We start from the raw sequence: 57,671 nt of genomic DNA on the forward strand, positions 1-57,671 counted from the left end.
ATTTCGCAGGATCAGGCGACCGTTTTCGTGTGCGCCCGATCAGCGGCCCTGCGAGCGCCAGCGGCGAATGGTGCGGCCGATGATCTGATCCTCGCCGCCGGTCTCGCGCCACAACGTGGAGAAGGTCGGATCGTCCGACGCCGGGCGTTTGTTGGCCTCCAGCCCGTCGAACGCGACGCGGATCGGGATGGCGACGCCTTCGCCGCAGATGATGCACTCGCGGTTGCGCAGCGCGGGGATCGCGTCGAGGAACCCGCGCGCGCCTTCGGGCATCGCCGCGCGGACGAACGCCTGGTCGCGATCGTTGTTGAGGCGCATCGAGATGATCGTGCCGCATTGCGACAGCACGCCTTCGGCCAGATCCGACGGACGTTGCGTGATCAGACCCAGGCTGACGCCGTATTTGCGGCCTTCCTTGGCGATGCGGCTGAGGATCTTGCCGACCGACGATCCGTCGGCGTTGCGCTCGTTGGGGATGTAGCGGTGCGCCTCCTCGCAGACGAGCAGGATCGGGCGCCGCGCTTCGTTGCGCGACCAGATCGCGAAGTCGAACACCATGCGCGACAGGACAGCGACCACCACCGAGGTGATTTCGCTCGGCACGCCCGACACGTCGATGATCGAGATCGGCTTGCCGTCGCCGGGCAGGCGGAACACGCGGCTGATGAAGTCCTGCATCGTGTCGGCGACGAGCATGCCGGAGAACATGAAGCTGTAACGCGGATCGGCCTTGATCTCATCGATCTTGGTCTTGATCCGGAGATAGGGCGCGGTGTCGCCGGCGCGGTCCATCTTGCCCATTTCGAGCTGGATCAAATTGGTCAGGTCGCTGAGCAGGTACGGCACCGGGGCGTCGACCGTCAGCTTGCTGATCTCCTGCCCCAGCCGCCCCTTGGCGCGCGCGGCGAGCAGGCACTTGGCCAGGATGTCGGCGTCGATCTGCCGTTCGGAGTTGGACGTCGTCAGGAACACTTCGCAATGTTCCTCGAAATTCATCAGCCAATACGGCATCTGCAGGTTCGACACGTCGTAGATCGCGCCGGTGGTCTGGAACGCCGCCGCATATTCGCCGTGCGGATCGACCATCACGATATGACCCTGCGGCGCGAGCTCGCAGATCTTGTGCAGGATCAACGCGGCGCTGGTCGATTTACCGGTACCGGTCGATCCGAGCAGCGCGAAATGCTTGCCCAGCATCGCGTCGACATAGAGCGAGGCGCGGATGTCCTTGGTCGGATAGACCGTGCCGATCTCGATATTGGCGCGGTCGTCGGCGGCGTAGATCTGCCTGAGGTCGGCGGTCGATACCGGAAACACCGCGGCGCCCGGGGCGGGATAGCGCGTGACGCCACGACGGAATTTGTAGAGCTTGCCGGTCAGTCGTTCCTCATCGCCTTCGCCGAGAAAGTCGATCAGCGCCAGGATGCCGGCCTCGACCAGGCGCAGCGAGCGGATATTGGCGATCATCCAGCAGGCGCCGACGCGAATCTTGACCTGCGCACCGACCGAGCCGGCCGATGCCAGCACGGAATCGGGATCGGCGGCATAGCTGGCAATGGCATCGGGATCGAACAGCACCTGCCCCCCCGAACCGGCGATCTCGATCAGCCCACCAATCTCTCTGCCGAGGCTCGGAGCGGGGGTCGGCGCGGCGGTGTCATCGGCCGTCGTCCGCGCGAATGCGCTACCCCCCAGCATTTCGGTCATCGGAATCCCCTGGTCATTCCGAGTCGCTATGGCACGTCAGGGGTAAATATTGAGTTTGCTATCGCTGACCGGCTCGGGCGAACCCTTCTCGAGGTCATGCCGAACCCGTTCCGACATCCACCGTGCAGCAAGCGCCACACCGGAACGAAAGCGCGCGTTCCCCCTCTCCCGCCTGCGGGAGAGGGAGGGGCCCGCCGCGAAGCGGTGGGAGGGTGAGGGTCTTCTTTCTTCTTCTGTTTCGACACACGCCTGGAAGAAGAAAGAAGACCCTCACCCAACCCTCTCCCGTAAACGGGAGAGGGCAGATACGACTTCTTGCGAGGGTTTCGGCACGGGGATATCAAACCCGCCGCGCGATATACCCCGCGCCCCAGCCGAACAGCACCGACAGCGCCACCGCGACCAGCCCATAGGCGATCGAACTGCGCTGCGCCGACCGCGCCACGAACCGTTCGAACCCCGATTTGCGGATGTCGATATCCCTGGTCGCGACCGCCAATATGTGCCGGTCGCGGATCAGGAAGGTCTCCGCGGTGAACCGGCCGACCGGCACGCGCGCCGGAATATTGACGCGCGCACGGTACAGCACGCCGTCACTGATCTCGACCGCATTGGGCTGCTCGTAATAGAGACCCGACCGGCGCTTGAGGTCGACCAGCCCGCGCGCGAAGCGGTCCTGCTCGTCCTGCGGCGCACTCGACGCCGGGGACAATTGCAGGCTGTCGAGCCCGAGTTCGTAGATCGCGCGCGTGCGGCCATCGACCACCTGATCGATCGGGCGCGACGACACCATGCCGTAGAAACTCGGCGCCGAGCGATAGCGCAGCCGCGACGCATTGACCCAGATGCCGGCGATCTTTTCCTTTTCGCGCACCAGGATCGATTGGGTCGGCCCCTTCACCACCACAACAATGTCGGTCGGCGCATCGTCGTCGGGCAGCCGCCCGCCGGGATAGAGGATTGCGCCGAACAGCAGCAGATCCGCGCCGGTGAACGAATAAGCGATCTCGATCTGGCGCTGCGAGACGTCGGGGACCAGCACCGGTTTCGATACCGGCTTGGCCTGCCCCATTAGCGGTGGCGCGATCAGCAGAGCGAGCGCGGCACGCGCCTTCAAGATAGCTCTACCGAATAGATTTCATCCGGCCGCCAACCCAATCCGATCGCGATACGCAACCCGACCAGCAGGACCAGCACAGCAAGCGCCAGGCGGAGATATTCGGGCTTCACCCGCGCGGCGAAGCGCGCGCCGAGCTGTGCGCCGGTCACCGACCCGATCAACAGCAGCACCGCCAGCACGATATCGACCGCCTTGGTCGTGGTGGCATGGACCATCGTCGCCCAGGCAGTGACGAACAGGGTCTGGAACAGGCTGGTGCCGACCACGACCTGCGTCGCCATGCCGAGCAAGTAGATCATCGCCGGGACCAGGATGAAGCCGCCGCCGACGCCGAGCAGGATAGTCAGGATGCCGACCCCGAAGCCGAGCAGCAACGGCGCGAGCGGTGAGACGTAGAGCCCCGAGCGATAGAAGCGCATCCTGAGCGGCAGGGCCGCGACCAACGGATGGTGGCGCCGCTTGCGTGCCGGCGGGGGCGCTCCGCCGCGCGCGGCGAGGATGTACTGGATCGATTCCCTGGCCATGGTCGAGCCGATCCAGCCGAGCATCAGCACATAGATGACCGCGATCACCGTATCGATCTGCCCGGTCCGCTGGAGAATGCGGAAGATCCACGCGCCGACTCCCGACCCGACGAACCCGCCGGCGACCATCAGCCCGCCCATCTGGAAATCGACCCCGCGCCGCTGCAGATGCGCGAACACGCCGGAGACGCTCGCCCCGGTCACCTGGCTCGCTGACGAGGCAGCGGCGACGGTCGGCGGGATGCCGTAGATGATCAGCAACGGCGTGGTCAGAAACCCGCCGCCAACCCCGAACATCCCCGACAACAGCCCGACGAACAGCCCGAGCGTGACGATCACCAGCGCATTGACCGACATGTTGGCGATGGGGAGATAGAGATCCACGGGGCTACGTTAGACGCAGGTTGTGGCGGGTGGAAGGCGGTTGGGCGTTAGGAGGGTGCGTTCGGCTAATGGTCGTTGGCGGCCCCGCAGGTTTCACCCGGCCGGACCGCCAAGGCGGAGATGAGGGTGGAAGGCGCAGGATAGCGGCGAACGGCCCTATTCCTTGCTGCCCTCCGGCTGATCCTCGGTTGCAACCGCGCCTGGCGCGGCCGCCGCACCCGAGAGCATGCCGTTGAGGCTGCCCCCGCCAATCCCCAATTCCGCCATCAGCCCGTCGATCAGCGGGCCGCCGACCCGGTAGCGCATGGCCGCGGCAACCGCGGAATCGGCAAGGTTTCCGGGGCTGCCAGCACCGTCCGAAGCACCCGGATCTCCGTGCAGGCCGCGCGCGTCGAGGATCGAAATCTTGTCGATCTGCTCCATAGGCTTGCTCGCTGCTGCGATGATCCCGGGCAGCGCCTCCAGCATCGCCTTGCGAACCAGCAGGGCTGTTTGCGAATCGTTGAGTATGTTGGTGGCTTCGTTGAGCGCGGTCTGACCCGCAGCATCGACCTTGAACGCTGCCTCCCGGCCCTCGGCACGCGCCTTTTCGGCATCGGCCTCGGCTTCGGCCTCGGTGCGTAAAGCGGCAGCGCGGGATTCAGCGGCCTCCTTCTCGGCCGTAGCGGCGACGGTGATCTGGACCGCCTCTTCCTGCGCGCGCTTGGTGGCCGCGATCACCGCGACATTCTTTTCGCGATTGGCGATCTCGGTCGCCTTCGCGGTCAGGACGCTTTCCTCGGCACGCACCGCCAGCGCGCGCGCTTCGTTGGCCGCGGCGGTCGCGGTCGATTCCTCCTCGGATTTCTGCGCGGTCTGCACCGCGGTGGTGATGCGCGCGATCTCGATGGTGCGGTCGCGCTCGATCGTCGCGGTCTGCACCGCCCCGTCGCGGGCGATGGTTGCCGTCTGGATCACCTTGTCGGCCTCGGTCTGCGCGACCGTCTGCGCCTGCTCGGCATTGATCCGGGCGATTTCGGCCAGCCGGGTCTGTTCGGCTTCGGCAGTGGCGATCGCGGTCGCCTGCTCCGCCCGGCGGGCGGCCAGTGTCTGTTCCTGCGTCAGGCGCGCCTGCTCGGCCTCCTGCGCGATCGCCAGCGACTGGTTGTTCGCATCGAGGTTGCGTTGCTCGATCTCGACGCGGTTGGTCGCGACGATATCATTGCGGATCTTCTTGCGCTCCTCGATCGTGCGGGTGAGCACGGTCAGGCCCTCGGCGTCGAACGCGTTGTTCTCGTTGAAATGCTCGAACGCGGTCTGATCGAAATGGGTGATGCTGACCGATTCCAGCTGAAAGCCATTCATGTCCAGATCGGTCATCAGCGCTTCCTGGACCTTCTGGATGAAGTCGGCGCGGTTGGCGTGCAGATGCTCCATCGTCATCGTCGCCGCGACCGAGCGCAGCGCCGAGACGAGCTTGCCGTCAAGCAGCGACTTCACCGCATCGGGACTGTTGACCGATTCGCCGAGCGTCTGCGCCGCGGCGGCGATCGACTGCGCATCGGGCTTTACCTTGATGTGGAAAAGCCCGACGACGTCGACGCGCAATTTGTCGAGCGTGATCAGCGCATCCTTGTTGAGGCGCGAAACTTCGAGCTTCACGGTGGTCAGCCGGACTTGCATCAATTCGTGCAGCACGGGGATCACCATGATGCCGCCGTTCAGCACCACCTTCTCGCCGCCAAAGCCGGTGCGGATCAGCGCGATGTCCTTCGTGGCGCGGCGATACAGGCGAGTGAGGATGATCCCCATCACGACGAGCGCGAGGAGCGCGATACCGGCATAAATCAGGACGTTCAGCAGCGATGCGGACAAAAGACCCTCCCCCAAATTTGAAATTTCTAGCGTTCAGATTGGCCGGAACGGCGTGCTGATGTCCGGAATGGCGAAGAACACCGCCCCTTGCTTGCCAACCAACAGGGCGCTTTCGCCCTGCGCGATCACGTCGGCGTCGTCATGCGGCTCGACCATGACGTAATGCGCCTGGCCGAACTGATCGACGACCTTCGCGCGCGCCGGATGCCCGCGCGACGCCGCACCTTCCAGCACGGTACCGCGGTGCCGCAGCAAGTCTTCGGCATTGATGACCGAAGACTCATAGGACGGAAAGATTCGCGCCAGGCCAGCGGACACAAACGCATTCGCGACGCCGGCGATCACCAGCGCCGCAGCGCTCGCGATGCCCCAGTGCAGCGGGCTTCCGATCAGGAGCGTGGCGATCTGCTGGATGGCGACGCCGGCGACACTGAAGCAACATAGCAACGACGTCAGCCAAATCAGGATCGGCAAGTCGCGCCCGAACCCCAGCCAGTCGAGCAGACCCGGCCCAGCCTCGGCACCGCTGGCATCCAAATGCGAACCCAGGTCGAGATGCCCCAGACCCAGCCCCACTCCCTCGATGATGCCGATGCCCAGCATGACCACGAAGGAGACCGCGAACGGCGCATAATCCGTAGTTAAAAGAAGGCTGAACACCCGTCGATCATATCGGAATTCATTTGGAAGAATATAGTAAAGTTCCGCCATCTTGGAGCTGAGCGGACGTATGTTTTCGGGTGCCGAGACAGTCCAACTATAGGACAGCAGCCAGGCGCATAGCAGCGACCATCTTCTAATCGTCCGAGCGGTGACTAGCTGCTTTCGGACATCCGCATGAGAGAGCAGACGGTTGCGCCTGGCCAAGCAAACTATCCATCCGTGCCAGCGGCGCTCACGGACTGGAGACTGGCTGCTGCCAGGAAGCTCAACCGGATAGCTGCCTTATCAGTAGGTTACGGTGACGATGATGGTGTCGCTGTAACTGCCCGCGGGTACATTTTGGCTGGAGCGGATCCGGCCGTAGACCGTCATCGTCTGATCGACACTGAGCAGTGCCGTAAAATTCCGGGTTATGCGGAACGAGCCTCCCGAGCCGTTTCCTAGAATTTGGGTTCGGGCCGCGTCGGTATAAAGATTATAGTCAAGGACGGACGCACCATTGTGCAGGGCGCGCTGGGTGTAGGTTCCGGATGAGCCGGTGCTGAGATCGACCGTGAACGATCCGGCCAGTGCAACGAGCAGCGTGCAGTGGACCTGTATGTTGCCGGTGGAATCGGTGGGCGACGCGTTGACGACGGTGTACGTGCCGAAACTCACGCCGGTCGCGGTGACGGTGCAGCTGCAGGCGGACAGCGGGGCGCACGCCGCCTTTGCCGGTGATGGAACAAGCAGCAATGTGCCCGCCAGCATCGCCATCAGAACGATCAGGTACCGCGGGGTCATGGCGCGCTCACGGGATTGCCGCACCGTAACGGCCCGAGGCGCGGCAGCACGTCATCCTCGGGCAATCCGCCAAGCCTGACTCGACATGGGCCCTGCCGGGTCTCGAACTCGATGATCATGTCCCGCCGTGCTTCGCGCACGAAGATTTCGCCGCCATAGCCGACGAATGCCGTCTCGCCGGTATCGGTCCGCACCGTGGTGCCGGCATCGACCGGCGCGCCGTCGAGTGCCTGAAGCAAGATCGTCGCGGGGTGATCCCGTTCGATCGCGAAGCGCGCAATGACCGCTCCGCGATACCGCGGCACGATCATGAGCGTGTCGCTCGACATGTGCGCGTCGATCGGGATGTCGCCGGGTGCGATCGCGATCCGGTTCTGCTCATAAGCGCGCAGATCCGGTATGATCGCACGACCCCGGGCGTCGGTGCGGGCGACGAGGCGGTTTTCCTGGTAGATGCGGACATCCGCCAGGCCGGGCACGTCGATGACGCCCAGCGCATCCTCCACGCGCCGGGTGGCGTAGGGGCGGCCGCCAGCGAAAAGCAATCCGCCGCTGGCGAGCATCCTGACGCCGGCGCTCCCCTCGACGCGCGCGGCCTCGACCCTGATTTCGCCCGGATCGCCGCGCCAGCTGAGCTCGGCCTGCTGGCGGTCGCTTTCGCCGGCACCCGCCGTCAACCGATAGCCCCAGCCTCCTTCGGCGGGCGGCGTCCTGCGTATTTCGGCGAGAACATTGCGGGTGTCCGCTTGCACATAGCCGCTGCTGCGCGGCCCGAAGGGAATGGTGAAACCCGCGCCGACCGTGGTTTGCGTGGCGGACCCCCGGGTCGCGCTGCGGAGCGCGAAAACGCTCAGATAGCCGCGATCCCTGATTCCGATGCTGTAATTGGCCGAGGCGAGCCGGGTGCGGTTACGATCGGCATATTCGAGATCGGTATAGACGATGCCAAAATTGCCGCGGCGTCCCAGCGAGACGCTGCCCGAGGCCTGTAACTGACCCGTTATGCGTTCCGCGTCGCGATGGATGCCTAGCTGGTCGAACTGGCGCGACGCACGCTGATAGCTCACCGCCAGGCTCCATCCTGGCGTGATCCGGCTGAAGAAGATGCGGTAGAGCGCTCCTTGGCCGTCCTCTCCCCGCGAAACTGCACCGGCAATTCCGAACTCGCCGATAGCGGGCCAGACGATATTGGCGCCGCCGCCGATCATCTGGACATCGCCGCTCACTTCCGTGCGGCTTTCAAGGGTCAGCCAGTCGGTGACTCCGCGGCGATAGGATCCGGCCGCGAAGGGGTTGGCATAGCTGAAATTCCTGATCCCGTAATCCCGGCGCTCGGCACCCGCCTCGAGGGACCAGGCGCTCAGACCCCGCCTGAGCAGGCGCGAACTGATATAATAAGAAGACGTCACCCGGCGTTCCACGCCAAGCGCATCGCGGATGACGAGTGTCACGTCGCCCGCGCCGTTTACCAGAGGTACCTGATTGATCGAGAAGGGCCCCGGCGCAACGTCGGCCTGGAAGCGCCGCGCGTTATTCACCAGCAACTCGACATTCGAAGGGATCGCCGTCCGGCCGGTAAAAGCGGGAGTGGAGAAAGTGATGAGATTGGGTTGCAAGCTGAAGTCTGTACCAAGCCGGACGCCGCCGAAGCGTATCTGGCGCGACCAGTCGCGTGCGTCGGTGACGGTATCGCCGACGATCAGGCGGACCAGCGTATCGGGATCGTCGCGCAGGAAATAGCTGTCGAAACGCGTGACCCGGCTCGACCCCGTTTGCTGGCCGACCGCCATGGTGGTCGCGAGCAGGCCCCAATCGTCCGATATTCCGGCTTCCAGGAAGGCTGCTGCCTGTACCTTGTGATCGTATTGGACGGACAGATCGTAATTGAGAAACGCCGCGAAGGCGCTCTTTGTCGGTCGTACGCGCGTGGCCGGCACCGAGACATTGCTGGAATCGAAAAGTTCGGCGGAAATGATCAATGCGATACGTTGACCGGCCGGGTCGAAGTGCAGCGTCATGCCGGCAATGGCGGTCAGCTGAACGAAAGCTTCGTTCTCGATCACGGTCGTCGCAGCCGGGGATAGCCTGACCCCCCAGCGCGCCAGATCGGAGGGGCGGACGAAGAAATCGTCGCCGCGCCGTGCCACCAGATATTCACCCTCCGCCACGCCGTTAATGGTGATCGCGACAAACAGCAGGTCGAACCGATCCGGGCGCTGCTGCCCCGCCGGTGGGTCCGGAGCGGCAGACTGTGCGCCTGCGGCGGTCGCGTCGGCAATTAGGCAGAGCGCCGCCATGATGGTCCTAGGGACGGCCGGTTTCATGGGGAGCCGCCTCGGCGACGAGATCGGCGGCCAGATTACCTTGATCCGTCACAGCGCTCAGTTTGAGGGACTCGCCGGCGCGAACCGGCGCGTCGACATCGAGCATGATCTGCCGCGACGCGCCGGGCAGCAGATAAACCGACATGTCGCCGGCGCCCAGCTTCGCACCGTTCCGCCCGGCCAGTGCGAGCCGGTTGATCTGGACGTGAGCAGTGCCCTGGTTGCGGATCTCGACCATCACCTTGCGGGCTCCCGCCGTCCAGGCGCGCCAGGAGAGGCGACCGATCGGGTTGGGCGCTGGCACGAAGATCGGAATGCTTATCCGCAACAAGGTTCGCACTTGCCCGGGCCCATTCGGACGCAAACCCGGCACTTCTTCCAGAATGACGCGATAGCTCTTCTCGACCGTGCCGGGGCTGGTGCGCAAGCCGAAGCGCGCAATCTGTTCGCCCTGGCCCGCAATCTCGAACAGGCCCGGATTGGCGAGAACGTCCCGGGTTTCCTCGAACTTGTCCTCGCCATCCACCTGGCGCCAGGAAAAGACGCGCAGCTGGATGCGGGCAGTCTCGGCGCTGCCGTTCTGGATCGTCATCGTCTGCACCGGCTCTTTCGGGGTCAGGACGATACGGACGGGATATACTTTGAGCGAGGAAGCCTGCGCCGCCAATGGCAGCAGCAATATCGCAACGATGGCGGCTCCGGCGCGCATCGGTTCAGGCCTAATAGTTTACAGTGACGGTGATCGTGTCGGTATAACTGGCTGCGGGCACATTCTGGTTGGCCGATACGCGGCCATAGATTGTCAACGTCGACGGCAGCACGGGGGCGGTGGTCGCCAGTGGCGTGTCGGTACCGGGTGTATTGCCCCAGTTATTGGTGCGGGCCGCTTCCTGGTACAGCGCATAGCCAAGCGTGTTGGCGCCGTTCGTCATCCGCCGCGTTGTGACCGTGGCGCCGCTCGCCGTGCCGGTGTTGAGACCGACCGTGAACGAGGAGCCGACGGTGCAGAACACCGAAAGCGTGGTCGAGCCGTCGAGTGGCGTCGCCGCCGTCGGATCATAGGTTCCGAAAGCGAGCGGGTTCGCCGTGACGACACAGGCTTTGAGAACGGTAGCCGTTACCGCGAAGGTGGTGGTGGTGGTGTCCGCCTGCGCGGCGGGAGACATAAGGAGCCCTGCGCTCGCAATACCCATCCAGAACGGGAACAGAAATTTTGCACGAGAAACCATAAAATCCTCCATACTGAACACGACAATTTCAAATAGCTCGTACGACAGCTTGTCGATTGTCGAACGTAGTCGGCTCAGATCAATTTAGGATAAAACGCATGATATCATATCTTTGATATTTCTGTAAATTACGTTGATAGACGTATGCATTTGATACAAGCAAAAGATTAATATCGTATGGATTTAATTATGGATCGGGTTCGTATCTATATCGAAACGACCCGATTAGAAGCGAATTGAATGTTAATCGATTGCCAATCGATTCCAGGATTATAATGAAGAGATGGAATAATAATACTCAATCACAACATTGACGTTTGTCAAAATTCGAAAATACGATTTCGACAATATTCGTCGTATCGCGCGTCTAATTTATCGCGCTGCGTTGATGGCCCATGTCCGCCGGCCCCAAGCCGTCACCCCAGCGAAAGCTGGGGTCTCATGAGAATCGCGCCATCGCCCGAGATCCCAGCTTTCGCTGGGATGACGGATTTGGTGCCGATGACCGATTAGAGCATCGCGCGGAAAAGTGGGTACCGGTTTTCCGCAAAAAGCGATCCGACAACAAATAACTAGAGCCGGCCGTCTCCGCGTGCATCAGCTCAGCCCCCCTTCAGCACCGCGACATGCGTCGACATCGTCGGCCCGAACTGCCGCTGTCATGCGATCGCAACCGAAACGACGCGAAAATGGCATCATGCGGAGGCACAGGCGCCTCGTTCTGCAGTGCAGCAACGTCCACAACCAAGGGGCCGCCGTGATCCGTTCCACTACCAGCTTGTTCGCGCTCGCCGGCGCATTGTTCTGCGCCGACGCGGCGTCCGCGCAGACCGCGATGGCGGATGCGAGCACGACGCAGCCCGGCGATGCCCAACCCGCCAGCGCGCAGCCCGACGATGCCCAGCTCGACCCGGCTGCGACGATCGTGATCACCGGCCGGTCGACGCGCTCGTCGACTGAGCTGCCGGGTACCGAGATGCAGAAGATCCTGCCCGGGGTCTCACCGCTCAAGGCGATCCAGACCTTGCCCGGCGTGCTCTACATCACCGCCGATCCCTGGGGCTATAACGAGCAGAACGCGCAGATCTTCATCCACGGTTTCGCCGCCAACCAGCTCGGTTACACGATGGATGGCGTGCCGCTCGGCGACCAGAGCTATGGCAATTATAACGGCCTGTCGCCGCAACGCGCGGTGATTTCGGAGAATGTCGGCCGCGTCGTCGTGTCGACCGGCGCCGGCGATCTCGCCACCGCGTCGAACAGCAATCTCGGCGGTACGGTCGAAACCTATTCGTCGGCGCCGCTCGACAAGTTCGGCGTCCAGGTCGGCCAGACCGTCGGTAGCTTCGACACGTCGCGGACTTTCGTACGGATCGATACCGGCGCGTTCGGTGTCGACGGCAACAGTTCGGCCTATGTCTCGGCGGCGCGCCAGCACGCCCGCGCCTGGGATTTCAACGGCACCCAGGGCGGCTATCAGGCCAACGCCAAGTTCGTCAACGACCGTAAGGCCGGCAAGCTGACGCTCTATTTCGACTATAACGACATGACGCAGCCGAACGAGGACGCGACCACGTTCTTCAAGCCGTCCGCCGGCGGCACCGCGACCCCGGTCCAGCTCTATACGCCTTATACCAAGCCGTTCTTCTATCCGGACCTGGCGACCTACCGGACGTCCTATCTGAACGCGTTCGGCAATTCGCCGGCGGCGCAGGGTGGCAATTACCGCAATTATTATTCGGACGCGCAGCGGACCGACTATCTCCTTTACATGCGCTACGACGCGCATCTGTCGGACCGCGTGACCTGGTCGACCACCGGCTATTTCCACCACAATGACGGCGCCGGCGTGGTGGCTGGTCCGCTCGGCCAGTCGATCACTACCGCGCAGCCTTATCTCGACCCCAATTATGCTGCCGCCGCGGCCGCCAAATGCCAATTTGGCACAAACGGCAATGGCGTTCGTCCCGCGGCGTGCACGACGATGACCGACGCCCAGGCGCAGGCGGTCGGGGCCGCTCTGGTCGCGGCGACCGGCGGTTCGGGCCTGATCACGCGCACCACCGAATATCGCATCGACCGCGGCGGCATCATCTCCGCGCTCAACCTGGATGTCGGCAACCACAAGATCGAGTTGGGCGGCTGGTTCGAGCGCAACAGCACGACGCAATATCGCCGCTGGTACGCGGTCGACATCAACAATCCCGCCTCGAGCACGCCGTACATCCGTCCGCTCGACGCCCAATCGCCCCTGTTCACGCAATATCAGGGCGAGGCGCGGATCAACGAATTGCAGCTTCATTTGCAGGACAGCTGGCAAGTGACCGACAAATTGCTGGTCAACGCCGGCTTCAAGACCAGCGCGCAATGGGCCAATGGCTGGTTCCCGGTGCAACCCAAGCCCGGCTCGCTGTCGGGCCTGACCGGCGGCCTGCCCCAGGGCAGGATCGATACCAAGAACTGGTTCCTGCCCGCCTTCGGCGCCAATTATAATTTCAACGGCCACGAACAGCTCTATTTCAACGTCCAGAAGAATCTGCGCCAATATCAGGCCTATCTGGCCGGCGGCGGCGGACCCTGGTTCACCGGCAGCCAGGCGGCGTTCAACGCCTTCGCCGATCAGGGCAAGCCCGAGAGCAGCTGGACCTATGAAGGCGGTCTGCGCACCAGCCGCGGCTTCGGCAACGGCATCGGCTTCGACGCGCAGGTCAATTACTATCACGTCGTGTTCAACAACCGCTTGCTGGCGATCTCGACCAACCCCGGCGGCATCGCCGGCGGTCAAATCACCGGCGGTACGTCGATCCTGGTCAATGTCGGCGACGTCCATACCGACGGCGTCGACGCCGCCTTCACTTTCCGCGTCGGCCGTACCTTCTCGCTCTACAATGCCACGTCGTACAATCTGTCCAAATATCAGAGCGACTATACATCCACCGCGACCGGAATCGGCGCCGCGACCGGCACCTGTATCGGCGGTTATCTGGTGACCGCCGGCGTCGTGCCGACCTGCGGCAAGCAGCTGCCCGGCACGCCGAAATGGATGAACAAGACCGTCGCGACTTTGTCGGTCGGGCCGTTCGAGGCGCAAGTGATCGGCGATTTCGTCGGCCGCCGCTTCGCCACCTTCACCAACGACGCCAGCGTGCCGTCCTATTTCCTGACCTCGCTGCGCCTCGCCGCCAAGCTGCCGGACAATATCCTGCCGCTGCGCAAATTGGAGGTCTCGCTCAACGTCACCAACCTGACCGACCGCAAGGGCGTGTCGACCCTGTCGATCGGATCGGCGACCAACAATTATTCGGCCTATCCGATCGCGCCGCGCCAATGGTTCCTGACGCTGTCGGCGGCCTATTGACGACGGTCCGCTTTCGGAGAGTTCATCCCGAAAGCGGACGTCATGTCCCAGAGCTCGAGGTCTAGCTCTTACCAGCCAAAGGTCACGCCGGCGCGACCACCGGTCGAGCCCTTGACGGTCGACCCTGCAAAACCGCCGCTCACCCAGACGTGGTCGGAGACCCGAGCTATTGCTGAGCCGGCGAAGCCCTGTTCGCCACGATAGGTCGCCAGATTGAAGGACACGGCGAACGTGGTGTTGGGCGGCATCACCGTGCCGCCTAGCGCCATGGCCGCCGCGATGCCGCCTTCGGCCTGTCGCGCCCGCCGGGCGAGCACCACGGTTCCCTGCTCGAGCGCCCCAACGCGGCCTTCGATCAGCGTAGCGCGCGTTTCGAGTGCGGAGGTCCGTCCGCCAAGTCCGGAAAGCATGCCGATGTCCAATGCGGACGTCGCCAGATTGCCGAGCCCATCGGTCGTGATCAGCTTCAGTGCGCCGGTCTGTGCCAGCAAGCTGGCCGACGAGACGACGCCCGCCAGCGTCACGGTCGACCCCGCATTGCCGAGAGCGACTTGTCCCGCGCGCGAGGTCGCTACGCCGTCGCCGATCGCGACGCTGCCTGCTTGATCCGCCATCGCCATATTGCCCAGCGCGATGGCGCCCTGGCCAGTGGCACTGTTCTGGTTGCCGATCGCGATCGCGCCCTGGCCGATGGCGCTGTTGGTGTTGCCGAGCGCGACCGCTCCCTGGCCCGTGGCGATATTGGGATCGCCGATCGCAACCGCGCCGTTGCCCGACGCGACGTTGCCGGCGCCGATCGATACCGCCTTGCCGTTGATCGCCCTGGCGGCATCGCCGATCGCTACCGAAGAATCGCCGCTGGCGACGCTCGAGGGGCCGACGGCAATCGCGTTGACGCCGGTCGCGTCGGGTGCCGGGCCGGTGGCGTTGGACCGGAAATATTTTCCGTTGGCCAATGCCGTATCGGCGGTCGTCTGTGCCGTAGCCGCATTGGCGAGGGCCGTATCCGCCGTTGCCTGTGCTGTTCCCGCGTTTGTCAGCGCGGTATTGGCAGTGGTCTGCGCCGCTCCCGCGTTGGTGAGCGCCGCATCGGCGGTAGCCTGTGCCGCACCGGCGCTGCCCGCGCCGGCCGTGGCCGCCGTCAGCGCGGCGTTGGCCGTCGCCTGAGCGGCATCCGCCTTCGCTTCCACAACGTCGAGTTGGCCCTTGTTGACGGCGTCAAACGCATCGATGCCGGCGGCAACATTGACGACACGGCGTTCGCCGCCAACCAGCCCGACCGAAACGCTATTGGCTTGATCGGCCACCGAGCCATTGCCTAAAGCGACGCTGTTAATGGCGGTCGCCTGGCTACCAGCACCGATCGCGGTCGTGAAATCTTCGGTTGCTTTGGCATTGTTGCCTACAGCGGCAGAGTCGCGATTTTCTGCTCTGGCAGCATGGCCGTACGCTACACTGCCAATACCCTTGGCCACGCTTTGTGCGCCAAACGCGCTACTGTCATTCCCCAGCGCTAGGGTGCCGGCACCATAGGCAGCGCTGTAATCTCCGGAAGCCCTGGTGTAGGAGAAATTGTTGGAATTATATCCCCCCGTCGCCGTGCTGTAATTTCCGAACGCATTGACGCCGTTGCCGACCGCGGTGCTGGCATCCCCCGATTTCGCGGCATAGCCGAGCGCCGTACCGAAAAATCCCGCCTTGGTCCCTGCGCCGATGGACACCCCGAAATTAGTCGCCTCTGCAGTCCGCCCCAGCGCAACGCCATATTCGCCAGTCACCTTGCTCTCGCGGCCGACAGCAACGCCGTCGGAATGGCTGACCGACGCATCCTTGCCGATAGCGATCGAATAGGCGCCTGACGCCGCCGAATTGGCGCCGAGCGCGGTGGCGTAGATCTGGTCCGCTTTGGCCCCCGCGCCCAGTGCGACGGCGTCGTCCGCCGATGCGGTCGCGTCATTGCCGAACGCGTTCGCCGCGCCGATCGCAATCGAACGCGTGCCCGTTGCGGTCGCTTTATTACCCAAAGCGACCGAGGACATCCCGCTCGCGTCGGCGATATAGCCGACCGCGGTGGCGAAGGTCCCCGCGTTCGACGAACTCCCGATGGCCGTCGCAAAGCCGGTCGCCAGCGAATCGTTCCCGACGGCCACAGTCCCGCTTTGACTCGCCCGCGCGCGCACACCGATCGCCAGCGTTCCATAGGCGCCGGACGACGCATCCATGCCGATGACGGTTGTTTCGCCGTAAGGGGCGAGGGCGCGCGCGCCGATCGCGATCTGGCCAAAGGTGGCGTTGTTCAGGACCGAATTGTCACCGGCCAGGCTGCCATTGCCGATGGCGATCGCATCGGCCAGCCCGGCCCGCGCGTCGATCCCGTTGGCGACGCTGTTGTCGCCCGCCGCCTGCGCGTTGAACCCGGTCGCGGTCGCACCGTCGCTCGTTGCCCGGCTGCTCGATCCGACCGCTGTCGCGTGAACGCTGGTCGCGTTCGCGTTCTGGCCAACCGCCGTTGCCGCGATCCCCGAAGCCGCTGAATTGCCGCCGAGCGCGGTGGCGCGGTCGAGTGTCGCGGCGGCGTTGAACCCGAGCGCTACGGTCTCAAGACCGGTGGCATTGGCAAAAGACCCGCCAGCAAAGGCGTTGGCTGAATTCGCCGACGCATAGGCGCCGATCGCGGTCGCATTGCCGGCATTGGCGACGGTGGTACGTCCCACCGCCGTCGCGCCGTCGCCGCTTGCATTGGCCCCTGCGCCGATACCGGTGGATGCCTCGCCTGTGGCCGTGGCGCTCGATCCGCAGGCCGTGTCGTTATTGCCCGGCGTGATCGTCCCGGCAGGGACGCCGGTCGTGTTTTGGCAGTTTACATCCTGCGCCTGCGCGGTGCCCGGCAAGGCAAGACCTGCAATCAGCGCGAGCGGTGCTGCGCCGACGAGAAACGATGTGACAGTACGCATGCTGATTATCCCCTGTTGCGGTCGATCATTCGACCCGCAGCAGCAAGCGCGCAGCGTCCGCCACGTCCGCGGTATCGCCTTGCCCCCGACCGCTGCTTCACCTACGAAAAACAGCCCAAATCATTCGGACGGCGAGCAGGACGAGGAACGACCGCGATTCCGGACACCGCATCCGAAAATAATTTCTCCGGAGGCGCCGACACGCTGATGGGAGTGCTCTATTCAGAGCTGCGCGCGATCGCCCGACGCGAGCATTTCCGCGCTGGCGGTGGCCAGACGCTCCAGACGACGGCTCTGATTTCAGAGGCCTATATCAAGCTGAAACGGCGCGACGGCTGGGAGAGCGAATCGCACTTCCTCGGCTGTGCCGCGACCGCGATCCGGCACATTCTGATCGACGCGGCGCGCGCCCGGCTGACGTCGAAGCGCCACGCCCTCGAATATTCCTTTACCGAGAGTATCGATTCACCCGGTGCGGGGGTGCCCGAGGATCGCGACGTCATTCGCCTCGGCGATGCGTTGAAGGCGCTGTCGGAGCTTGACCCCAATCTTGCGCAGTTGATCGATTGCCGGTTCTTCGCCGGGCTGAGCGAGGAAGAGACCGCGAGCGTGCTGGGCGTAACCGACCGGACAGTGCGCCGTTGGTGGGTTCAAGCGCGCGCCTGGATCCACCACGAGATGGCTGTTGCCTAGTGACCCGCGCGCGCAATGCGGGCACGCAGCGCCGGCAACGACGCCAGAAATGACGTTCCCGACGGACCGGCCTGAGTAAAGAGCGCTTCGGCCTTGATGAGGGCCTGTCTGGCCTCAGCTAAGCGCCCTTCATTCAAGCGAATGACCGCAAGTGTTCGCGCGAGTGCGCCTTGCGGCAGGCTCGGCTTCTTCATTGCGCCGATCGGCGAGGCCACGTCGTCCAGGGCGCGTTCGGCTGCGGCGGTGTCGCCGGTCTCCGCGGCCGCTTCGGCAATCCCCAGGCCGATGAACAATGTGGGCACCGCCGCCGGGCCCAGATTCTCCACCGCCATCGGCCGTGCTTCGGTGAAAGCGCGAAGCGCTTCGGGGAACTTGCCCAGCGCCAAACGGGCGCGGCCTAGTTGCAGCAGATCGACGGCGAGGCCGGCCGACTGGCCGAACACCGCGCGCCGCTGCGCCGCGACTTGCTGGAAAATCGCCTCGGCATGCTCCGCTTGATTGAGCTTCAGCAACCGGACGCCTCGTAGCTGGGCAATAGCCAGCCCCTGCATACTGCCCTGCTGGCCGGTGCGGGTAAGGATGGCGTCGGCACGGGCGAAAACGGCGGGCATAGCGTCGAGCTGGTTGGCCTCGACCATGTAAACCAGCAGGTTATTGTATATTGTCAGCAGGTCGCGATGGTTCTCCGCATAGACAAGATCGGCCTGCGGCAATGTGGCAGTCAGCAGCCGGATTGCCTCTTCAACCCTGCCGGTGCGGCGCAGCAATTGGGCCCGGTCGCTGTTGATCTCGACCAACTCTGACCGAAAGCGCTCCGGATCGGCGCGAAAGACTGCCTCGGCGGCGTCGAGCAGCGGCGCCATTTCATCGGTCTTGTTCATCGCCGCGGCAGACGAGGCCAGCCGCATACGCATCTGCGCAGTCGCGATCGGATCGTCCCGGCCAATCTGCTTCGCCATTGCCTGGCGGATCAAGCTGTCGGCGCCGGCAGCGTCCTCGAGGTTGACGTAGAGATCGAACAAGGTGGTGATGAGCGTCGCCGATCGCGCGCTGGTGTCGAGTGATCCGACGAGCCGCTCTGCCGTCTGGTCGAGCATCTGCTTTACCGTCGCTCCTTCGCCCGCTGAGGTCGCGGTATCGCGGAACATGACCGTCAACATGCGGACGATCGATTCGGACCGTCGCGCCTCCGCCAGTGCGACGTCGCGTTCGATGGCGGTCTGGCGCGCCTGCCACGCGATCCCGCCGGCACCGATCAACAGCGCCGCGAGCGCGGCGGCGGCGGCGCCGACCGCGATCCGGTAGCGGCGCACGAAGCGCCCCACGGCATAGCCAGTCGACCCGGCGCGGGCGCGCACCGGCTTCAATTCCAGATGCCGCCGGATGTCGTCGGCGAGTTCGGTCACACTGCGATAGCGATCGAGCGGGTTGCGGCGCATCGCCTTCATCACGATCGCATCGATATCGCCGGCGACGGCACTGGCCGGGAACGGCATCTTACCAGAGGCTGCCAGGCGGCTTGGCAAAGGGGGGTCGTCGTTGAGCACGCGCCGGATGATCGACGGCAAAGACGCTCCTTCCTCGCGCCACGGCCCGCGCCCGGCCACCAGTTCGAACAGCACCGCGCCGAGCGCATAAACGTCGGTCGCCACCGTCGTGGCCGCATTGTCCAACTGCTCGGGAGCCGCATAGTCCGGTGTCATCAGCGCCGCGGTGGTCGCCATCGCCGCGTCTTCATCGATGATCCGGGCGATGCCGAAATCGAGCAGTCGGGGCCGGCCGGCTTCGTCGACGAGGATGTTCGATGGCTTGAGGTCGCGGTGGATGATGAGGTTGGCATGGGCAAAGACGACCGCATCGCATACCTCACAAAACAGCTTGAGCCTGACGGCGAGCGGAGCGGTATGATCGCGGCACCAGGCGTCGATCGGTTGGCCGGAGACGAACTCCATCGCCATATAGGGGCGGCCATCCGGCGCGACGCCGCCGTCGATCAGCCGGGCGATACCCGGATGCTCGAGGCTGGCCAGCAACCGGCGTTCGCGATCGAATAGTTCGGCGCGCGCCACCGCTTCGGGGCGGAGCAGTTTGAGCGCGACACGCTGCTCGAAGTCGCTCGATCGGCGATGGGCCAGATAGACCTCGCCCATACCACCGCGGCCGATCAGCCGCTCGATCTCGAACCCGCCCACGCATTCTCCAGGCGTCAACGAGCTATAGGTCAATGCAGACTGCGGCGCGTCGAGGGGCGGCGCGGCGCCGTCGAGGATGCCTTGCGCCGCGCTGGCATCGAGCAACAGCTGGACCTTCGCGGCGACCGAACGGTCCTCCAACATTGTCAGCCGGCGCGTGCGTTCTTCGCGCGGCAAATCCACGAGGTCGTCGAACGTGGCCTGAATTAGCGCCCATTGCGTCTTCGTCGTTTGGCCTGTCACGTGCCCCTCCCCGTTCCGAGGCGCAAGAGCGCCGGAGGCATGGTTGTTTCGTGCAAAGGCGGCCGGGTCAATCGAACAGGAGGAATTGAATCGCAGGACAAATTCGTGCGGTGCCTGGGAGCGCACTGCGCCGATAGCGATCCGCGCGAACGAAACGGCTTTCGCCTATCCGATCGCGCCGCGGCAATGGTTCCTGACGCTGTCGGCGGCCTATTGAGGCATTTGCGTCGCCGACGTCTTCCGCCGTCAGGTCCGCGGCAATGCCATTTCGCGCAGTGCGTCGCGGATCAGCGCGTGGACCTGGCGGGGCGGCATGTGGGCGAGTTGGCCGAGTGTATGGCGTCGGGCGAGCCGCTCGGCGACGAGATAGCCGATATAATAACCCGATCGCCAGGGCAGACCACGCGCGGCCACGGCCTTATTCCCGTAGGTGAAATAGGTCCGGTAAACATCCGGGTCGATCTGATCGAGATGCGCGAGCAGGTCCGCGGCGATTCTTGACCTCATGGGCGCCGCTCGTTGCGCAAGGTCGGCAGGCAGCATCAGCGCCTGCTCGATCGTCGCGCCGCGGGTCAGCGCCCGGCTGGCATAGGTCGCGAGCCCTTCCGCCCAGAGCGTGCGCCACAGCGGCTGGCGATCGGCATCGTCATCGCTGAAGCCGCCGGCCATGAAATGGTAACGGTGGAACATCTCGTGAGCGATGAAGACGGGAAGCGCGATGAGGCTCTGTTCGCCGTCGAGCGCATCCACCCCCAGGACGAGGGATCGCTGTCCGTCGACGATACGGCCGGCACCGTCGAACTGGCCCAGGCTGTCGGTGAGATAGATCGGGAAGTCGCAGCGAAAGCCGGCGAGGTTGCGGAACGATGCCTGCGTACGGTCGACCAATTGGCGCAACGTGACCATCAGTCCGGCACGCGTCTGGCTTTCTCGCGCCGAGGCCAATGAGGCAAGGATGAGCGTATCCATATTCTGGGCGGGCGAGAGATCGAGTACCTGCGGTGCGTAGAGACCCGGATACCGCGCGATGATGCCTTGCCGGAACGCCTTCAGCTGATCGGCCGGCGGCAGGTCGGCGGCGCGATGCGACAGCGTATCGGCGGGCGTATAGGCATCGATCACGCGGCAGGGCGAGGCATGAACGGCCCATGGCACCAGCAGGCACCAGACCGTCACCAACAACTTGCTTTTCCGAGGTAGTTTCCACGAAATCATGGACATGCAGTCTGCCCGCCGCTGGGTTCATGATCGAGCCGTCTAACCCGGAGAGCGAGCGAATGTAAGCGGCGTTGCGGAGGCAGGGGCGACCGAAAATGGCGTTGTTCTGCCGCCACACGTTCGAAAGGATATGTCGGGTGGGCGGCGGCTGAAGCTTTTGTGCTTGCGCCTTATCCCGATTTGGTCCCTTTTGCCGCTGCAGGAGAGCGATGCTTGAGGGCCGTAAAGGGAGACGGCTCAATGAATCGCCTACGCATCACACAACGCACCTCTGTCGCCAGCCTGGCGCTGATCGCTGGCCTGTCGGCAATGCCGGCATTTGCCCAGGACACCGCCGGCGCCACCCCCACAGCAGCATCCGACGCGAGCGACGAAATCGTCGTCACCGGATCGCGCATTCGCCGTAGCCCATTGGATAGCGACAAACCCGTCGTCACCGTTGACGAGGCAGCGATGGCCAAGACCGGCCTGAGTTCGGTCGCCGACGTGCTTCAACGCCTGCCCAGCGCGGGCGGCGGGCTGAACACCAAGGTCAACAATGCCGGCAATATTGGCGGTCCGCCGGACGGCACCGGCGTCAGCTCGGGCTCGGCGGAAATCGACCTGCGCTATCTCGGCGCCAAGCGCACGCTCGTGCTGGTCGACGGCTTGCGGTTCGTCAACGGATCCGCCGCGGGCGGCATCCCGGCCTCGGTCGATCTCAACGAAATCCCGACCAACATGATCGAGCGGGTCGAAGTGCTCCAATCGGGCGCCTCCCCGCTCTACGGCTCCGATGCGGTCGCCGGGGTGGTGAACATCATCACCCGCCAGGCGCAAAAGGGGCTCAAGGCGTCGGCGCAATTCGGCACTTACCGCGAGGGCGATGGCCATACCACCGACCTCCAGTTGAGCTACGGTATCCAGTCGCCGTCGACCGGCACGTCGCTGGTGTTCGGCGGCACCTATACCAAGCAGGAAGCGGTGAGCACCGCCAACCGCGCGATCTCGCTATTCCCGACCGCGGGCATCACCTCCTGTGCGGTGGCGACCAGCGGGTGCAGCAGCGCCATTCCCAATGGCCGATACGACGTGCTTGGCCAAAGCCTGACGCTGGTCGCGCCGGTGGTCGGGCGCAAGCCGGTCTATCCGACCGATTTCCGCGCTTATACCAATGCCGACCGGTTCAACTTCGCGCCGTACAATTACCTGATCACGCCGAACGAGCGCATCGGCGGGTTCTTCAATTTCAAGCAGGAATTGTCGAGCTCGGTCAATTTGCGGGTCAAATTGGTCTATAATCATCGCCACTCGACCACAGAGGCGGCGTTCCTGCCGCTGTTCATCGGGCCCGACGCCGGCAACGGCAATCTGCTCGATACGATTTCGGTCGATGCCACCAACCCCTTCAATCCGTTCGGCGTGACCTTGTCATCGGGCGCCGACGGCACGCCGGCCAATTATTCGACCATCCGGCGGCGCTTCGTCGAAGGCGGGCAGCGTGTCTTCACGCAAGACGTCAACACCTTCTCCGGGACCGTCACGGTCGATGGCTCGTTCTTCCTCGGCTCCAAGAAATGGTATTGGGACGCCAATGCCGTGCTCGGCCTGAACGATGCCCATCAGCTGTTCACCGGCAACCTCAACGCCGCCAAACTCGCCCGGGCACTGGGTCCGGTCGCGAATTGCACCGGGGACTGCGTGCCGTTCAACATCTTCGGTGGTGCGGGCTCGATCACCCCGGCGATGCTCAATTACGTGACGTTCGATGAACGCGACAAGAGTTTGCAACGACTGTACGATTACACCGCCAATCTGTCGGGCGAGCTGTTCGACCTGCCCGCCGGCCCGGTTGGGATCGCCATTGGCTACGAACATCGCGTCCAGAAAGCGAGCTACGATCCCGATCCGGTGATCGTCGCCGGACTCGGCGCCGACGTCCCGACCAGCCCGGCGCGCGGCGGCTTCAATGTCGACGAAGTCTATGGCGAGCTCCGCGTGCCGATCCTTGCCGACACGCCGTTCTTCTATCGTCTCGAACTCGACGGCGCAGTCCGCCATTCGGACTATTCGTCGTTCGGCAGCAGCACCACGTTCACCGCGTCCGGCCTGTGGAAACCGGTCGCCGACCTGCTGTTCCGCGGCGGCTATGCCGAGAGTCTTCGCGCGCCGAGCATCGGCGAACTCTATGCCGGGCTGTCGCGCAGCGACGCGACGATCAACGATCCCTGCACCAGCGGCGCGGGCGGCCTGTTCCAGACCAACGCGACGGTCAGGGCGAATTGCATCGCCAATGGCGTGCCGGCGAACGGCAGCTATAACGACCCGACCGGCGGACAGCTCGGCGTGTTCTCGAAGGGCAATTCGGCGTTGAAGCCGGAAACCGCCAAGACCTTCACCGCGGGCGGGGTGTACAGCCCGAGCTGGTCGAAAGGCTGGGCATCGGCGCTCAGCCTGGAGGTCAATTACTATAATATCAGCCTGAAGAATGCGATCGACTCGGTCCCGGCGTCGCTAACGCTGGCCCGCTGCGCGTTCAACGCCGACCCGATCAGTTGTTCCGCGATCAAGCGCACACCCAGCGGCACGATCGCGGGCATCAGCGCGGGATTGCTCAACCTCAACGCGATCAAGACCGACGGGCTCGACGCCACCTTCATCTATCGCTCGCCCAAGATCCATGGCGGGACGCTCGGGCTGACGGCCAATGCCGCCTATCTCCTCAAGTACAATGTCGCGCCGCCATCCGCGCCGGTCCAGGTCTGCGCCGGGACCGAGCGCTGCCTGGCGACCGATCAGGCGTTTCCGCGCTTCAAGCTGAACAGCACGATCGACTGGTCGATGCCCGCGTTCGGCGCATCGTTCACCGCGCGCTATATCAGCGCGGTGACCGAAGGGAACGGCCATGTCATGTCCGCGACTTTCTATGGCGACGTGCAGCTTTACTATTCGCCGGCCTGGATGGATCATAACATGCGGCTGACGGTCGGCGTGAACAATGTGTTCAACAAGACGCCGCCGATCTGCAGTTCGTGCGACAGCGCGAACTTCGATCCGACGACCTACGATATCCCGGGTCAGTTCGGTTATGCGCGGCTGTCCTACGGGTTCTGATCGTCATTGACGGTGACGGGCGGGTCTGGCTGAACGGAATTCAGCCATTCTCGCCCGTTACTGCACATGCCGCCGGCGCACCCTGACGCCTAGCGGCGCAGTTCCTTGCGAAAGGTCAGGAACGTCGCGGGCACTTTCAGCGGATGCGGATAGGGCCGGCTGCCGTCCGTTTGCCGGTATCCCCGCCGCTCGTAATAGGCGATCAAGCGGGCCTTGTGCTGCAGCACCTCGATGATCGCGTGGGTTGCGGCGAACGCTTCGACGGCCAACAACTCGGCGTGTCCGAGGAGTTGGCCTCCCAAGCCTTTGGCTTGCAGGGACGGATCGACGCTCACCAGACGGATTTCGCATTGCCCTGGTGGCACCGCCACCACCAGCGAGGATCCGACCACGCGCCCCGCGATCTCGGCCACCGATAGTCGCGCATTGGCTGCGCCGAGCTGGACCTCCAAATCGCCACGACTGACACGCTCGCCCTCGGGCAATTCCCCTTCGAGCGACCAGCTCGCCGAGGCAGAGCGTCCGCGATAGGCGCGTTGGATTACCGCCTGAAGCTCGTCCAGGTCAGAAAGCTCGGCCGGTCGGATGATCACGCGAGGAGTGTCCACTGCGGTAGATTAGCGCGCTCACCTTAGTGAGGGGTTATGGTTCCTTCACCATAGATTAGTTAGTCTGGCGATTATCGGAATGGTATGGAACACAATATGTTAGAGCAGTTGCGGCGGTTGCATGCGGATATTCTGGCCAAGCTCGACGAACTGGATGCACTGACGAGCTTGCCGCAACCGCCGATGGATCGACTGCCAGCGCTCAGGCAGGCGCTGACCCGCAGCAGCAGAGCGCGAACGATGCTGCTCGAGCGCGCTTATGACCAGCTGATCGCGGATGCTCCTCCCGCGAGAAAGGCCGGGCTGGAATTGCTCAGGGCGCAAGGCAAGGACAATTTGATCACCTCGACCCAGCACATCGGCTCGTGGACCTTGCGGCAAATCGCCGACCGCTGGCCTGATTATTGCGCCGCCTCGACCAAGATACGGGCCGATATGCGTCAGCGGATCAGGAGCGAGAAGGAGTTGATCTATCCTTTGCTTGCCGAGACTACCCAATCGTCACAATAATATAGGCATTGGCGAATGCAGGGAGGATTAGATGGTTCATTGGCTTCCGGTGGTAATCGGCGTGGTTGTCGCAATCGGCCTCGCGCTAGGTGGGCTCTTTTATGCGCGCTCCAAAAAGGCTGACGCGAAGGGTGAGCTCGGGGATTTTATTGATCATGGCAGCCAAGGCGGTTGAAGGTCGAATTGGGATTTATGCACGTGGCGCCGTAACTGCGGCCAGGTTAGATGTGTTTAGTAAACAGTCACCGAAATACACATCTGCCGCGCGTGCCATCAGCCTAATCCGAACCGCGCTGTTCGTGAGTGAGGCGTAACCACGGATGACGCCGCCGGTAATGAGCTACTCGCCGCCACCGTCCTATATAGGTGAGGCCACAATGGTCCGTGCTCGGACATCGAGGTAAGCGGAGGCGATCGATGACTGTTCGTGCGAATGAGGCGGGGCGGCACCGCGTTGTCATCGTTGGCGCGGGCTTTGGCGGTCTATGGGCGGTAAAATGCCTGAAAGGCGCGCCTGTCGACATCACTGTCATTGATCAGCGCAACCATCATCTGTTCCAGCCGCTGCTTTACCAGGTCGCCACGGCGGCGCTGGCCCCTTCCGAAATAGCGTGGCCGATTCGATCGATGCTGCACGATCGCCGCGACGTCACGACCATCCTCGCGACCGTAACCGGGGTGGATAAAGCGGGTCGTGCCGTGCAGCTCGCGGACGGCAACCGGATCGCCTATGACACGCTGATCCTCGCGACCGGCGCGCGGCACGGCTATTTCGGTCATGACGAATGGGAAGAGTTCGCGCCCGGCCTCAAGACGATCGAGGACGCCACGGCCATCCGCGGCCATATCCTCGCGGCGTTCGAGGCGGCGGAGCGCGAAACCGATCCCGTTCGCCAGCAGGCCTTGCTGACCTTCGCGATCGTCGGCGCCGGTCCCACCGGCGTCGAACTTGCCGGCACGATCGCCGATCTGGCCCATGATACGCTCCCGCGCGACTTCCGCGCGGTCGATACGCATCGTACCAAGGTGCTGCTGGTGGAAGCCGGGCCCAAGGTGCTCAACGGCTATCCCGACGGGCTTTCGAGCTATGCGAAGAACGCGCTGGAGAAGCTCGGCGTCGATGTCTGCCTTGGCGCGCCGGTGACGCAGATCGAGCGGGGCGCCATCACGTTCGGCGATCGGCGGGTCGAGGCGCGGACGATCGTCTGGGCCGCGGGTGTGCGTGCCTCGCCTGCCGCGGACTGGCTGCAGGCGGCGGCCGACCGCAACGGCCGGATCATCGTGGAACCCGACCTCAGCGTGCCCGGCCATCCGGAGATTTTCGCGATTGGCGATACCGTCTCGGTCAAGGCGCCCGACGGCTCGCCGGTGCCGGGGATCGCGCCGGCCGCCAAGCAGGAAGGCGCATTTGTCGGCGAGACGATCCGGCGGCGGCTTGCCGGCAAGCCCGAAACCGGGCCGTTTCGCTACCATCACCAGGGCAGTCTGGCGCAGATCGGCAAGCGCAAGGCGGTGATCGATTTCGGCCGGATCAGGCTGCGCGGCGCGATCGCCTGGTGGCTGTGGGGAATCGCCCACATCTATTTTCTGGTCGGGGTGCGCGCGCGGCTCAGCGTGGCGCTCAATTGGCTATGGATTTACACGCGGAATCAGCGTGCTGCCCGGCTCATCACGCAATCGAAGGGCGAAGCCGCGATCGACTGATGCCGCTTTCATACTTCCCCCAACCCAAGTTGCCCTTCGCCGGAAATTTGAGGATTTATGCACGTGGCACCCTAATTGGATTGGTGATCTGAACTTGGCGCGGCAGTCATGCGGTCGCGCAACCAATCCAGCCATGGCCCTGACGAACTCTTCATCGAGCGGCTCCGCCATATGGTGATGGGTAACTACGCAAACGAGTTTCGAAGTGCCCGGCAACGCGCTAACGTCTGGGTGAAAGCAGGGGACGCAGCAGGGGGCGAGTTTGTCAGCGGCGATCGACTTCACTTATCAATACGGTTTCGCCTCGAACGTCGCGCTCGCATCAGGCAAGCCGCAATTGTCCCTGGCGACCTGTGATGCGAGCCAAGCCAAGCCCTATTTCTTCGATGGCCGCGTCCGTCAGCCGCGGATCATGGGCGAGATGCTCTACACCCTGAGCGATGTCGTCCGGACGCACTTCTTTCTCCCGCGCCCCGCGATCCTCGATCCCGTCCTGACCAGCAACGAGACCATGCTGCGGCTCGAAGGATTCAGTGGTTGCTGCGGGGTCTATGCCCGGGTCGATCTGCCCGCAGAGGCATTTGACGGCGAATGCCACGGGCGCGGCACCACCAATGTCGATTTCAACACGCCGATGCGCAATGCGCTGCTCCGGTTGCGAGATGAGGAGGATGTGCAGTTCGCGGTCGGCGCGGATGAAGTGGTGCTGAGCAAGGGCAACGAACAGACGATCGAGAAAAAGGTCAAGCTGCCGCTGCGCTGGATCAAGGGGTTCAGCGAGGTTCAGGCATACCAGCCGCGGCTGCAATTGCGCGCCGAGGTGAGCGCCGCCGAAGCGCTGCGCTTCGTGCGTACGTTGCCGAAGGCGGCCAAGCCGAAGATGCCGAGCTACGCGGTCCCGACGGGCCGCGCGCTGAGGCTCAGCCAGCGCCCGGCGCCGGGCGCGGTTCCGATCCTCGGCACGCATCGCGTCAAGGTGATCGAGCCGTTGCTGCCGCGCGCGCAGAGTCTGAGAATCTGGTCCGACGATGAAAGCGGCGCCAGCGCCTGGGAAGTCCGCTACCCGATCGGCGCCTTTTTCCTGATGATCAGCCCCGAAGTGTTTCGCGGCTTTTCGGGCGAGGGACAGATCCTTACGGCCTTGGCCAATCCGCCGTCCGATGCGATCCTGTCGAAAGTCCGTGCGAGCCTGAAATGGCAATCGCAGCTCGACGCCGCCGCGCTCGGCACAACGCTCGGCCTCGACGAGACTGAGGTGACCTCGGCACTTGCCGTGCTCGGCAGCCGCGGGCTGACTGGCTACGATGCCGATGCGCAGCATTATTTCCATCGCGAGCTGCCGTTCGATCTCGACAAGGTCGAGGAGATGCAGCCGCGGCTCGGCAATGCGCGCAAGTTGATCGAGGAAGGACTGGTCAAACGGATCGCCGGCGATCCCGCGACCGCGACCTACGAGGTACAGGGCACCGGTACGATCCATCGCGTCCGTCTCACGGGCGAGCAGCACAGCTGCACCTGTCCGTGGTTCAGCAAATATCAGGGCCAGCGCGGCCCTTGCAAGCACATCCTCGCGGCGTCGCTCGCGCAGGAGGACAACGAGAAGGACGCGGCTGCTCGATGACGCCAGAAACGCTCGAAGCGCTGATCCTCGACAGCGAGGATGCGCTGCAGGTGGCGCACGCGTTCACCGGGTTGGACGAGAAAGAGCGCGCGAAACTCTCGACCACCGCGCAGAAGATCTATCGTCAGCTCTATCAGAGCAAGGCCGACAAGAGTGCCTCACCGCGCCTTGCGGCATTGCTCACCGCGCGCGGCCCGAACACGTGGACGTATTGGAGCGCCCGCGAAACTCGTAACGCGCTACTGGCGATGTTCGCCGTCGGTCCAGTCTCGGCAGTCAAGAAGCGCGATATCTTCGTCTGGCAAGAACATATGCCACCGCTCGACATCATCTTGCGCGACCGACGACCTGAATGGCTCGACGACTGGATCGCGCACATGCTCGACAGCGAGAGCAACCGTCTCGATTTCGCGATCCTGCGCGGCTGGGTGCGTGACGGGATTTGCCGCAAGCCCGAGGTGGACGGCTATTATCGCATGTTCGCCTGGTATTTGATGCGGACCAATATCCATGATCGCAAGGCACCACCGGTCCCACCGATCACCGTGCAATTGCTCGCTGATCCCGGTCTGCTTCCTGACATCGACGGGCTGTTCCGGGTCGAGAACATCGCCTTCAACACCAATGCCTGGCTGACCAAAGGTGCCGGCGACGATTATGAGACCTGGACCGAAGCGCTGGTCAAACTGTCCACTGCCGGCCACGTCGATCGCGAGCACCTGCTTGGCCTCGCGCTGGCGGGGCTGACGCTCGACCTCAAGCAGAACCAATTGTCGGGCTTCCACGGTTTCTACAGGAAGATGGCGGCCACGCCGGACGAACAGTCGCGCCACCAGCAGCGTTACATCGACCTGTTGTGCCATCCGGTCGGACACGTCGTGAAATTCGCGATCGACATGCTCGGCGATCTGGAAAAACGCGATTCGCTTGATACCAAGGCTGTGCTGCGCGAGGTGCAAACGGTGTTCTCGAGCGAAGGCAAGGGCAACGCTACCGCCGCGCTCAAACTGATCGCCCGCGTGCTCGCGCGGTCGAAGGGGAAGGATCCCGAGGCACTCGGCGCGATATGCGAGGCGCTTCGCCACGCGAATGCCGACGTCCAGGCGCTGGCGCTCGACCTGCTGGAGAAGAACGTCGCCACGCTCGGCGACGCACAGCGCGACGTGCTTCGCTCGGCCGAACCCTTTATCGCCGCGAGTAACCGTCCACGGGTGGCCAAGCTGCTTGGCAGCGCGGCAAGCACCGACGCGCCGGCTGTCGAGCTGGTCGATGAAATCCCGCACTATCAACCGATTGCTGCCGAGCCCAATGCGCACCGTGTCCTCGATAGTGCCGGGTCGGTCGAGGCGATCGCCACGGTCGACGCGCTGATCGAGGCGGTACTTCATGCGGCCGAGGTGGTCGACTCGCCCGATGAGATCGAGCGGATCATCGACGCGGTCAGCCGACTGGCCGGCGATCGTCCGTTCGATTTCGCCGCACGCACCGCGCCGTTGCTCCATCGTCTGCAGAACGGCCAATCGAGCGCCGGCGTGACGGTTGGCTTCGCCGGGGTCGGCCTCGCGCTGCTCGATCTGCTCCACACCTGGGTGACCGGGAGGCTGCATCGCACGACGCGCGAAAACGCGGCTTATTACACAGTCGAGGATTCTTTCGCGCCATTGATCGCGCACCTGCGAGTGGTGACCGCGAGAGTCGCGCGGCGGGAGAGCCAGCCCCTGCTCTGCGCGCCGACGCACAAAGGCGGGTGGATCGACCCACTCATATGGGTCGACCGGCTGCAAGCGCTCCAGGCGCCGGGGCTTGCCGAAAGCATGGATTTCCGCCTGTCGCTGTTGCGATTGGCCCCTGATAACCGAACCGAGGCGCGCGGGCGGCTGGCGGGCCTGCCCGAGCCGCTGCAGCGGATCGCCAGCTTCGCGCTGGGCGGGGACGATGCACCGGATCGGGCCGATCGTAGCAACCACGCGGCGTGGATCACCGCGGCTCGCTGCCGCGCTCCGCTCGCCGACTGGACCACCGCGTTCGTGCCGCTCGAACTCAGCGACGCCTGGCCCGACAGTATCACGCCTGCGCGCTATGCGTGGCGCGCCGGGCAAAAGGTCACCGAGGCCCACGGCCAGCGCTGGAAACATCCGGAGCTGGCGCTGTCGGTGACGTGCGATGGTGCGGAGGTGGCGACGGGAACCGGTCTGTTCGGGCGGGTCCGGCATGTTTTTGGTCAGCGGATCACCACGGACTGGGCGGCCCTGCCGAGCGCGGCGCTGAACCGCCGGGTGGAAAGCGCGCGCTATTGGTCGGGCGAGTTGCACGTGTTGTGGGTGACCCAATGGCTGGCAACGATCTGGCCGCAGAATCCCGCCGCGTCGCACATCAAGGGCGTGAGGCAGCTAGCGCAGCGGATGGACGAGAACAGCAGCAGCTGGTCGCCCTCATCTGGCTTCTTCCAGGCATTGTTCCAGCGCGGACGGCCATGGGGCGAGACCGGACATCTGCTGCTGTGCATCGGGCTGATTGGCAAGGATGCCGATGCCCGGGGCTTATCGGTCGATGCGCTGATCGAAGGGATCGATGCCCGGTTGTTCGACCCCGCGCTGTTCGCGGCGACGATGGTGCAATTGGCGCAGGGCGAATGGGTAAAGTTCAACCGGCTCGGCGAGGCACTGATGCTCGTCGTACCGGTGTCGCCGCTCCACGCCGCGGTGGTCAGCGATGCCCTGCAGCAATGCCTTCCCCGCCTCGACCTCCGGCAGAGGAACATTTTCCATCTGCTCGAGGTGATGGTCGAGGCGCAGGCATTGACTGGGCAGAAGTTGACGAGCGACGCGCGCGCTGCGCTAGAGACCTTCGACGGCAGCGGAAAGGCGGCGAAGATCGCGAAGCATCTGCAATCTTTCACCTAGCTGCAGGCACATTTGGCCTTCACCGGCTATTGAATTGTCCGGATTTACGGCGGACGTCTGCAATGGGCGAAGCCATCGCCACCAATGCCGCTTTCATACTAGACTTCCTTCCCACCTCCGCTAGCCTCCCTCGCGCTCAACGAAGCCACGACAGAAGGGGGATGTATGAAGCTCGCGGCCCGTCTCGCGGTCCTTGCCCTGGCGCTTTCACCGGCGCTCGCCTTCGGCGACAATTCCCCGCACATCACCGTCGCCACGCCGGGCGTCGGTAACGGCTCGATCGAGCGCTTCACCGCGCGGTTCAGCCAGCCGATGGTGGCGTTGGGCGATCCGCGCGCGCCTGCTCCCTTCGACGTCACCTGCACGGTCAACGGCCAGGGGCGCTGGGCCGACCAGCAGACGTTCGTCTGGGAATTCGCCAATCCGCTGCCGGGCGGCACCAAATGCGAATTCAAGGTCAAGGCCGGGACCAAGAGCGTGTCGGGCTATGCGCTCAACGACAGCAATACCTATACGGTCGACGCCGGCGGACCGATGGCCAAGGCGATCCTGCCAGGCGAGAATAGCGACGAGATCGAAGAGGGCCAGGTGTTCCTGGTCGCCGCCAATTTGCCGGCGACGCCGCAATCGGTCGGCGCCAATGCCTATTGCTCGGTCGCCGGGCTGGGCGAGAAGATCCCGGTCGACGTGCTGCCGCCCGACACCGCGGGCAAGCTGATCGCCGAGATGGGCACCGACGGCAATTACGCCGTGCAGAGCTTCCTGGAGAGCGGCGGCCTGCCCGCGACGGTCCCGGCGAGCGAGGCCGATCGCGCCAAGACCTATCAGGGCGTGACCGCATTGCGCTGCCGCCGACCATTGCCGCCGGGGCACGACATGTCCTTGGTCTGGTCGGGCAAGATCGCCAGCGCGAGCGGCAAGCCCGCGGGCACCGACCAGCGCTTCGACTTCACCGTGCGCAAGCCGTTCGCGGCGCGGTTCGAATGCAGCCGCACCAATGCCCAGGCCGGCTGCAACCCGGTCGAGAAAGCCTATCTGCGCTTCACCGCGCCGATCCCGATGTCGCTCGCGCGCGAGATGAAGATCACCACCGCCGACGGTACGGTGATCGCGCCGCTGTTCGACAAGGATCAGCAGAAATCGGCGACGATCAGCGACATCACCTTCCCGGCGCCGACGCCTTATGCGACCACCGCCAAGGTCTCGATTCCGGCCGGCGTGAAGGACGAGAGCGGGCGGACGCTGACCAATGCCGAGCGCTTCCCGCTCGATATCCGCATCGACCAGGCGCCGCCTCTGGTGAAGTTCGCCGCGGGGTTCGGCATCCTCGAGGCCAAGGAAGGCGGCGTGCTGCCGGTCACGGTGCGCAATGTCGAGCCGGCGCTGCAGGGCCAGAATCTCAATATCGGCGGGCAGACGCTGCGGGTCGAAGGCTCCGACGGCAAGATCGCCGAGTGGCTGCGCACGGTCAATTCGGCCGACGACACCAATATCGAGGACATCAAGAAGGGCGACGAGGTCGTCGGTCATATCCAGAATACCGGCGCGACCCCGATCCTGACCGGCGCCAATGCCGGCGCCTCGATGAAGATCGGCCTGCCGGGCAAGGGCAAGGACTTCGAAGTGGTCGGCATTCCGCTGACCAAGCCCGGATTCTATGTCGTCGAGCTGGCCAGCCCGGTGCTCGGCCAAGCCCTGCTCGGCCGCAGATCGCCGCGCTACGTCGCGACCGCCGCTTTGGTCACCAACATGGCGGTCCATTTCAAATGGGGGCGAGAGAAGAGCCTTGCCTGGGTGACCAATCTCGACACCGGCCTGCCCGTCGGCAATGCCGCGGTGGCGGTGACCGACAGCTGTACCGGGCAATTGCTCGCCAATGGCACGACCGACAAATCGGGCGCGGTGTTCATTCCCGCCGGGCTCCCCCAGCCGGCGACCTATGGCGGGTGCGAAAACGATTATCAGGAACATCCGCTGATGGTCTCGGCGCGCGCCGGCGACGATTTCAGCTTTACCCTGACCGATTGGGGCGAGGGCATCCGCCCGTACGATTTCGACCTGCCTTATGGCTATTCGGCGTCGGGTGACGTGTTCCACACCGTGTTCGATCGCGCACTGGTCCGTCAGGGCGAGACGATCCACATGAAGCATATCCTGCGCCAGCCCAACGGCACTGGTTTCTCGCTGGCGCCGGGGTTCAGCGGGACGCTGCGGCTGTCGCATCGTGGGTCGGACACCAATTTCGATTTGCCGCTGACGATCGACGCCAATGGCATCGGCGAGACCGAATGGACCGCGCCCGCCGGCGCGCCGATGGGCGATTACGACATATCGGTGATCGACGGCGACAAGACGATCTCGACCAACCAGTCGTTCAAGGTCGACGAATACAAGCTTCCGACGATGCGCGCGACGGTGTCCGGGCCCAAGGACGCGGCGATCCGGCCCAAGTCGCTGCCGCTCGATTTGTTCGTCGGCTATCTCGCGGGTGGCGGCGCGTCGAACCTGCCGGTCGAAATGCGCGTCGGCTATTTCGGCCGCTCGGCCACGCCCGAAGGCTATGACAGCTACACCTTCGGTGGGACCGACGTGCAGGAGGGGACCAAGCCGCTCAACGGCGATGGCGAGGAGGAAAGCGCGCCGCTGCCGCCGACCCAGACCTTGCCCGCGACGCTGGGTAGTGATGGCACGACGCGAACCTCGGTCGACGTGCCGGCGATCGACTCCGCGACCGACATGCTGGTCGAGATGGATTATCAGGACGCGAATGGCGAAGTGCTGACCGCGTCGAAGCGCATCCCGATCTTTCCCTCGGCAGTGCAATTGGGCGCCAAGACCGACGGCTGGCTGATGAAGCAGGATGATCTGCGGCTGAGCTTCGTCGCGCTCGATACCGACAACAAGCCCAAGAAGGGTCAGGCGATCAGCGTCGCGCTCTATAGCCGTCAGGTGCTGACCGCGCGGCGGCGGCTGATCGGCGGCTTCTACGCCTATGACAACCAGATGAAGACGACCAAGCTCGCCGGGTCGTGCAGCGCGACCACCGATGAGCTTGGCCTGGCCAAATGCACGATCGATCCGGGCGTGTCGGGCGAAGTCTATATCGTCGCGACAACGCGCGACGCCGACGGCAACGTGTCGCGTGCGGTGCGCTCGGTATGGCTGGCGGGCGACCAGGATTGGTGGTTCGGCGGCGACAATGGCGACCGCATGGACGTCGTTCCCGAGCAACAGACCTACAAGGCCGGAGAGACCGCGCGCTTCCAGGTGCGCATGCCGTTCCGCGAGGCCGAGGCGCTGGTGACCGTCGAGCGCGAAGGCGTGCTGTCGAGCTTCGTGACCAAGCTGTCCGGCGCCAATCCGGTGGTCGAGGTCAAGATGCCGGGCAGCTATGCGCCCGACGTGTTCGTCTCGGTGATGGCGGTGCGCGGCCGCGCGCAGCCGGGCGTGTGGAGCTGGTTCCAGGGGATCGGCAAGGCCTTGGGCTTCACCAGCGCGCCGACCGAGGCGCAGGAGCCGACCGCCTTGGTCGATCTCGCCAAGCCAAGCTATCGCCTCGGCATCGCCAAGGTGAAGGTGGGCTGGGAAGCGCATCAATTGGGCGTGACGGTCAAGGCCAACAAGGAACGCTATGCCGCGCGCGACACCGCGACGGTCGACGTCTCGGTCAGGGATCCCGACAGCAAGCCGGCGAAGACCGCCGAAGTGGCGTTCGCCGCGGTTGACCAGGCGCTGTTGCAGCTTGCGCCCAATGACAGCTGGAACGTGCTCGACGCGATGATGGGCGACCGGCCCTTGTCGGTGCTGACCGCGACAGCGCAGACCCAGGTGGTCGGCAAGCGGCATTACGGCAAGAAAGCGGTCGAGGCTGGCGGTGGCGGCGGCGGCGATCTGTCGGGATTGAATCGCGAGAATTTCCAGCCGGTCTTGCTGTGGAAAGGCCGGGTGACGCTCGATGGCAATGGCCATGCCGAGGTGCCGGTCCCGCTCAACGACGCGCTGACCAGCTTCAAGCTGGTGGCGATCGCGACCGACGGCGCGCAATTGTTCGGCACCGGCAGCGCCGATATCCGCACCGCGCAGGATCTGTCGGTCTATGCCGGCCTGCCCAGCCTGGTGCGCACCGGCGACAGTTACGCCGCGGGCTTCACGCTGCGCAATGGTTCCGACAAGCCGATGACGGTGACCGCGAACGTCGCGCTCGAGCCGCAGATCGCCAAGGGCAATCCGATCACTGTGACGATCCCGGCCGGCGGCGCCGCGCCGATCGCGTGGAACCTGACCGCGCCGGCACAAGGCGGCCAGCTCAAATGGACGGTCAGCGCCAAGTCGTCGGACGGCAAGGCGGTCGACAAGATGACCACGGTCCAGGACGTCGTCCCGGCGGTGCCGACCGAGGTGTGGGCGGCGACGCTGGCGCGGGTCGGACCCAACACCTCGATCGCGATCACCCCGCCCAAGGGTGCGCTGCCCGGCTTCGGCGTGGTCGATATCAAGCTCGACGACAGCCTCGCCCCGCCGCTCGAAGGCGTGCGCCGCTTCATGGCGGCCTATCCCTATGACTGTTTCGAGCAGCGGCTGAGCCGGATCGTCGCCCTGGGCGATTCCGCCGGCTGGATTCAGCTCGCGGGCGAGATCCCAACTTATCAGGCGGATGACGGCCTGCTCCGTTATTGGCCGCAGGCATCGCTCAAGGGGTCGGAAGCACTGACCTCCTATGTGCTCGAACTGACCAGCGATGCCGGGCTGCCCATCCCCGATGCCGCCAAGACCAGGATGGTCGAGGGGCTGAAGGCCGTGCTCGACGGACGCTTGCGGCACGAGGATTATGGCGATGTCCGCCTGCAACGCCTCAACGCGTTCAACGCGCTGGCGCGTGCCGGCGCGGCGACCCCGGCGATGCTCGGCCAGATCGGCATCACGCCGCAGGAAATGCCGACCTCGATGCTGTCGGACTATATGATGGCGCTCGACAGGGTGTCGGGGCTGGCCAATGCCAACGCGTTGCGCGGGACGGCCGAGAACGTGCTGCGCACGCGGCTGGTCTATGAAGGCACGCGGCTCGACCTGTCCGATCAGTCGAATGCGCCCTGGTGGCTGATGTCGTCGGGCGACGAAGGCGCGATCAAGGCGGTCATCGCGACGCTCGGCCGGCCGGGCTGGAACGACGATGCGCCCAAGATGATGGTCGGCGTGTCGCTGCGCCAGCAGCGCGGGCGCTGGGACACCACCACGGCCAATGCCTGGGGCACGATCGCGGCGAAGAAGTTCGGCGGGCTCTATCCGGCGAGCGCGATCACCGGCGCGACCAACCTGAGCTTCGGCCAGCAATCGGTCCTGAAGTCCTGGCCGCTCGCCGCCGACGCGCGCAAGGCGAGCTTCGCGCTGCCGTCGGCCCAGACGCCGCTGGTGTTGCGGCAATCGGCAGGCGCCGGACCCTGGGCGACGGTCCAGGTCTCGGCCGCGGTGCCGCTGACCCAGCCTTTATTCGCCGGCTATCGCGTGTCGAAGAAGGTCGAGCCGGTCAGCCAGCGGGTGAAGGGGCAGTATAGCCGCGGCGACGTGCTCAAGGTGACCTTGCTGGTCGAGGCGACCGCCGAGCGCAACTGGGTGGTAGTCAACGACCCGATCCCGGCGGGCGCGACTTTGGTCAGCGATCTCGGTGGCCAGTCGCAGATGCTGGCCGGGCAGGAACAGGCCGGCGGCGGCTCGCGGTTCAACGTGGCCGACAAGGATGGCAAGGTGTGGGACGTCCAGGCCGGGGTCTCACCCGCTTATGTCGAGCGGCGGCGCGATTCGTGGCGCGGCTATTTCGACTGGGTCCCGCGCGGCAATTTCGCCATCGTCTATCTGATGCGGCTCAACGGTGCCGGCACGTTCAGCATGCCCTCGACGCGGGTCGAGGCGATGTATTCGCCCTCGATCAATGCTCAGCTGCCCAATGCGTCGATGACCATCGCGCAGAAGTGATGGGGTTCGAGGGTATCGGCCCAAAACTCCCCTCCCTGAAAGGGAGGGAGTGTTCGGGCCGAAATGCGCCCCGCGCATTTCTGAACCATGCCGGGGGCATGGTTCACCCGAACACTGGGTGGGTGCGCGTGTCTACTCGGCGACGCCTATTCCTAACCGTCATGTCGGGCTCGTCCCGGCATCCACCGGGCCGCAAGCGCGGGACAAGAAGCTCAAGGATTGCGCTTTGTTGCGCAGTGGATGCCGGGACAAGCCCGGCATGACGAATTGGGCAGTTGAATATCGATCCGCCCCCGCCCTGAGCGACGTTCGATGAGCGGGTGGCACGACCGCGCGCGGTCGGTATGGGCATGGGCTAGAACTGTTGAGCGCCGGGTCGACGAGGGCATCGCGACCGCCGGGCGTTGGCTAATCGACCACCGCCCACGCACCCGAGCGCATTGGATCGTCGCCACCCTCGGCCTGCTCATCGTCGCCGGCGGGGTGATCGACTATCTGACCCTGCCCCCGCCGATCCCGACCTATCGCGACGTCCGCGCCGGCTGGAAGTCGTCCGAGGCCTGGCTCTACGACCGCCACGGCGTGCTGATCGATTCGTCGCGGGTCGATTACGCCCGGCGCCGGCTGGCCTGGGTGCCGCTCGACAAGGTCGCCGACACCACCAGGACGACCCTGGTCGCGGCGGAGGATCATCGTTTCTACGATCACGGTGGCGTCGACTGGCTGGCGAGCCTGGGGGCGCTGCGCGACCGGATCGAGGGGCGCAAATCGCGCGGCGCCTCGACGCTCAGCATGCAACTCGCCGGATTCCTGTCGCCCGATCTGGCGCGGCCGGGTGCGCGGTCGTGGCTCGACAAGATCCGCCAGATGCGTGCCGGAATGGCGGTCGAGAGCGTCTGGGGCAAGGACGAGATCCTCGAAGCCTATCTCAACCTCGCCGGCTTCAGGGGCGAGGCGCAGGGGATCGGCGCCGCCGCGCTCGGTCTGTTCGGCAAGACCCCCGACGCGCTCAGCCGCGACGACGCGCTGATGCTCGCGGCCTTGCTGCCCGATCCGCAAGCCGGTGCGGGCACGGTGGCACGCCGCGCCTGCCTGCTCAGCCACGAGAAGGATTGCTCGCGGTTCGAGGGCGAGGCCTATTCGATGCTCGGCCCCGCGCGCAGCCTGATGCTCGATCCGGGTCTCGCGCCGCACCTCGCCAACAAGTTGCTGACCAAGGCGGGATTGCGCGTCACCTCGACGCTCGACGCCGACATCCAGCGACTCGCGATCGGCGCGCTCAAACGCCAGCTCGAAGGATTGGGCGGCAGCCGCGCGCGCGACGGCGCGGTAGTGGTGCTCGACAATGCGACCGGTGACGTGCTCGCTTATGTCGGCGGGATCGGCGGCAATTCGACCGCGCCCTCGGTCGACGCCGCGGGGGCCTACCGCCAGGCGGGGTCGACGCTCAAGCCGTTCCTCTATGCCGAGGCGATCGAGAAGGGATATCTCACCCCCGCCTCGATCCTCGACGATTCGCCGGTCCAGCTCGACACCGCCTCAGGCCTCTACGTCCCGCAGAATTACGACAAGGGCTTCAAGGGCCCGGTGTCGGCGCGCTCGGCGCTGGCGGGATCGCTCAACGTGCCCGCGGTACGGACCTTGCTGTTGATCGGCGTCGATTCGTTCCGCGATCGGCTGTGGGACACCGGCTATCAGGGGCTGGTCGAGGATGGCGATTATTACGGCTTTTCGCTCGCGCTCGGCTCGGCCGAGGTGACCTTGCTCGAACAGGCCAATGCCTATCGCAGCCTGGCCAATGCCGGTCGCTTGGCGCCGGTGCGGATGACGGCGACCGACCCGGTCCCGGTGTCCAAGCCGATCACCACGCCGCAGGCTGCCTGGATCGTCGCCGACATGATGGCCGATCCCAATGCGCGCGCAGTCACCTTCGGGCTCGATTCGTCGCTGCGGCTACCGTTCTGGGCGGCGGTGAAGACCGGCACGTCTAAGGCGATGCGCGACAATTGGTGCGTCGGTTTTTCGGATCGCTACACTGTCGCGGTGTGGGTCGGGAATATGGAAGGCGACCCGATGCGCGCCGTCTCGGGCACCAGCGGTGCCGCGCCGGTATGGCGCGACGTGATGCTCGCGCTCCACGCCGACCGCGCCAGCAAGGCGCCGCCGATGCCGAGCGGGGTGGAAGCGCGCGCGATCCGCTTCGCCGACAATATCGAACAGCCACGGCGCGAATATTTCCTCGCCGGCACCGGCATGAACGTGGTCACGGCGGCGCCCGACACCTCGCGCCGGCCGCGCATCACCAACCCCGTCTCGGGCAGCGTCTATGCGATCGATCCCGACATCCCGATCGACCGCCAGCGCCTCGCGGTCGCGGTATCGGGCGACGCGGTCACCCACCGGCTGGTGCTCGACAAGAAGGATCTGGGCGACGCCAGCACCGCGCCGCTGATCCTGCCGGGGCCGGGGCGGCACCGGCTGGCGTTGCTCGATCTGTCGGGGAAAGTGGTCGATCAGGTGATGTTTACGATGCGGTGACGGACTCGACGAATCCGCCGCCTATGCGGACCGATAATTTCCGATACCGCCTCACATCTCCAGTGATTACAGGGCGATTTAGGTAATCTGGCGAGGGGATCGCGATGACATCGGAGACGGCGCGCTATATGGGTCGCCGCGATATTTTGGCGGCCGCGGCCGCGATCCCGTTATTGGCGCTTGATAGCATGCCCGCCGCCGCAACGGCGTCGCGTGGCGCCGGCGCCAATTCGGGACTTGCCGACTTCGAGCGCCGTGTGCGCGCGACGATGAGCGCGGAAGCGATCCCCGGTATGACGGCGGGTTTCGCGCGAGGCGCCATGCAATGGGTGCGCGGTTACGGCTTTGCCGATCTCGAGAACAAGGTGCCCGCGACGGCGATATCCGCCTATCGCTATGCCTCGGTGCAAAAGCCGATGACCGCGGTTGCGGTGCTGCAACTGGTCGAGCGCGGCAAGATCGACCTCGACGCCGATATTCGCGAGTACGTTCCCTATTTCCCGGACAAGGGCCATCGCATCACGCCGCGCCAGCTGCTCGGCCATATCGGCGGCATCCCCGATTATGCGAGCGAGGCCGACGAGCATCTCACCGAGCACAAGAATACGCGCGAGGCGATCGCGCTATTCGCCGATCGTGCGCTGATCGCGGAGCCGGGCACCAGGTTCAAATATACCAGCTACGGCTACAATCTGCTCGGCGCGGCGATCGAAACGGTGTCGGGCAAGGCCTATGGCGATTATATGCGCGAGCATGTCTGGGGGCCGGCAGGCATGACCTCGACACGGATGGAGGACCCGGCAGTCATCATCCCCAACCGGGTGCGCGGCTATCGCTTTGTCGACGGTCAGGTGCGCAATTCCGAGTTCGTCGACGTCAGCAGCCGGTTCGCGGCTGGTGCCTCGCGCGGTACGGTGCCCGATCTGCTGCGCTTCGGGACAGCGCTGAGCGAAGGGCGGTTGATCAGCCCCGCCAGCATGGCACTGATGCGCACGCCAATGCGGACGCGCGACGGCAGGATCGCGGGATTCCCGCGTACCGACGGCTATGCAATGGGTTGGAGCGTGCTCGGCCAAGGCAAGGATTGCGTGCTGTTCCACGACGGCGGCCAGCCAGAGACGCGCACGATGCTGATTGTCAGCCCCGAGGCTCGCCTAACGGTCGCGAGCGCGCAGAATTACGAGCGCGATATTCATCCGCCGCTGGCCTTCGCGCTCTATGCGGCGGCGACGGGCAAGGCGTTCCCGATCAAGCCGGCCTGAGCCGGGCTGGGGATCGCGAAGGAAAAAAACGGGGCGTCCGGGCGGGCATTGAAAACGCCCGGACGCCCCGCCTTCCACTGGGAGCTTACCAGTAGAAGTTGTGGATCACGCGCAGCACGATTCCGCGACGCGTATCGATCAGCAGGACGTCGTCATAATGGCGCACCCAGCGCTGGCCCCAGCCGGCGGGCGGCAGGCGATAACGCCAGGGATCGTTGATCCAATAGGCCGAGCCCCAATAGGTCGGCGCGATGCGCACGCCGGGGCGGAAGGCATAATAACGGAACGGCGCCCGCCAGGTGCCGCGCGAATAGACGCCGCGATTCTGGTTACGCCAGCCGCGCCAGTCATTGTCGCGCCAGCGGCGGTTGCGGTCCTCGCGCCAATCGCGGCGGTCCTCGCGCAGGTCGCGGCGGTCGCGTTGCAGATCGCGGCGGTCCTCGCGAATCTCGCGCTGGTCGCGACGGACCTCGCCCCAGGATTGCGCTTGCGCCGCGACCGGCATCACGGTCGCCGCGATCAGCGCGGTGAGGATCAATTTACGCATGATCGTCTCCTTCTTTTCCGAAACGGCGCGTCTCCAGCGCCGCCATGTCGGGGATAATTAGGACCGCGACGCTGAACGCGTCGCGAACGTCTCGGTCAGGTTACAGCAAGGGTTTGCAAGGCCAGACGATGGTGCCAGGAACTGACGTCACCCCGGGCTTGTCCCGGGGTCCACTGATCCGCAAGCTGAGGGTTCTCGGCTCCGTGGATGCCGGCACAAGGCCGGCATGACGAATTAGAGCGTCGCCCGAAGACCCTACGGCTGGCTGTCGTCGCCGCCGCCGGKGCCGGCACCGGCCGCGCCGACCGAGCCGATATTGCCGAACAATTCCTCGAAGAAGCTGCGCTTGCGGCCCAAGGTCGGGGTGGTCTTGCCGTACGGCCGGACCGACGCGACCTGATCGAGACCGGTGCGGGTGATGTTCGACACCACGCCCTTCTGGTCGAACGCGATCTTCAGCGTCAGCTGGCTCCGCGCCTTGGGATTCATATAAGCGAGGTTGCGGCTGTCGCGCGCGACATAATACCATTCGCCCGAATTGAACTGGCTGGCGAAGCTGGGCTTGCCCAGCGTCTGCATCACCGAGGCGCGGTTGTCGACGCCCGGCTGGACCGAATTCACCAGGTCGGCGTCGATGATATAGCCCTGGTGCGAGCGCAGCGAGGTGCAGCCGCCGGCGAGCGCCACAACCGCGATTGCCGCGGTCAGGCCGCCAAACCGACCAACCATCCGGACTGCCTTCACCATTCGATACTCTCCGTGCGCCGACGCCAATCACCCGGCGCATTTGCATCGCGCGCCGTTCGCCTCAATATGCGGGGTGGGCGGACGGCACAAGGCCGCGTCCCGCGAAGGCAGGATTGATGGGTTTTTTCGACAGGTTCAGGGCGAAACGTGACGAAACCGCGGCGCTCTACGCGGCATTGGTGGCGCGCGCGCGCCAGCCGCATTGGTATCTCGACGGCGCGGTCGCCGATACGGTCGACGGCCGGTTCGACATGATCGCGGCGGTGCTGGCGATGGTCATGCTGCGGCTCGAGGCCGATCCCGCCGGAGTCGCCGCGGCGGCGCACCTGTCCGAAGCGTTCGTCGACGACATGGATCCGCAATTGCGCGAGATCGGGATCGGCGACCTGTTGGTCGGCAAGCATGTCGGGCGGATGATGGGGATGCTCGGCGGCCGGCTGGGCGCCTATCGCGATGGCCTCGCGGCAGGCGACCTCAAGCCGGCTTTGGTCCGCAACCTCTATCGCGGCGAGACGCCCGAGCCGGCCGCGCTGGCGCATGTCGAGCGCGAATTGCTGGCGTTGCGCCAGGGCCTGGACGGCATCGCGCTCGATGCCTTGGTCGCGGGTCAGCTCCCGTGACTGTCGAATTCGCGCGGCCGCAGCGCGTCGACACGATCGGCGACGACGCGCGCACGATCGAGATCGACGCCGATGCGCAGGAACGCGCCGCGCTGGCCAAACGGTTCGATCTGATCGGCATCGAGAAGCTGACGAGCAAGTTCACGATTCGCCGCGACGCCGCCGGGATCGTCGCCGAGGGACGTGTCGCGGCGGCAGTGACCCAGGCGTGCAGCATCACCGGCGACCCACTGCCCGCGACGGTCGACGAGCCGGTTGCCCTGCGATTCGTCGCCGAAGAGGATGCCGGCCAGGATGAGGTCGAGCTGGGCGACAGCGATATCGACGTGATTCCCTATGACGGCGGGACGATCGATTTGGGCGAAGTCGCCGCAGAGACGATGGCGCTGGCGCTCGACCCCTTTCCGCGCGGGCCGAATGCCGAAGTGGTGCTCAAGGAAGCGGGCGTGTTGAGCGAGGAGCAGGCCGGTCCGTTTGGCGCGCTCGCGGGGTTGAAAGACAAGCTCGCGAAGAAGTGATCGCGGCATATTCCCCTCCCGCTTGCGGGAGGGGAGAATCGCCCTCGTCGCGCGACGGTCAGTCGGCGTCAGGCCCTAGCCCCGGGTCGAGATCGCGCGGGCGAACGAAAGTCGTGAGCGTGCAGCCGCCCGCCGCGACGTCGGCCCAGCTGTCGGCCTCGCACGTCATCACCGCCAGGCTGGCGGTCGGGAATTTGACCTCAACCTGGTCGCGCCGAGTGTCGCCATCGGGGACCAGCAGGAGGATCAGATCCTCGAGCCCGGGATTGTGCCCCGACAGGAGCAGGCTGTCGGCGATCACCGGCGCGTCGTGGACCAGTTCGAGCAAGGTCGCGGCCGAGGCGAGATAGGCGCGGCGGTCCCAATCGGGGTCGATGCGGCGGCCATAGCCTTGCGACGCCTGTTCGAGCGTCTCGATCACGCGCGTGGCGGGAGAGGCGATGGCATAGTCCCAGCTCAGGCCGATCGCGCGCATATGGCTGCCGACCGTGCGCGCGGCACGTTCGCCCTTGGGATTGAGGCCGCGGTCGAAATCGCGCACGCCGTGATCGTCCCAACTCGATTTGGCGTGCCGGAGCAGGATGAGCGTCTTCATGGCGCCTTCTGGTTCAACGAACAGTTTCGTTCCCTTGCCCGACCTGTGCGACAGAAGAAAGACGCGATCTCACGCGCGCGACCGCCTCATCGAGCGGCACCCGCGCGATCGGCACCCCGGCGGGGAACGCCGAAAGCAATCGGCTTGGCATCGCCGCCGACAGCAAGATGAAGGCGCCACGGTCGTCGGCGCGGCGGATCAGCCGGCCGAATGCCTGGGCGAGCTTGGCGCGGACGATGCGGTCGTCATAAGCGGAGCCGCCGCCCGCCAGCCGCCGCGCGGCGTGGAGCACGGTCGGCTTGGCCCAGGGCACGCCCTCCAGGATCACCTGGCGCAAAGATTCGCCGGGCACATCGACGCCGTCGCGCAACGCGTCGGTGCCGATCAGCGAGGCGCGGCGGTCGTCGCGGAACATGTCGACCAGGGTGCCGGGGTCGATCGGATCGACATGCTGGGCGTAGAGCGGAAGGCCGTCGCGCGCGAGGCGATCGGCGATGCGGGCATGGACGCCGCGCAGCCGGCGGATCGCGGTGAACAGACCGAGTGTGCCGCCGCCCGCCGCTTCGATCAGCCGGGCATAGGCATTGGCCAAAGCCGCGAGGTCGCCGCGTTTGACGTCGGTGACGATCAACACTTCGGCCTGGTTGGGGTAATCGAAAGGGCTCTGCGCCTCGAACAATCCGGCGCCGCGATCGAGATGCGGGACGCCGGCGCGTGCCTCGGCGGTCACCCAGTCGGGATCGCCCGCCTTGAGCGTCGCCGAGGTCACCAGCACGCCGTGCGCCGGCTTGAGCACGGTCGAGGCGAGCGGACGGGTCGGGTCGAGCCAGCGGCGATGCAGGCCGATATCGATCTCGCGCCCCTCGATCCGCTCGACCGCCAGCCAGTCGACGAAATCGGGATCGGCCGGCCCGCCGATCCGCGCGAGCAGCCCGATCCAGGCGCCCACCGTGTCGGTCCGCCAGCCGAGCGAGGCGATCGCGCCCTCGACCCGCGCGCGGGCCTGGCCGTCCATCCAGTCGGGCGCCTCGGCCAGCACTGCCTCCAGCCGTTGGCCGAGCGCCATGAGCGGGCGGAGCAAGGACTCGAGTCCCTGCGCGGCCTCGGCAGCGGCCTCGATCAACGCGCCGTCGGGTTCGGCGAGTTCGGTTTCGAGACCATAGCCGGCATCGCCATCCTGCGCTGCCCGCGCATAGGTCAGTCCGCGTACCGCGGCGAGCAGGCGTTCGACCACGCCGAATGGCTCGCCCTCGGCGACGCGCTGCAACCAGCCGTCGCTGGCGAGCGCGCGCGCGGCCTCGACCGCGTCGAGGATCGCGCGGCCGCCCGCTTCGTCATAGCTGGCGACATCGCTCAGCCGCGCGGCAAGCCCGCGGCGGCGGCCGCGCGAGGTCGATTCGGGGCCGACGATCCAGCGCCTGAGTTCGATCGATTCCTGTCCCGACAAAGCGACCCCGAACATCGAATCGGCGGCGTCGAACAGATGATGGCCTTCGTCGAACACATAGCGGGTCGGGCGGCTGTTCGCTTCGCGTCCGCGCGCGGCGTTGACCATCACCAGCGCGTGGTTGGCGATGACGATATCGGCTTCGGCACTGGCGCGCGCGGCGCGCTCGATGAAGCATTTGCGGTAATGTGGGCAGCCGGCATAGACGCACTCGCCGCGGCGGTCGGTCAGCGCGGTCGATCCGTTGCGGCGGAACAAGGTCGGCAGCCAGCCGGGCAGATCGCCGCCGATCATGTCGCCATCGGCGGTATAGGCCGCCCAGCGCGCGACGAGATGCGCGAGCACCGCCGCTCGGCCGGCGAATCCGCCTTGCAGCGCATCCTCCAGGTTGAGCAGACAGAGGTAATTCTCGCGACCCTTGCGCGTCACCACGCGGCGGCGGCGCTCGACCGGATCGGGGATCAGCCGCGACGTCTCGTGGTTGAGCTGGCGTTGCAGCGCCTTGGTGAAGGTCGAGATCCACACCGGGCCGCCGGCCGCTTCGGACCAGAGCGAGGCGGGGGCGAGATAGCCCAATGTCTTGCCGATTCCGGTGCCTGCCTCGGCCAGCACCATATTGGGATTGTCGCGCAAGATGCGCGGCGCGAAGGCGGCGGCGCACGCCTCGGCAAAGGCGCGCTGGCCGGGGCGCTGCTCGGCGCCGGCGCCGGTCAGATAATCGAGCCGCGCGGCGATGTCGGCGTCGTGCAACGTGACCGGACGCGGCGCCGGCCGCGGCGCTGTCTCGTCCCATTCGGGCAATTTGGTGAACAGCCAGCGTTCGTGCTCGCGCGGCTTGGCGATGCGTTCGGCGACGAGTGGCGACCACGGCCAACGCAGCCGCGCGAGACTCTGCGCGGCGGTCCAGGCGCCTTCGCGCTCGGGCCAGTCGCCCTCGGCGAGCGCCAGCAATGCCGCGGCGGCATCGCGCAGGAACGGCGCGATGCGATCCTCGCTCTCGGGCTCTGTCAGGCCGAGCGCGCGAGCGAACCCGCGCGGCGTGGGAGCGAGGAAGGTGGCAGGTTTGAGGAAGGCGTAGAGTTCGAGCAGATCGAGTCCCGACAGATCGGCATAGCCCAGCCGCTGCCCGATCAGCGGCGCGTTGAGCACAATCATCGGCGTATCGGCCGCCAACCGGATCGCTTCGCCCCGTCCGACCGCGCGGCAGCCGTCGTCATCGGCGATCCACACCCCGGCATGACTGGCGTGGAGGGCAGGATAAGGCGGGATCGGCATCGCGCGACGGTGCGCGATGCAGAACAGATTGGCAACAGTGATTGCGGCGGGCGGGCCGCGGCTCAATAAGCGGCGGGCGGGTTCCGGCACATGCCGGGAATGAGGACGATGTCGAACAGGAGCCAAACGCCTTGGATCAGGAGTAGAGATCCCCAAGTGCTGAAGCTGTACGGCGAGAGGTACATCACACAGAAACCGACCACCCCGATCACCGACTGCAGCACCGCCGAAATGTAGCGTCCGCAATAGATGCGGTGGGCAGCGAGGCCGCCAACGAAGAACCACAAAAGGTAGGCGATCAGCCGCGACTTGGTCCAGCTTCGTCCCGACGTCGGCGTATCCCATGCCAGGGTACGGACATCCTCTGCGCCGTTCGGCCGCTCTTGTGCAACGAAGCCCGTGCGCGGTTCGGCATAGGGATCGCGGCGCGCTACCGCCGGCGCGACCGGGCGCGACATTGGCGCGGGCGCGGCGGCGGCGCTGCCCGCTGGGAAGCCTTTGCGGCCGAACCCCTGAGCCTCCATTCTCTCGCCCTCCAATTTTTCGAAAGCGGAATAGCGGCATCCGCTTAAACCCGCGTAAACGGAGCGCGTTCGGCCCACTCCGTGGCAAGATTGTCGGATACCATCAGCCGATCGCAGCGACCAAAGCGCCCGCGAGGTTGCAAAACCGACCTGCTTCGCGCACTCGGCAGGCATCATGACAGCGGAAATCGAACAGACAGCAAACGCCCTGCGCACAGCGGCGATCGACTCCAAGGCTTGGCCGTATGAGGAAGCGCGCAAATTGCTCAAGCGCTATCCCGACGGTGCACCGGCCAAGGGGCATGTCCTGTTCGAGACCGGTTATGGACCGTCAGGCCTGCCGCATATCGGCACGTTCAACGAAGTGTTGCGCACGACGATGGTGCGCCGCGCGTTCGAGACTCTGTCGGACATCCCGACGCGGCTGATCGCCTTTTCGGATGACATGGACGGCCTGCGCAAGGTGCCGGACAATGTTCCCCACAAGGAGATGCTGGGGCAATATCTCGGCAAGCCACTGACCAAGATCCCCGATCCGTTCGGCACGCATGACAGTTTCGCCGCGCACAACAACGCGATGCTACGCGACTTTCTCGATCGCTACGGCTTCGAGTACGAGTTCGTTTCGTCGACCGACTATTATCTGGGCGGTAAGTTCGACGACGCCCTGCGCAACGTCCTACGCAATTATCAGGCGGTGATGGACATCATGCTGCCGACCCTGCGCGCCGAGCGGCAGGCGACCTATTCGCCGGTGCTGCCGATCAGCAAGAAGTCGGGGATCGTCCTCCAGGTGCCGGTCGAAGTGGTCGATGCCGAGGCCGGGATCGTGCGCTTCGTCGATGAGGGCGAGACGGTCGAGCAGTCGATCCTCTCGGGCGGCGCCAAGCTGCAATGGAAGGTCGACTGGGCGATGCGCTGGGTCGCGCTCGGCGTCGATTACGAGATGGCCGGCAAGGACCTGATCGATTCGGTGATCCAGTCGGGCAAGATCACGCGTGCGCTCGGCGGCCGCCCGCCCGAGGGCTTCAACTACGAGATGTTCCTCGACGAGAAGGGCGAGAAGATCTCGAAGTCGAAGGGCAACGGCCTGTCGATCGACGAGTGGCTGACTTATGGCCCCGACGAGAGCCTGGCTTTCTACATCTATCGCGAGCCCAAGAAGGCGAAGTCGCTCCATCTCGGGCTGATCCCGCGCGCGGTCGACGATTATTGGCAGTTCCGTGCGAACTATGCAGGTCAGCCAGTCGAACAACGGTTGGGCAATCCGGTCCATCATATCCATAACGGCCCGCCGCCGGCGGAGACCTTGCCGGTCACGTTCGGGCTGCTGCTCAACCTGGTCGGGGTGATGGGCGGCGACGCGACCAAGGATCAGGTCTGGGGCTATCTCGGCAACTATGTGGCCGATGCGTCGCCGGAAAAGTATCCGGCGCTCGACCAGCTGATCGGTTATGCGCTGGCCTATGCCCGCGATTTCGTCGCACCGACGCTCCAGCGCCGCGCGCCCGAGGGTGTCGAGATCGATGCGCTCAAGCGGCTCGATGCGGACCTCGCCGCCCTGCCGGCGGGTGCGCCGCCCGAGGATATCCAGAACATCGTCTACGAGATCGGCAAGACCGGCGGATTCGCCGAGCTGCGCGACTGGTTCAAAGCGCTGTACGAGACATTGCTCGGATCGAGCCAGGGACCGCGCATGGGCAGCTTCATCGCGCTCTATGGGGTGGACAATACGCGGAAACTGATCGCCGAGGCATTGGCGCGGTAGGATTACCAAGCTAACCAAAAACCTGCGTCACCCCGGGCTTGTCCCGGGGTCCACCGTGCCGCAAACCAACCGAGTGCGGCGCTTGCTGCACAGTGGATGCCGGCACAAGGCCGGCATGACGGAGTGAAGTGATGGTGGCGAAACGCGAGTCCATCCTCCGGGATTTCCTCAAGGACGAAGCGGCCGGCGGGATCGTGCTGATCGTCGCGGCCGTGCTCGCGATGATCGCCGCCAACTCGCCGCTCGCCGCCGATTATTTCCACCTGCTCCATATCGAAACCGGCCCGGTACTCGCGCCCAAGCTGGGGGCGATGACGGTCCATCTGTGGATCAACGACGCGCTGATGGCGGGGTTCTTCTTCCTCGTCGGGCTCGAGATCAAGCGCGAGCTGGTCGATGGCGAATTGTCGCGGCCCGCCGACCGCACCTTGCCGGTGATCGCCGCCGCGGCCGGGATGATCGCCCCGGCGATCGTCTATCTCGCAGTCGTCGCGGGCGATCCGGCGTTGGTGCGCGGCTGGGCGATTCCGGCGGCGACCGATATCGCCTTCGCGGTCGGGGTGATGGCATTGCTCGGATCCCGCGTGCCGGCGCCGCTCAAGCTGTTCCTGACCACGGTGGCGATCGTCGACGATATGGGCGCGGTGGCGATCATCGCGGTCGCCTATAGCCATGGGCTCGACCTCGTCTCGCTGGTCGGCGCGGCGGTCGTGCTCGGGGTCATGATCGCGATGAACCGCGGCGGGGTGGTGCGCCTGCTGCCTTATATCATCCTGTCCGGCGTGCTGTGGTGGCTGGTGCTGCGCTCGGGCGTGCATGCGACGATCGCCGGCGTGCTGGCGGCGATGACGATCCCTATCCGGACCTCGCCGGGCGCGCCCGACGATGCCGAATCGCCGCTGCATCGGCTCGAACATGCGCTCAGCCCGTGGATCGCGTTCATGGTGGTGCCGCTGTTCGGCTTCGCCAATGCCGGCGTGTCGCTGGGCGGGCAGGGGCTGCATGTGCTCGCCGAGCCGCTGGTCATCGCGGTCGCCGCCGGCCTGTTCGTCGGTAAGCAGACCGGCATGCTCGGCGCGGTCGCGCTCGCGGTGAAGTTCGGCTGGGCGGAGCGGCCGGGCCGGGCGTCATGGACGCAGCTCTATGGCGTGCTGCTGCTCGCCGGGATCGGCTTCACGATGAGCCTGTTCATCGGCGGGCTCGCTTTCGTCGATCCGGTCCTGATCGACCGGGTCAAGGTCGGGGTGCTGATCGGATCGATCCTGTCGGGCCTGGCCGGATTCGTGGTGCTGCGCTGGGTGGCGCGGCCGGCGCGCGAGGCATGATGCGCAACTTCTTCGATCCCCGGCAATTGCTCCACGCGCCGGCGCGCGAACTGCACAATGGCGGCTTCACCGATTACGCCGAGACGCCGTCACGTGCAGAGTCGATCCTGGCCGCGATCGGTGGGGCGGAAGCGCCCGAGGATCGCGGCGAAGGGCCGATCCTGGCGGTGCATGACGGCGACTATGTCGCCTTCCTCAAATCGGCGGCGGCGCGGTGGGCGGAGGCGGGGCGGCCAGGCGATGTCGTCGGCTATGTCTGGCCGGTGGTTGGCCGCCGGCCGCTCCGGCTCGACCGGATCGACGCGTTGATCGGGCAGTACAGTTTCGACGCCTCGACCCCGATCACCCCGCGCACCTGGGATAGCGCTTATTGGAGCGTGCAATCGGCGCTCGCCGCGACGCAGGCGGTGCTCGACGGCGATCGGGCCGCTTTCGCCTTGTGCCGGCCGCCCGGCCATCATGCCGGGGCGGATTATTATGGCGGCTATTGCCACCTCAACGCGGCGGCGATCGCGGCGCAGGCCGCGCGCGATGCCGGCAAGCGGCGGGTGGCGATCCTCGATATCGACTATCATCACGGTAACGGCACCCAGGACATCTTCTGGTCGCGCGGCGACGTCTTCTATGCCTCGCTCCACGCCGATCCGGCGACCGATTATCCCTTTTACTGGGGGCATGAAGACGAGGTCGGCGAGGGGGAAGGGCATGGCGTCACGCTCAATCTGCCCTTGCCGCAGGGGACGACGCTCGATGCCTTTCGCGGCGCGCAGGCCCGCGCCTTGCAGGCGATCGCCGATTTCGGCGCCGAACTGCTGGTGGTGAGCTTCGGAGCCGACACCTATGTCGGCGATCCCATCTCCGCCTTCCGGATCGAGACGCCCGATTATGCCCTGCTCGCCGCCGATATCGCCGCCGCGGGACTGCCGACCGTGATCGTGATGGAAGGCGGCTATGCGGTCGACGCGCTCGGCGCGAATGTCGCGAGCCTGTTGAGCGGCTTCTGAAATGCCGCTGGCCAAGGGCAGCGCCGATTATCGCCGGCTGACGCTGGCGATGCTGTTCGCCGGATTCTCGACCTTTTCGTTGCTCTATTCGGCGCAACCGCTGCTGCCGTTGTTCGCGCATGATTTCCACCTGAGCGCGGAAAGCGCGAGCCTGGCGATCGGGCTTGCCACCGGGCCGCTGGCGATCGGCATCCTGGTCGCGGGAGCCTTGTCCGACCGTTGGGGGCGGCGGCCGATGATGGTCGCGGCGATGTTCCTGGCCGGCGGGTTCAGCCTGGCGACGGCCGCGGCGCCGGGCTGGCCGGCATTGCTCGCCTTGCGCTTCCTGACCGGGGTGGCGCTGGCCGGGGTGCCGGCGGTGGCGATGGCCTATGTGAGCGAGGAGGTCGATCACGCCTCGGTCGGATCGGCGATGGGGCTCTATATCGGCGGCAGCGCGATCGGCGGGATGGCGGGCCGGCTCGGCGTGAGCCTGTTGACCGACATTGCGGGCTGGCGCGGCGCGGTGGCATTGGTCGGGGTAGCGGGTATCGCGATGGCCGAGGCATTCCGCCGGCTCGCACCCGAATCGCGGCATTTCGTCCGTTCGGCACCGCCATTGGGCGAGGTGGCGCGCGGCTTCCTCGATCTGTTTCGCGATCGTGCGATGCCGCTGCTGTTCCTCGAGGCGTTCGTGCTGATGGGCGTGTTCGTCAGCATCTACAATTATGCCGGGTTCCGGTTGATGGCGCCGCCTTATTCGCTGGGCCACGCCGCGGTCGGCGCGATCTTCCTGCTCTATCTGCTCGGCTCGTGGAGCTCGGCCTGGTTCGGCGGCGTCGCCGGGCGCCTGGGGCGCCGGCGCGTTTTCTGGATACCGGTCGTGTTGCTGATCGCCGGTGTGGCGCTGACCGCGGCCCGGCCGCTCGCTTTGGTCGTAGCTGGGATCGGTGTCGTGACGGTCGGCTTCTTCGGTGCGCACTCGATCGCCAGCGCCTGGGTCGGGCGTCGCGCACTCGCGCAACGCGGGCAGGCAGCGGCGCTCTATCTGTTCTTCTATTATGCCGGGTCGAGCGTGCTGGGATCGCTGTGCGGGATCGCCTGGACGCATGCGGGCTGGCCCGGAGTGGCGTGGTTCTGCGGCGCGCTTGGCGCGATCGCGTTGATCCTGGGGCTGATCCTCAGGACGATCCCGCCGCTGCCGCAGAACGAGGTGACGCCGCCCAAACCACTCGGTACCGACTGAAATAATTTCGTCACAAGCGGGAACCCGGCGCGACACCGAGCGTTATTACCTAGCTTGAACGAAAGAGAGAGCATTTCGACGATCAGACGCTTCACGCGTAGGATCGTCTTAGGGAGCCCCGCCGCACTATGTGCGACGGGGCTTACTGCTTTTGGGGCCTACCCGATCTGCGATCGCGCAGTCGGTCGTCGCTCACCCGCACTTCCCTCAAACGGGCAACGACGCGGGAGCAAGTCCCGCGTCGTCGGTCGGCGCCCMGGCGCCGCCGGCCGGTCGAATTGTCGCGAGCGGGCTGCGCCGCTCGCGCCGGTACGCAGCTGACGCTGCTCCCTACAATTTCGACGTCAGCTCCGGCACGATCTTGAACAGATCGCCAACCAGGCCGATGTCCGCGACCTGGAAGATCGGCGCGTCCTCGTCCTTGTTGATCGCGATGATCGTCTTCGAATCCTTCATGCCTGCCAGATGCTGGATCGCGCCCGAAATGCCGATCGCGACATAGACTTCGGGAGCGACGATCTTGCCGGTCTGGCCGACCTGATAGTCGTTGGGGACATAGCCCGCATCGACCGCGGCGCGCGACGCGCCGACCGCGGCGCCGAGCTTGTCGGCGAGCGGCTCGATCACCGCATGGAAATTCTCGCTCGAGGCGAGCGCGCGGCCGCCCGAGACGATGACCTTGGCGCTGGTCAGTTCGGGGCGTTCGAGCTTGGCGATTTCCGACCCGACATAGGTCGACACCGATTGCTCCAGCCCGGCGCCGTCGGTCGACACGATTTTGGCAGAACCGCCCTCGGGCGCGGCCTTCTCGAACGCGGTGCCGCGCACGGTGATGACCAGCTTCTTGTCGCTGGTCTGCACCGTGGCGATCGCGTTGCCGGCATAGATCGGGCGCGTGAAGGTATCATCGCTTTCGACCGACAGGATGTCGCTGATCTGCATGACGTCGAGCAGCGCGGCGACGCGCGGCGCGATGTTCTTGCCGTTCGACGTCGCGGGCGCGAGGAACGCGTCGTGATCGGCCATCAATTTGACGATCAGCGGCGCGACCGTTTCGGCCAGCGGATGTTCGAGCGCGGCATTGTCGGCGGTCAGCACATTGCTGACCCCGGCGATCTTGGCGGCCTCGGCGGCGACGGCGTCGATGCCCGATCCGGCGACCAGCAGATCGACGTCGCCGAGCTTGGCGGCGGCGGTGACCACGGCGAGCGTGGCGTCCTTGACGGTCTTGCCGTCATGTTCGACCCAGACGAGCGTCTTCATTTGGCGACTCCCAGAGCCTTGAGTTTGGCCACCAGCTCATCGACATCGGCGACCTTGACGCCGGCGGTGCGCTTGGGCGGTTCGACGACCTTGAGCGTGGTCAGCCGCGGGGCGACGTCGACGCCGTAATCGGCAGGCGTCTTCTGATCGAGCGGCTTCGACTTGGCCTTCATGATGTTGGGCAGCGAGGCGTAGCGCGGCTCGTTGAGGCGAAGATCGGTGGTGATGATCGCCGGCAGCGAGAGCTTCTCGGTCTCCGACCCACCATCGACTTCGCGCGTCACGGTGACGCTGTCGCTGGTCAGTTCGACCTTGGAAGCAAAAGTGGCCTGGCCGACGCCGAGCAGGCCCGCCAGCATCTGACCGGTCTGGTTGTTGTCGTCGTCGATCGCCTGCTTGCCGAGGATGACCAGGTCGGGCTTCTCCGCCTCGACGATCGCCTTCAAGAGCTTGGCCACGCCAAGCGGCTCGATCTTCTCGTCGCTGACCACCAGGATCGCGCGGTCGGCGCCCATCGCGAGCGCGGTGCGCAAGGTTTCCTGCGATTTCTGCTCGCCGATCGACACGGCGACGATCTCGGTCACGCCCTTGTCTTTCAGGCGGATCGCTTCCTCGACCGCGATCTCGTCGAACGGGTTCATCGACATCTTGACGTTGGCCAAATCGACCCCCGTCCCGTCCGCCTTCACGCGGGGCTTGACGTTATAGTCAAGCACGCGCTTGACCGGCACCAAGACTTTCATTCCATCCACTCCTGTGGTCCCAACTCCTTCCCGGGGAGGAGAGGAGGAGGTTAGAAACTCTATCACCTTCTCCCTTTATGGGAGAAGGATACCGCAGCTTGGCGGCGCAGCCGCCTAGCGGAGGTTGGATGAGGGTGAGCGATTGCCTGGGCAATCGCGCGCTCGCAAGTGCGAGCGCTTACCCCTCTCCCAGCTCCGACTAGGGCCGCGCAAGAGCGCGACCCAAGTCTGCGCAACCCTCTCCCACAAGGGGAGAGGGAAAAGGCCGTCAAGCCGCCTTCTTAACCTCAGCCACGATCTTCTGTGCCGCGTCGCCGAGATCGTTGGCAGGAACGATCGCCAGGCCGGAATTGGCCAGGATGTCCTTGCCCTGCTGGACGTTGGTGCCTTCGAGGCGAACGACCAAAGGCACGCTCAGATTCACTTCCTTCGCCGCGGCGACGATGCCCTCGGCGATGATGTCGCACTTCATGATGCCGCCGAAGATGTTGACCAGGATGCCCTTCACGTTCGGGTCGGCAAGGATGATCTTGAACGCCGCGGTGACCTTTTCCTTGTTGGCGCCGCCGCCGACGTCGAGGAAATTGGCCGGGAACATGCCGTTCAATTTGATGATGTCCATCGTCGCCATGGCGAGGCCGGCGCCGTTGACCATGCAGCCGATATCGCCGTCGAGCTTGATGTACGCGAGGTCGTATTTCGACGCTTCGAGCTCGGCCGGATCCTCTTCGGTCTCGTCGCGCAGCGCGAGCAGGTCCTTGTGGCGGAACAGTGCGTTCGAATCGAAGCCGACCTTGGCGTCGAGCACCATCAGCTTGCCGTCATCCGTGACGGCGAGCGGATTGATCTCGATCTGGCTGGCGTCGGTGCCGAGGAACGTGTCGTAGAGCTTGCCGGCGACCGAAGCGGCCTGCTTGGCGAGATCGCCGGTCAGGCCGAGCGCGGCAGCGACGGCGCGGCCGTGATGCGGCATGAAGCCGGTCGCGGGGTCGACGTCGAACGTGTGGATCTTCTCGGGCGTGTCGTGCGCGACGGTCTCGATGTCCATGCCGCCTTCGGTCGAGACGACGAACGCGACGCGGCCGGTGACGCGATCGACCAACGCCGCGAGGTAGAATTCCTTGGCGATGTCGACGCCGTCGGTGACGTAGAGGCGGTTGACCTGCTTGCCATGCTCGCCGGTCTGGACGGTGACGAGCGTGTTGCCGAGCATGTCGGCAGCGGCGGCGCGGACGTCATCGAGCGTCTTGGCGAGGCGGACGCCGCCCTTGGCGTCGGGGCCGAGTTCCTTGAACTTGCCCTTGCCGCGGCCGCCAGCATGGATCTGGGCCTTCACGACATAAAGCGGCCCGGGCAGCTTCTTGGCGGCATCGACCGCTTCGTCGACGGTCATCGCGGCATAGCCGGCGGGCACGGGCACGCCGAATTTCGCGAGCAGTTCCTTGGCCTGGTATTCGTGGATGTTCATGAAGGGCCTTCTCTCGGTTTTCGAAGAAAGGGAATGGGGAGGCCTTAAGCACAGGCCGCGGGATGAATCTACCCCTTGAGCAGTGACGCGCGGATAGTGCCAAATGACAGCTGTGCGAAGCTGTCCAACAATGGCATGCAGTAGACTTTGGGGATGAAACATCGGTCGATCCCGTCACCGTCCATCGGACAAGCAAATGGCCGCCGGGTACCGATGCCCGGCGGCCATTTTGTCGGCTGGATGAGCGGCGCTAGATGTGGACTGCTGCATCCCTCACGCCGTTCTGCAGCGCGGTCTTCAATGTAGCCTTGTCTCGGAAGGCATTAGTGAAGGCTTCTGGCGAGAGACCAGTATGACCAAACTGGTCGATGCACCCGGCACCTCCGCCACAGCCGCCGCCGCAGCCATCGCCCATAGCAACCTCGCTGCCGGGCTTTATTCCTTTCAGAAACGAAGACAGCCGGCCGATCGGTACTTCGCGCAGCACAGCGGCTGCCACCTTGGCATTGTCAGACATTGAAGGTCTCCTTGGGTTGCCCCGGCTCCATGTCGGGGTGGCTGGACACATGGCGGCCGATTCCCATCAGACATTCCTCCGCCATTGCCTCAAAGATCGGACCTAGCGCGCGCCGGCCGAATGACCCGGTGACGATCGCGTCGCCCGCGATGCAGCCGCTGGCAAGCGGCGCATACCAGTCGTCGCTACCCGTGCCGCCATCTCCGAACTCTTCGAAATACCGCGAAAACAGACGACGGCTGTCGTCAGTCGGGAAGCTGTCGGTTAGGATGTTGCCGAGACGAAACCGGTCATCGCCGATGAACATGAAACAGGGGAAGACCGACCCATCGGCGGCGATCGACAATTGGTTGAAGAAGGCGGGGCAGTAGGTGGCGGATGGCCGGCGCGCATCTACCTGTTCGAGAATGCGGACAGCAAACTCGAGCATCGGACCGGCCCCGGCGAACATGTTGTCGACCGTCAAGCGAGCAGCGGCTCGATATTGCGGGACGAGATCGCGCATCGCGACTGCCCATTGTTGCCAATCGCCGTGATTGTCGAAGATGCCCGATGCTAGGTCCGTCGCCTGCTTGGCCTCATCCGGCAAGAATGCCGGCGCGATGTGGATGACCCGATCTTCGGTTTCGC

41 protein-coding genes (1 of these 41 running past the window's edge) are annotated in these 57,671 nt (G+C 65.2%); 18 read left to right on the forward strand and 23 right to left on the reverse strand.

Annotation, left to right across the window (positions count from 1 at the left end; translation table 11 throughout):
* Window positions 1-39 precede the first annotated feature (39 nt).
* The 9 genes from AC1DSD_RS19775 to AC1DSD_RS19815 all read right to left on the reverse strand — a co-directional run bounded on the left by AC1DSD_RS19775 (window position 40) and on the right by AC1DSD_RS19815 (window position 10,525).
* The gene (locus AC1DSD_RS19775) at window positions 40-1,707 is read right to left on the reverse strand and encodes a helicase HerA domain-containing protein (protein WP_478032477.1); all 1,668 of its coding nucleotides are present in this window, start codon (window positions 1,705-1,707) and stop codon (window positions 40-42) included.
* Window positions 1,708-2,047: 340 nt separating this feature from the next.
* Window positions 2,048-2,779 (reverse strand): TIGR02186 family protein, encoded by a 732-nt coding sequence (locus AC1DSD_RS19780; RefSeq protein WP_478032549.1) that lies wholly within the window; start codon window positions 2,777-2,779, stop codon window positions 2,048-2,050.
* 41 nt (window positions 2,780-2,820) lie between these two features.
* Window positions 2,821-3,735, reverse strand: coding sequence for a sulfite exporter TauE/SafE family protein (locus tag AC1DSD_RS19785; protein WP_478032478.1), 915 nt, complete (start codon window positions 3,733-3,735; stop codon window positions 2,821-2,823).
* 156 nt (window positions 3,736-3,891) lie between these two features.
* Window positions 3,892-5,589, reverse strand: a complete 1,698-nt coding sequence (locus AC1DSD_RS19790; protein WP_478032479.1) for a flotillin family protein — start codon at window positions 5,587-5,589, stop codon at window positions 3,892-3,894.
* Window positions 5,590-5,622: 33 nt separating this feature from the next.
* Complete coding sequence (locus AC1DSD_RS19795; RefSeq protein ID WP_478032480.1) at window positions 5,623-6,249, reverse strand: OB-fold-containig protein; 627 nt, start codon at window positions 6,247-6,249, stop codon at window positions 5,623-5,625.
* A 288-nt stretch (window positions 6,250-6,537) separates the two neighbouring features.
* Window positions 6,538-7,035, reverse strand: coding sequence for a Csu type fimbrial protein (locus tag AC1DSD_RS19800; protein ID WP_478032481.1), 498 nt, complete (start codon window positions 7,033-7,035; stop codon window positions 6,538-6,540).
* Window positions 7,032-9,359, reverse strand: a complete 2,328-nt coding sequence (locus tag AC1DSD_RS19805; RefSeq protein ID WP_478032482.1) for a fimbria/pilus outer membrane usher protein — start codon at window positions 9,357-9,359, stop codon at window positions 7,032-7,034. Before AC1DSD_RS19805 ends, AC1DSD_RS19800 begins: the two co-directional genes overlap by 4 nt.
* Window positions 9,340-10,068, reverse strand: coding sequence for a fimbrial biogenesis chaperone (locus tag AC1DSD_RS19810; RefSeq protein WP_478032484.1), 729 nt, complete (start codon window positions 10,066-10,068; stop codon window positions 9,340-9,342). Before AC1DSD_RS19810 ends, AC1DSD_RS19805 begins: the two co-directional genes overlap by 20 nt.
* 10 nt (window positions 10,069-10,078) lie before the next feature.
* Window positions 10,079-10,525, reverse strand: coding sequence for a Csu type fimbrial protein (locus tag AC1DSD_RS19815; protein ID WP_478032485.1), 447 nt, complete (start codon window positions 10,523-10,525; stop codon window positions 10,079-10,081).
* Window positions 10,526-11,345: 820 nt separating this feature from the next.
* Between AC1DSD_RS19815 and AC1DSD_RS19820 the strand changes: the two genes are divergently transcribed.
* Window positions 11,346-13,946: a TonB-dependent receptor gene (locus AC1DSD_RS19820; RefSeq protein WP_478032486.1), complete on the forward strand. Its 2,601-nt coding sequence runs from the start codon at window positions 11,346-11,348 to the stop codon at window positions 13,944-13,946.
* Window positions 13,947-14,014: 68 nt separating this feature from the next.
* Here the strand turns inward: AC1DSD_RS19820 and AC1DSD_RS19825 are convergent, their stop codons facing one another.
* The gene (locus AC1DSD_RS19825; RefSeq protein WP_478032487.1) at window positions 14,015-16,900 is read right to left on the reverse strand and encodes a hypothetical protein; all 2,886 of its coding nucleotides are present in this window, start codon (window positions 16,898-16,900) and stop codon (window positions 14,015-14,017) included.
* A gap of 156 nt (window positions 16,901-17,056) precedes the next feature.
* Here AC1DSD_RS19825 and AC1DSD_RS19830 point away from each other — a divergent pair, with 156 nt between their 5' ends.
* The gene (locus AC1DSD_RS19830) at window positions 17,057-17,593 is read left to right on the forward strand and encodes an ECF-type sigma factor (RefSeq protein WP_478032551.1); all 537 of its coding nucleotides are present in this window, start codon (window positions 17,057-17,059) and stop codon (window positions 17,591-17,593) included.
* Here the strand turns inward: AC1DSD_RS19830 and AC1DSD_RS19835 are convergent.
* Entirely contained in the window at window positions 17,590-20,028 is a 2,439-nt protein-coding gene (locus tag AC1DSD_RS19835) for a serine/threonine-protein kinase (RefSeq protein ID WP_478032489.1), read from the reverse strand. The two genes, AC1DSD_RS19830 and AC1DSD_RS19835, sit on opposite strands and share 4 nt — an antisense overlap.
* A gap of 85 nt (window positions 20,029-20,113) precedes the next feature.
* Between AC1DSD_RS19835 and AC1DSD_RS19840 the strand changes: the two genes are divergently transcribed.
* The gene (locus tag AC1DSD_RS19840; RefSeq protein ID WP_478032490.1) at window positions 20,114-20,245 is read left to right on the forward strand and encodes a hypothetical protein; all 132 of its coding nucleotides are present in this window, start codon (window positions 20,114-20,116) and stop codon (window positions 20,243-20,245) included.
* Window positions 20,246-20,274: 29 nt separating this feature from the next.
* Here AC1DSD_RS19840 and AC1DSD_RS19845 read toward each other — a convergent pair whose 3' ends face one another.
* On the reverse strand, window positions 20,275-21,204 hold the full coding sequence (locus AC1DSD_RS19845; RefSeq protein WP_478032492.1) for a DUF2268 domain-containing putative Zn-dependent protease: 930 nt from the start codon (window positions 21,202-21,204) through the stop codon (window positions 20,275-20,277).
* A 282-nt stretch (window positions 21,205-21,486) separates the two neighbouring features.
* Between AC1DSD_RS19845 and AC1DSD_RS19850 the strand changes: the two genes are divergently transcribed.
* Window positions 21,487-24,339 (forward strand): TonB-dependent receptor domain-containing protein, encoded by a 2,853-nt coding sequence (locus tag AC1DSD_RS19850; RefSeq protein WP_478032493.1) that lies wholly within the window; start codon window positions 21,487-21,489, stop codon window positions 24,337-24,339.
* Between the two features lie 89 nt (window positions 24,340-24,428).
* On the opposite strand, the gene AC1DSD_RS19855 is transcribed toward AC1DSD_RS19850, so the two are convergent.
* Window positions 24,429-24,932: a GNAT family N-acetyltransferase gene (locus tag AC1DSD_RS19855; protein WP_478032494.1), complete on the reverse strand. Its 504-nt coding sequence runs from the start codon at window positions 24,930-24,932 to the stop codon at window positions 24,429-24,431.
* Between the two features lie 111 nt (window positions 24,933-25,043).
* Between AC1DSD_RS19855 and AC1DSD_RS19860 the strand changes: the two genes are divergently transcribed.
* The 8 genes from AC1DSD_RS19860 (at window position 25,044) to AC1DSD_RS19895 (ending at window position 41,455) form a co-directional block, all read left to right on the forward strand.
* Window positions 25,044-25,457 (forward strand): hypothetical protein, encoded by a 414-nt coding sequence (locus AC1DSD_RS19860; RefSeq protein WP_478032496.1) that lies wholly within the window; start codon window positions 25,044-25,046, stop codon window positions 25,455-25,457.
* Window positions 25,458-25,488: 31 nt separating this feature from the next.
* Entirely contained in the window at window positions 25,489-25,632 is a 144-nt protein-coding gene (locus tag AC1DSD_RS19865) for a hypothetical protein (protein WP_478032497.1), read from the forward strand.
* 242 nt (window positions 25,633-25,874) lie between these two features.
* Complete coding sequence (locus tag AC1DSD_RS19870) at window positions 25,875-27,161, forward strand: NAD(P)/FAD-dependent oxidoreductase (protein ID WP_478032498.1); 1,287 nt, start codon at window positions 25,875-25,877, stop codon at window positions 27,159-27,161.
* 262 nt (window positions 27,162-27,423) lie between these two features.
* Window positions 27,424-28,782, forward strand: coding sequence for an SWIM zinc finger family protein (locus tag AC1DSD_RS19875; RefSeq protein ID WP_478032500.1), 1,359 nt, complete (start codon window positions 27,424-27,426; stop codon window positions 28,780-28,782).
* The gene (locus AC1DSD_RS19880; RefSeq protein WP_478032502.1) at window positions 28,779-31,685 is read left to right on the forward strand and encodes a DUF6493 family protein; all 2,907 of its coding nucleotides are present in this window, start codon (window positions 28,779-28,781) and stop codon (window positions 31,683-31,685) included. Before AC1DSD_RS19875 ends, AC1DSD_RS19880 begins: the two co-directional genes overlap by 4 nt.
* Window positions 31,686-31,850: 165 nt before the next feature.
* Window positions 31,851-37,655: an alpha-2-macroglobulin family protein gene (locus AC1DSD_RS19885; protein ID WP_478032503.1), complete on the forward strand. Its 5,805-nt coding sequence runs from the start codon at window positions 31,851-31,853 to the stop codon at window positions 37,653-37,655.
* A gap of 312 nt (window positions 37,656-37,967) precedes the next feature.
* Entirely contained in the window at window positions 37,968-40,193 is a 2,226-nt protein-coding gene (gene pbpC, locus AC1DSD_RS19890) for a penicillin-binding protein 1C (RefSeq protein WP_478032504.1), read from the forward strand.
* Window positions 40,194-40,297: 104 nt separating this feature from the next.
* Window positions 40,298-41,455, forward strand: coding sequence for a serine hydrolase domain-containing protein (locus AC1DSD_RS19895; RefSeq protein ID WP_478032505.1), 1,158 nt, complete (start codon window positions 40,298-40,300; stop codon window positions 41,453-41,455).
* 85 nt (window positions 41,456-41,540) lie between these two features.
* Here the strand turns inward: AC1DSD_RS19895 and AC1DSD_RS19900 are convergent, their stop codons facing one another.
* Both AC1DSD_RS19900 and AC1DSD_RS19905 read right to left on the reverse strand, forming a co-directional pair.
* Window positions 41,541-42,002 (reverse strand): RcnB family protein, encoded by a 462-nt coding sequence (locus tag AC1DSD_RS19900; RefSeq protein ID WP_478032506.1) that lies wholly within the window; start codon window positions 42,000-42,002, stop codon window positions 41,541-41,543.
* A 255-nt stretch (window positions 42,003-42,257) separates the two neighbouring features.
* Window positions 42,258-42,749, reverse strand: coding sequence for an outer membrane protein assembly factor BamE (locus tag AC1DSD_RS19905; RefSeq protein ID WP_478032507.1), 492 nt, complete (start codon window positions 42,747-42,749; stop codon window positions 42,258-42,260).
* A gap of 116 nt (window positions 42,750-42,865) precedes the next feature.
* On the opposite strand from AC1DSD_RS19905, the gene AC1DSD_RS19910 reads away from it, so the two are divergent.
* On the forward strand, window positions 42,866-43,369 hold the full coding sequence (locus AC1DSD_RS19910; protein WP_478032508.1) for a ubiquinol-cytochrome C chaperone family protein: 504 nt from the start codon (window positions 42,866-42,868) through the stop codon (window positions 43,367-43,369).
* On the forward strand, window positions 43,366-43,887 hold the full coding sequence (locus tag AC1DSD_RS19915) for a YceD family protein (protein WP_478032510.1): 522 nt from the start codon (window positions 43,366-43,368) through the stop codon (window positions 43,885-43,887). The genes AC1DSD_RS19910 and AC1DSD_RS19915 overlap by 4 nt, the downstream gene beginning before the upstream one ends.
* 58 nt (window positions 43,888-43,945) lie before the next feature.
* On the opposite strand, the gene AC1DSD_RS19920 is transcribed toward AC1DSD_RS19915, so the two are convergent.
* The 3 genes from AC1DSD_RS19920 to AC1DSD_RS19930 all read right to left on the reverse strand — a co-directional run bounded on the left by AC1DSD_RS19920 (window position 43,946) and on the right by AC1DSD_RS19930 (window position 47,728).
* Window positions 43,946-44,482 carry a SixA phosphatase family protein gene (locus tag AC1DSD_RS19920; protein ID WP_478032512.1) on the reverse strand — a complete coding sequence of 179 codons (537 nt, stop codon included), beginning with the start codon at window positions 44,480-44,482 and terminating at the stop codon, window positions 43,946-43,948.
* Window positions 44,483-44,495: 13 nt separating this feature from the next.
* Window positions 44,496-47,204, reverse strand: coding sequence for an ATP-dependent DNA helicase (locus AC1DSD_RS19925; protein WP_478032553.1), 2,709 nt, complete (start codon window positions 47,202-47,204; stop codon window positions 44,496-44,498).
* 62 nt (window positions 47,205-47,266) lie between these two features.
* Window positions 47,267-47,728, reverse strand: coding sequence for a TM2 domain-containing protein (locus AC1DSD_RS19930; protein ID WP_478032514.1), 462 nt, complete (start codon window positions 47,726-47,728; stop codon window positions 47,267-47,269).
* A gap of 175 nt (window positions 47,729-47,903) precedes the next feature.
* Between AC1DSD_RS19930 and AC1DSD_RS19935 the strand changes: the two genes are divergently transcribed.
* From AC1DSD_RS19935 to AC1DSD_RS19950, 4 genes are all read left to right on the forward strand, one after another.
* Complete coding sequence (locus AC1DSD_RS19935; RefSeq protein ID WP_478032515.1) at window positions 47,904-49,496, forward strand: lysine--tRNA ligase; 1,593 nt, start codon at window positions 47,904-47,906, stop codon at window positions 49,494-49,496.
* A gap of 131 nt (window positions 49,497-49,627) precedes the next feature.
* On the forward strand, window positions 49,628-50,821 hold the full coding sequence (nhaA, locus tag AC1DSD_RS19940) for a Na+/H+ antiporter NhaA (RefSeq protein WP_478032516.1): 1,194 nt from the start codon (window positions 49,628-49,630) through the stop codon (window positions 50,819-50,821).
* On the forward strand, window positions 50,821-51,825 hold the full coding sequence (locus AC1DSD_RS19945) for a histone deacetylase family protein (RefSeq protein WP_478032555.1): 1,005 nt from the start codon (window positions 50,821-50,823) through the stop codon (window positions 51,823-51,825). Before nhaA ends, AC1DSD_RS19945 begins: the two co-directional genes overlap by 1 nt.
* A 1-nt stretch (window position 51,826) precedes the next feature.
* Window positions 51,827-53,050 carry an MFS transporter gene (locus AC1DSD_RS19950; protein ID WP_478032518.1) on the forward strand — a complete coding sequence of 408 codons (1,224 nt, stop codon included), beginning with the start codon at window positions 51,827-51,829 and terminating at the stop codon, window positions 53,048-53,050.
* 330 nt (window positions 53,051-53,380) lie between these two features.
* Here AC1DSD_RS19950 and AC1DSD_RS19955 read toward each other — a convergent pair whose 3' ends face one another.
* The 5 genes from AC1DSD_RS19955 to AC1DSD_RS19975 form a co-directional block, all read right to left on the reverse strand.
* On the reverse strand, window positions 53,381-54,313 hold the full coding sequence (locus tag AC1DSD_RS19955) for an electron transfer flavoprotein subunit alpha/FixB family protein (RefSeq protein ID WP_478032519.1): 933 nt from the start codon (window positions 54,311-54,313) through the stop codon (window positions 53,381-53,383).
* On the reverse strand, window positions 54,310-55,056 hold the full coding sequence (locus AC1DSD_RS19960) for an electron transfer flavoprotein subunit beta/FixA family protein (RefSeq protein WP_478032520.1): 747 nt from the start codon (window positions 55,054-55,056) through the stop codon (window positions 54,310-54,312). Before AC1DSD_RS19960 ends, AC1DSD_RS19955 begins: the two co-directional genes overlap by 4 nt.
* A 268-nt stretch (window positions 55,057-55,324) precedes the next feature.
* The gene (gene sucC / locus AC1DSD_RS19965) at window positions 55,325-56,524 is read right to left on the reverse strand and encodes an ADP-forming succinate--CoA ligase subunit beta (protein ID WP_478032521.1); all 1,200 of its coding nucleotides are present in this window, start codon (window positions 56,522-56,524) and stop codon (window positions 55,325-55,327) included.
* 250 nt (window positions 56,525-56,774) lie between these two features.
* Window positions 56,775-57,041, reverse strand: coding sequence for a hypothetical protein (locus AC1DSD_RS19970; protein WP_478032523.1), 267 nt, complete (start codon window positions 57,039-57,041; stop codon window positions 56,775-56,777).
* Window positions 57,034-57,671, reverse strand: partial view of a radical SAM protein gene (locus tag AC1DSD_RS19975; protein ID WP_478032524.1) — the end only. Its footprint extends 781 nt past the window's final position; only the last 638 of its 1,419 coding nucleotides appear in the window; its start codon lies off the right edge, out of view — the gene reads right to left on this strand; it ends in the stop codon at window positions 57,034-57,036. The genes AC1DSD_RS19970 and AC1DSD_RS19975 overlap by 8 nt, the downstream gene beginning before the upstream one ends.

This window comes from Sphingomonas sp. P4_D12 (genome assembly GCF_056401895.1).

What these genes read in the sequence shown, in the direction of transcription:
- AC1DSD_RS19825 (WP_478032487.1), bottom strand. Translation starts at nt 16,900, where the DNA reads ATGCGTACTGTCACATCGTTTCTCGTCGGCGCAGCACCGCTCGCGCTG.
- AC1DSD_RS19850 (WP_478032493.1), top strand. Translation starts at nt 21,487, where the DNA reads ATGAATCGCCTACGCATCACACAACGCACCTCTGTCGCCAGCCTGGCG.
- AC1DSD_RS19815 (WP_478032485.1), bottom strand. Translation starts at nt 10,525, where the DNA reads ATGTCTCCCGCCGCGCAGGCGGACACCACCACCACCACCTTCGCGGTA.
- AC1DSD_RS19895 (WP_478032505.1), top strand. Translation starts at nt 40,298, where the DNA reads ATGACATCGGAGACGGCGCGCTATATGGGTCGCCGCGATATTTTGGCG.
- AC1DSD_RS19800 (WP_478032481.1), bottom strand. Translation starts at nt 7,035, where the DNA reads ATGACCCCGCGGTACCTGATCGTTCTGATGGCGATGCTGGCGGGCACA.
- AC1DSD_RS19870 (WP_478032498.1), top strand. Translation starts at nt 25,875, where the DNA reads ATGACTGTTCGTGCGAATGAGGCGGGGCGGCACCGCGTTGTCATCGTT.
- AC1DSD_RS19955 (WP_478032519.1), bottom strand. Translation starts at nt 54,313, where the DNA reads ATGAAGACGCTCGTCTGGGTCGAACATGACGGCAAGACCGTCAAGGAC.
- AC1DSD_RS19970 (WP_478032523.1), bottom strand. Translation starts at nt 57,041, where the DNA reads ATGTCTGACAATGCCAAGGTGGCAGCCGCTGTGCTGCGCGAAGTACCG.
- AC1DSD_RS19935 (WP_478032515.1), top strand. Translation starts at nt 47,904, where the DNA reads ATGACAGCGGAAATCGAACAGACAGCAAACGCCCTGCGCACAGCGGCG.
- AC1DSD_RS19950 (WP_478032518.1), top strand. Translation starts at nt 51,827, where the DNA reads ATGCCGCTGGCCAAGGGCAGCGCCGATTATCGCCGGCTGACGCTGGCG.
- AC1DSD_RS19930 (WP_478032514.1), bottom strand. Translation starts at nt 47,728, where the DNA reads ATGGAGGCTCAGGGGTTCGGCCGCAAAGGCTTCCCAGCGGGCAGCGCC.
- AC1DSD_RS19900 (WP_478032506.1), bottom strand. Translation starts at nt 42,002, where the DNA reads ATGCGTAAATTGATCCTCACCGCGCTGATCGCGGCGACCGTGATGCCG.
- AC1DSD_RS19775 (WP_478032477.1), bottom strand. Translation starts at nt 1,707, where the DNA reads ATGACCGAAATGCTGGGGGGTAGCGCATTCGCGCGGACGACGGCCGAT.
- AC1DSD_RS19885 (WP_478032503.1), top strand. Translation starts at nt 31,851, where the DNA reads ATGAAGCTCGCGGCCCGTCTCGCGGTCCTTGCCCTGGCGCTTTCACCG.
- pbpC (WP_478032504.1), top strand. Translation starts at nt 37,968, where the DNA reads ATGAGCGGGTGGCACGACCGCGCGCGGTCGGTATGGGCATGGGCTAGA.
- AC1DSD_RS19925 (WP_478032553.1), bottom strand. Translation starts at nt 47,204, where the DNA reads ATGCCGATCCCGCCTTATCCTGCCCTCCACGCCAGTCATGCCGGGGTG.
- AC1DSD_RS19780 (WP_478032549.1), bottom strand. Translation starts at nt 2,779, where the DNA reads ATGGGGCAGGCCAAGCCGGTATCGAAACCGGTGCTGGTCCCCGACGTC.
- AC1DSD_RS19805 (WP_478032482.1), bottom strand. Translation starts at nt 9,359, where the DNA reads ATGAAACCGGCCGTCCCTAGGACCATCATGGCGGCGCTCTGCCTAATT.
- AC1DSD_RS19920 (WP_478032512.1), bottom strand. Translation starts at nt 44,482, where the DNA reads ATGAAGACGCTCATCCTGCTCCGGCACGCCAAATCGAGTTGGGACGAT.
- AC1DSD_RS19960 (WP_478032520.1), bottom strand. Translation starts at nt 55,056, where the DNA reads ATGAAAGTCTTGGTGCCGGTCAAGCGCGTGCTTGACTATAACGTCAAG.
- sucC (WP_478032521.1), bottom strand. Translation starts at nt 56,524, where the DNA reads ATGAACATCCACGAATACCAGGCCAAGGAACTGCTCGCGAAATTCGGC.
- AC1DSD_RS19945 (WP_478032555.1), top strand. Translation starts at nt 50,821, where the DNA reads ATGCGCAACTTCTTCGATCCCCGGCAATTGCTCCACGCGCCGGCGCGC.
- nhaA (WP_478032516.1), top strand. Translation starts at nt 49,628, where the DNA reads ATGGTGGCGAAACGCGAGTCCATCCTCCGGGATTTCCTCAAGGACGAA.
- AC1DSD_RS19880 (WP_478032502.1), top strand. Translation starts at nt 28,779, where the DNA reads ATGACGCCAGAAACGCTCGAAGCGCTGATCCTCGACAGCGAGGATGCG.
- AC1DSD_RS19810 (WP_478032484.1), bottom strand. Translation starts at nt 10,068, where the DNA reads ATGCGCGCCGGAGCCGCCATCGTTGCGATATTGCTGCTGCCATTGGCG.
- AC1DSD_RS19865 (WP_478032497.1), top strand. Translation starts at nt 25,489, where the DNA reads ATGGTTCATTGGCTTCCGGTGGTAATCGGCGTGGTTGTCGCAATCGGC.
- AC1DSD_RS19860 (WP_478032496.1), top strand. Translation starts at nt 25,044, where the DNA reads ATGTTAGAGCAGTTGCGGCGGTTGCATGCGGATATTCTGGCCAAGCTC.
- AC1DSD_RS19910 (WP_478032508.1), top strand. Translation starts at nt 42,866, where the DNA reads ATGGGTTTTTTCGACAGGTTCAGGGCGAAACGTGACGAAACCGCGGCG.